The sequence below is a fragment of the Nocardia yamanashiensis genome (genome assembly GCF_021183565.1).
Classification (GTDB): Bacteria; Actinomycetota; Actinomycetes; order Mycobacteriales; family Mycobacteriaceae; genus Nocardia; species Nocardia yamanashiensis.
In genome coordinates, this window is the sequence record NZ_CP089226.1 from 173015 (window position 1) to 228895 (window position 55881).

Genomic DNA, 55881 nt, shown 5'->3' on the forward strand with positions numbered 1-55881 from the left:
AGTCGAGTGGACGCAATGCCTGTGCATTGCGAAGCGCGCCGAGCGCGTCCGGAATCAAGGCGATCTCCGCCGACAAGCTTGGTACCAGTGCGCACAACACTGTATCGCCGAATGACCGTTCCTCGCGACCACGCGCCGGCAAGTAGTCCAGGTGTGCGGCAGGGTCGTCGGCGCTACTGATCCGTCCGACCGTACTGACGAACATTTCCGCCATGGTCCTGAGGATCTCGCGGTTGTAGTCGTTTCGAAGCAGGGTCGTGCGGTCATCGTTGACACTCCACGGCGCATTGAAGAGTGCCGATGCGGACGTCGAATCCTGCAATCGGAAGTACGACCAGAACTCACCCACCCTGCGCTGGGCTTGGCGAACCGGCAGTGCGACTGTGACTTTGACTTTCTCTCGGGAGACCGCCTCGCCCACCTCTTGACGAGCTTTGGTACTCGGCTCGTGCATGCGCTCCACGACGATCCACTCGTCGCCGTTGCCGTCCGGCCGTTCGATCTTCAGTACACCGTTGCCAAGGTCGCGCAAAATATGGCTGGTTTCGTATCCATCCTCCGCGATAACCCGCAGTTTGACCATTCGAACAGATCCGACGAAAAGTAGAAACTCCGATGAGAAGTCTTCGATTTCGCCCCGCAGTCGATCAAGGTTCATCGCGGCTGGCAGCTTGACCACGGTTACAGCCCATTCGGCCAAATCGGCGAGTACGGGGTCGTGATCGAATTCCGGGCCGGCGTCGACCAAGGTCGCTGTTCGCAGGATCGGAATCCGCTTGGAGCCGGAGCCGATGCCGGTGATCGCCTCGATCGCTGTCGGTGAATTAAACTCAAACGAGACAGACCGGCTGAACACTTGTGGCGACCGTGACACGGCCAGGACGGATTTAAATCCGAGCCCGAACCGCCCGATTTCATCGCCGCGTTTTCCACTGAGATGCGCATGTGCGATCGAGATGAATCCGGTCCTTGAGAACGGGCGACCAGAATTCGCGCAGTACAGCGTTTTGTTTGGAACATCGAGCACAATTTCGACTCGTCCGGACCCCTGTTCGTTGCCCGGCAAGCTCGACACACCCGACATGGCGTCGGCGGCGTTCTGTACGAGCTCCAAAAGCGTCCGGTTCGCATAACCGCCGACGCGAATCGACTCCTCGTGGTTCGCATGTTCGAGTATGAGGTTTGGGTTCGCGCGATAGGACGAGATCGCCCGTTCAAATTGGTCTCGTACCTCGTTGGCGAGTCCAGCGTCGTTCGTCCACGCGACCGCATCGGCGCGTGCCTCTTCCTCGGCCAATGCCCTCCCTCACGATCAAAAGTTACAATTGTCTATTTTTCTGGCCGCAGGGCCGTATTGGTGACAGACGTCTTCAAGGGACTGCTGACTGGGGCCGGACCTCTTGGCGTGTGCGAGGCATGTCCCTGTTCTGCGTTGCAATGGCGGCAGTCCTGTCGTACTACGTCTGACTCACGTCGTGGGTTCCCTCCTGAATCTGAGAATCTTCGCCCACGTCAGGGCTCTGAAGTACCCCGCAGCAGGTGGTTGGCACGCAATGTCACAAATCTGGCATCGGTTTGGTAGGAGTCTGACTGATTGCCCATGCATACTCCAGCGGCCCATCTTGGTGAATCGGTTGGCCAATCGGTCATCGCCTCGCACTCCCTCCTGTGTGCTCAGGGATCGCGCTGAACGGGGAAATTCTAACTGTGGATCGATCGCGAATTCAATGGTTGATTTCACAACTGCTTTGTGGAACTCTAGATGCTTGTTCAATAATTACAAACAGACTGGTATGTATTTCCGAAAACAAGTATTGGTATTTTGTTCAGCTTCGATTACGATCGCTGTTCAGCCAATCTTGGCTCGGTTTGACCTTTCTCATGTATGATTTGCAACGACGGGAGAACGCTTATGTCAGAAAGTGATTGGGGGCCGCGCTCGGGAGAGCCTCCGGAGAGTTGGAAAGACTTCCTCGATCGTTTGCTGTGCCGTGTAAGGACGGTTAGGTATCTGCTAGTCTTTGTCGCGGTTATGGCTTGCGTTGCCCTGGGTGTGCCAATTTCGCAGTCCGGTTGGCCTTATTGGTGAGTTCGTCTGTACCTGCTTGGCTTGAGTCGTTTCTATAGTTGATCCTCAATAGGGCGATATGTGTAAAGGGGTATATTGACTGAAACTGGCTGTTTATTTTGCTCGTGCGATCTGAGCGAAATGCAAGCGTTAACGTGCTGTTCAGCTGCGGTCTGTTCTGGGAGAATGTGGTCGGAGTGCTCGCTACTTGAGATAGCGTGGACTATGACTGTCGATCAGAGTCCGCCTGTGGTGCCGGGAGTTCGGCGCAGCTTCGTGGAGGCCAGGGGAGTTCGGTTTCATGTGACCGAAGCTGGTAGTGGGGTTGCCGTGCTCGCGTTGCATGGATGGCCGCAGCATCACTATGCGTATCGGGATCTGCTGGCGGATCCGCCAGAGGGGTTGCGGATCATTGCGCCGGACTTGCCCGGGTACGGGTGGTCGGGGGCTGCGCCGCATCGGTGGGCGAAGGAGGATGTCGCCAGTGATGTTCTGGCGCTCATGGATGCGTTGGGGTTGGGGGAGAAGGTGTTGTTGGTGGGGCACGACTGGGGTGGGTACATCGGGTATCGGATGGTGTTGCGGGAGCCGGAGCGGTTTCGGGGGTACTTGGCGCTGAATATGGCGCATCCGTGGGTGCCGGCGAAGACGATGGCTCGGCATGCTTGGCGGTTCTTGTTGTATCAGCCGTTGGTGGCGAGTGTGGGGGTGGCGTTGCAGCGGCGGACTCGGTATTTGGAGTGGTTGTTCGGGAGGGGGTCGGAGGTGGATCTCGAGACTGTGCGGGTTTATTCGGAACGGTTTCGGGATCCGGTGGTGGCTGGGGCTGCTACGGATACGTATCGGACGTTCTTGTTGCGGGAAGTGCCTCGGGCGGTGCGGAGTCCGGAGGTGGGGCGTGCGGTGGTGCCGATTCGGGCGTTGTTCGGGGTGGAGGATGCGGCGATTCATGTGTCGTTGGCGGGGGTGGAGACGGCGCGGGCGGATGACTATCGGTTGGAGACTGTGGGGTGTGGGCATTTCATTGTGGATGAGCGGCCTGAGGTGGTGAGGGGGGCGTTGGTGAGGTTGGTTGGGGAGACGGAGGGGTGTGGTTTTGCTCCACTTTCGGGGCCGAATGTGCGAAAAGTGGTGGGGGAGGGGGAAAGTGGAGCATAAGGCTACTTTGGGCGGCGGGTTCTTCGGCGAGTGCGAATGACGGCGGCTGCTTCGTCTGCGCAGGTGTTGAGGGAATGGAAGATGTCGGTGGCTGCGTAGCGGAGGATGAGCCAGCCGGCGATCAGCAGCGCGTTCTGGCGGTGGCGGTCTTGGCGGAAGACTGCGGGGGAGCTGTGGAAGGTGCGGCCGTCTATTTCGATGATGGTGCGGGAGCGTTCGTCGGCGAAATCGGCGTAGTAGCGGCCGATTTGGTGGTTGGGGAGTAGGTGGAGGTTGCGTTCGTGTAGGGCTCTGGCGAAGCGGCGCTCTGGTTCGGAGGCGTAGTTCAGGGCTGCTTCGCGCAGCTGTTTGGTGAGGGCGGGGGAGCCGCGCAGGCCGGAATTGCAGAGTTCGAGGAGGGAACTGCGGCGGACTGTGCGGCCGAGGTTCTCGTCGATCAAGGTGTCTGCTTGGGGTTTGGGGAGGGAGTGGACGCAGTCGAGGAGGGTTAGAGCGGGGGTGGTTATCGGGATTTCGGAGAGTTCGTCGACCCAGACCGGGTGCAGGTCTCGGCGGTTCAGGCGGAGCCAGGGCGGAGTGGTGCGACGGGTGGCTTTCGGGACGGTGGCTTCCAGGCGGGATGGTTCCGGCTGCATGCCGAGTAGCCATGCGGCGGTGCTGTGGGAGAAGACTGCGGTTGGTAGCCAAGCCATTACGGCATGGCATTTGGTGAAAGTGGTGGGCGGTTGCGTGGTGTAGATGCCTGGGAGTAGGCGGATGTAGGTGCCGCGGCGGCAGCGTTTCTCGATGGTGCTCGGCGGGATTCCGTCGGCGAGCAGTTGTGCGCGGGTGCGGATCACATGTCGAGGGTGGCAGAGCCGGCCAGGCAGGTGAGTGCGGCGACCTGGGGTTATGGGTGGGGTGTGGATACGTCTTCAGTTGTGGAATTCGATTGGGTCGCAATGAATTCGTCGATGGTGGTGAGGGTGTAGTCACCGTGGTCGGTGCCGAGGCCTTGGGCTACGAAGGCGGCGGTGGCGAGGCCGAGATGGACGGCGGCGGGGAGGTCGCGGCCCAGTGAGACGGCGCGGAGGAAACCGGCGGAGAAGGCGTCGCCGCAGCCGGTGGTGTCTACGACTTTCGTCGGGTAGGCGGGGAATTCTTGGATGTGGTTGGGGGAGGAGAGGAGGGCGCCGTGCGGGCCTCGGGTGATGGCTAGGACGCCGACGCCGGCGGAGTGGAGGATGTGGCAGGCGGCTACAAGATCGGTGGCACCGGTGAAGCCCAGGGCTTGGTCTTCGTTGGGGAGTAGGTAGTCGAGGTGGGGGAGGGCGGGGGCGATGGCATCCAAGGAGCCGAGGGAGCCCGGGGCGAGGAGGTCGGCGGAGGTTGTCAGGCCGGATGCTTTGGCTTGCTGGAGGATTCGGGCCGCGTTGGGGGCGCCCAGGAGTTCGGGGCCGCCGAGGTGGAGGTGGGTGGCGGTGGTGAAGGCGGACCAGTCGATGTCGGCGGGGGCGTAGAAGGGGTTGGCGCCGAGGAGGTGGAAGGTGGGGCGGTCGCCGTTGGGGTGGATGGGGAGGACGGTGGCGGAGGTGGGGATTTCGGGTTTGCGGACCACCAGGGCGGTGTCGATTCCGTAGCGGTGCAGGAGGTTCAGCAGCAGGTCGCCGGTGGGGTCGGTGCCGATGGCGCCGGCGGTGCGGACGGCGGCGCCGAGTTTGGACAGGACGACCGCGGTGCCCGCGGCGGTGCCGGCGGGGGACATGCGGATGGTTTCGACCAGGGCGGTTTCCTGGCCGCGGGGGAGTTCGGAGACGGGGTGGACGAGGATGTCGAGGACGTGGACGCCCATGGTGATCACGTTCATTGGTGGTCCTTGGTGAGCGGTTTGGGGGTGCCGTAGCCGGTGCGGAGGGCTATTTCGATTACGGCTTGTTGCTGGGACGGAGTCAGGGGGCGGGGCGTCCCCAGTACGGCGGCGTCGAGGTACAGAGCGCAAGCCCATTCGAGGAGGAGGGCGTTTTCCACGGCTTGGGCCAGAGTCGAGCCGAGGGTTACCGCGCCGTGGTTGGCGAGCAGGGTCGCTTGCTTGCCGGTGGACAGCGAATCCAATACGGCCCCAGCCAGTTCGGGAGTGCCGAAGGGGTGGAAAGGGACTACGGGGGTTTCGCCGCCCAGGGCGAGCTGCTGATAGTGCAGGACGGGCAGTTCGGGCAGCACGCACCCGATGGCGGTGGATTTGGGGGCATGTGTGTGGACGATCGCGCCGGTAGGAAGGGTGCGATAGATACCCAGGTGCAGTTGGAGTTCGGAGGTGGGGGCGTAGTCGCCGGAGATTACGGCGCCGTCGAGGTCTACCACGGTGACCTGGGCGGGGGTCAGGTCGGCGAGGGTGGCGCCGGTGGCGGTTACGGCTATCAGGTCGCCCAGGCGCAGGCTGACATTGCCGGCGGTGCCGATGAGCAGGCCGGCGGCGGACAGGCGGTGGCAGGCTTCGGCCACGCGTTGGCGGTCGGCGAGCGCGGGGGTGGGCATGCGGTTAATCTACGAAATCTGAATGTGATTCGCATTCTGATTGGGAAAGAGGGTGCGGTGGAGACGACGGTGCGGCGGGTGCCGCAGCAGGCGCGGAGCAAGGAGCGGGTGGCGCGGGTGCTGGCGGCCGCGGATCGGATCGTGGCCGGCGAGGGGGTCGAGGCCTTGCGGATGGTGCGGCTGGCGCAGGACGCGGGCGTGTCGGTGGGGTCGCTGTACCAGTACCTGCCGGACCGGGACGCGGTGCTGGATGCGCTGGCGGACGAGTATCTGGGGCGGATCGAGGGAACCCTGGACGAGTTGATAGCGGCTGCGGGGCAACAGCATTGGGATGATCCGGTGGAGGGGCTGGTGGAGGTGTTCGCCGAGGTGTATCGGCGGGAGCCGGGGTTCCGGGCGCTGTGGTTCGGGCGGCATGTGTCGGAGGCGATCCGGGTCGCGGACCGGGAGCACAAACGGCGCATGGCCGATGGATTGCGGCGAATCGTACTGGCGCAGAGGATGCTTCCGGATCGCGAATGGGTGGGGCGCGCTTGCCTGGCAGTGCATCTCATGGCGGATGCGCTGATGCAGGAGGCGTTCCGTATCGACCCGAACGGTGACCCGAAGATGTTGCGGGAGTTGAAGACCGCACTGCGCGGCTATCTCGCGGAGCTGGAGCGGCGCACGGATTAACGAGTGCAGCCGGCGGGTACCAATGTGCCGGTGATGATTTCGTCCACCCAGCGGCTCAGCGTCGGCACCATCATGGCGCCGACCGTGAAATGCTCACCGGGAAAGGTCTGCAGGCGCACCGACGCGCCGCCGCGGCACCAGTCGTCGTAGAGCGTTTCCACGGCCGTGAGCGGGATCCAGATTTCGCCCGTCCCGTGGTAGAGGAATATCGGCGCGCGGGGCGTGTGCACGCCGAGATGGTTGTCCGACACCACTTTTCGCCCGACTGGCGTCTCGAGCGGATCGGTGTCGGTAAACCGGTCGAGTGGCAGCGGCGCGGCCAGTCCGAGCGCCGCCTGTAAGACCACGCAGGCGTCGCGCAGCGCGTGCGCGAGCCGCCAGCCGTTGTCGTTGAGCAGGGTGAGCAGTTCGGGATACTCGCGGGCCAGGCCGAGCGTGGCGGCCAGGAAGACGCCGGTCGCGGCATTGCCGTCCATGGTCTTCAGCAGCAGGTCGTAATCGGCCGGGAGACCGCCGATCACGGCTCCGGCCAGCGGAAGCTCGGGGGCATAGGCGGGGGCGAGCTGAGCCGCCCAGCCGGTGGCGATCCCGCCGCCGGAATACCCGCTCAACACCACGGGACTGCGCGGGCTCAGGTCGGTCAATTGCAGGTGCAGGGCGGCGCGGACCGCGTCGAGCACCGCGTGACCACCCATGTGCCCGGCCGCGTACGCCTGCCGCGGACCCTGATGATCGGGCACGATCACCGCGTAGCCGCGGGACAGCAGCAGCTGGATCGACACCATGTCGCCTTGGAAGCCCCGCTTGAGCTGATACGAAGGCGCGCAGGTGTTTCCGAGCGACGACGTCGGGATGTTGTACGACACCAGCGGCCGGGTACCCGCACCGGCCCATGGGTCGCGCGGCACGTACAGCGTCGCGTTCACCGGTGTCGGCCGGCCGTGCGTATCGGTGGAGCGCACCAGCATCTCCACCGCGCGCACCGGCGTGAGGAACCAGCTCGCGACCGAGCGCACCGAGAGCGCCGCGCCCAGCGGTCGTTCCAGCCAGCCGCCGGGCGGCACATAGAACGGATCGTCCAAAGGCGTGGGCAGCACCGCCGCCAGTTCGTGCGGCGGATCCATCAGCTCGGAGATCGGGTCCGCGGTGCCGTGACCCGCCGGGAACAGCGCCGCGGCCGCGATCGCCAGCGACGCGCACAATCGGGCTACGGCCCGTCGGGCGTTCGTCCTGATGGCACGGATCGTCGCACAGTGATCGCCCGCTTCGAAACGTCAGCGCTTCGACGCGCCGAAGCGAATATTCACGCCCAGGTCACCACCTGATCGAGCTCCGCGCGCGTGGTGCGGAAGCTGTTCGAGGCATGGCCGGCGTCCGGGTAGCCGAACGAAATCCCCGCCACCACCTGGCGATGCGCCGGAATCTCGAAGTACTCGTGCAGGAACGGCGAATAGGTGGCCAGCGCGGCCTGCGGGGCGGTCGCGACCCCGAGGCTCTGCGCGCCCAGCAGGAACGAGGTCAGATACAGCCCGCAGTCGACCGCGCCGTACGCCCCGAGATCGGCCTCGGTCGTCAGGATCGCCACGTGCGGGGCGTCGAAAAGCTCGAAGTTGCGCAGCATTTGGCGCAGGCTGCCCGCGTGGTCGCCGCGCTGCACGCCGACCGCTTGGTACAGCGCGCCGCCGCATTCCCGGCGGCGATCGCGGTACACCCCGTGGTAGGCGGTGGGGAAGGGGATGTCGGTCTGCGCGGGAGTGCCCTCGATGTGGTCGAGCAGCGCTTTGCGGAAGCGGTCGGTGGCGGCCGGATCGGCGGTGACCACCAGCTGCCACGGCTGGGTGTTGCACCAGGACGGGGTGCGCTGCGCCAGCCGCAGAATCGATTCGATGGTGTCCCGGTCGACGGCGTCGGGGCGGAAGGCCCGGCAGGTGTAGCGCTCGTCGAGCAGGGATTGCAGCGCGGTGTAGCGATCGGACATGGCGAAGCCCCTCCTTGGTTGGTCTCATTTCGAGACCGGTTGCATTCGGTCTCATATTAGGACCAGATGGGTAGGATCGGAAGATGCGATATGAGGAGCTGGCCGACGAGCCGTGTTCGATCACGCGATCGCTGGTGGTGTTCGGCGACCGCTGGACGCTGCTCATCCTCAAGGCCGCCTTCTCCGGGGTTCGCCGGTTCAACGGGTTCCAGTCCTATCTCGGAATCTCCAAGGGGCGCTTGCAGGATCGGCTCGATCGGCTGGTCGAGCACGGGATCCTCGTGAAGCAGCGGCCGGAGACCGGTGCGCACGAGGAGTACCGGCTGACCGCCAAAGGCCATGACGTGTACCCGATCCTGATGGCGTTCCGGGACTGGGGCGATGCGCACATGGCGCCGGACGGGCCGCCCGTCTACTACCGGCATCGCGAGTGCACCGGCGAGGCGCACGTACACCTGGTGTGCGATGCCTGCGAGCAGGAGATCACCGCGCGGGACGTGACGCCGGAGGCCGGGCCGGGGATGAAACTCCCCACCGGATAACGAGGTGACCGAACCGGCCCGCGTTCGTATAGTCGGGCCGGTGTCCGACCTGATTATCCGCCCTGCCGCTGCCGACGACGAGAAGTTCCTGTGGGCGATGCTGTTCGAAGCCTCGCACTCCGCCGACCTGGGCCGCACCGACCCGGACGAACTGCGCGAGATCCCGGCGCTGGCCCGCTATGTCGAGAACTGGGGCGTACCAGGCGATTTCGGCGTCGTCGGCGGGGCGGACGGCGATGTGCAAGGGGCGGCGTGGGCGCGACTGTTCACCGCCGACAACCCGGCTTACGGATTCGTGGACGAGCACACGCCTGAACTCGCCATCGCGGTTGCACCCGGCCTGCGCGGCACCGGATTGGGCACAGCGCTGCTCCAGCGCCTGATCGAGTTGACGCGCGAATGGCACGATGCACTGAGTCTGAGTGTGCGCCTGAATAATCCGGCTCGCGCGCTCTACCAGCGCCTCGGCTTCGAAGACCTGCCCGGCAGCGATATCGTCAATGCGGCGGGCAGCACCAGCGTCACCATGGTCCTGCGTTTCCGCTGAGACGCTATCGGGATTCCGGGCGCCCGGGCGGCGGCCCGTGCCCGGACCGCCCGCGTCACCTTTCGAGATCGAAGGCGAGCCGCCCGGAGGCGAGATAGTCGTTGGGGTCCAGCAGCATTCGGACCTCGGGCCGCTCGGTGTCCGGAATGCGCGCGAGTTCGTCGTGGAACGGCGTCCGCAGCGCCTCGCCACGCGCGGTGAAGAGCGGGAACCAATTGTCGTGATGGTTGGGCACGAACACCTTGGGTCGCAGCGCCTCGATATAGGTTCGTGGGTCTCGCAACCCGTTGCGGTACTGGTTGAAACCCTGGATCGCACCGATGTGCACATCCGAACTCGGCAGCGAGCGCAGCACATCCAGCACCTGCGGCGCCTTGTCCACCAGCGGCCCGGACGAGTCGTGCCAGGTGAGAGTGAAGCTCTCCGTGCGGAATTGGTACAGCAGCACCCCGCCCTCGGGTGCGGAGATATTGCGCGCCAGATGCCCGGCGTCGGCGAGAGTCGGTGGGTGCGTGCGGATATCGCACAAGCACGGCGTCGGCATGACGCGGGGTGAGGCATCCGGTCCGGTCTCGCGCGGGGTCGGCGCGGAGTGGATATGCCGGACGGCCGTCACCGACAGTCCGGGCGCGAGCTCGAAATCGTAGCGATCACCGGGCGAAGAAGCCGCGGAACCCAGTTCCTCGCAGTCGAATTCGGCATCCCGCACCTGCCCGCGCACCGTGGCGCAATGTTCCGCGGTCCCGTGCACCACCGCGCCACTGGCCTGCGCGATCGGCCCGGCATCCGCCGCGTGATCGAAATGCCCGTGCCCGATGAAGATGGCCGCCGGCCGTAGCGCCGCCACCTCGGCCGGCGTGGTCGGCACATACCCGGACGTCACTCCGCGCGGCACCCAGGCATCGCACAGGAATACGGTCCCACCCATGGCGATCGCGAACGATGCGCACCCGAACCAGGCCACCAGCACCTGATCCGCCCGCACCGCACCGGTTTCCGGATCCACCGCGGTATCCCCGAAGAACCGCCGCCGCGCCGCGACCGTCTCCGCGAGCGTGGGCGCAGCGATCGGTGGTGTTGCGAACCACCCGCTCGGATCCACCACACCGCGTAATCCGGAAATGCTGACCACCCCTGCACCCCTCACCTCGATCGGAGGCGGACGAATCCGCCGACCGAATTCTGCACCGGCGACCCGCGCATGTCACTGTTCACCCCCGAGGCGTCTATCAGCGCGCCACGCGCTCGAGGGTGATGTGGGTGACCGCCGCCGAGCTCTCCAGCTTGGTGCACTCGTATCCGGGCAGCGTCCCGAGGTCTTCGAAGATCCGTTCGCCCGCCCCCAGCAGTATCGGAACCTGCGCCAGATGCAGCGAATCCACCAGTCCGGCCTTCAGGAACTGCCGGATGGCCGACGCACCGCCGCCCAGCGCCACGTCCTTGCCGTCGGCGGCCTCGTAGGCCCGCTTCAGCACGGCTTCGGGAGTGTCGTTCACGAAGTGGAAGACGGTGCCGCCCTCCATCTCCACCGACGGCCGCGGATAGTGGGTCAGCACGAACGTGTCGTTGTGATACGGCGGGTTCGGCCCCCACCAGCCGTTCCACGAGTAGTCCGGCCATTCGCCGCGAACGGGCCCGAACATATTGCGCCCCATGATGGTCGCGCCGATGCCGACTCCGAACCGGGTGGCGTACTCGTTGTCCAGCCCGCCCGCGCCGGTCTTCTCCTCGCCCATCATGGCGCGCCCGTGGTCGGTGGCGAAGACCCAGTGGTGCAACGCTTCACCCCCGATGCCGAGGGGATTGTCCTGGCTCTGGTCCGGCCCGGCGACGTAGCCGTCCAAGGAGATCGACAGGTTCTGTACGCGAAGTTTCGGCATGATGCGCTCCCTAACTGGTTGCGATTTGCAATCGGTAGCTATGATAGGAGCAAGCGGTTGTGATTTGCAATCGGTTGCGCGCAATTGGTATGGGAGGCACGGATGGAGCCCAGGTCGGGATGTCCGATCAACGCGACCATCGAGGTGATCGGCGACAAGTGGACGCTGCTGGTGCTGCGCGATGTCATGTTCGGCAACCGCCGCCACTTCCGCGAACTCCTCGCCGGATCGGAGGAGGGCATCGCCTCCAACATCCTCTCCGATCGCCTCAAGCGCCTCGTCGCCGCCGGCCTGCTCAGCCGCGACGAGGCGCGCCCGGGGCAGAAGGCCGAGTACCGGCTCACCGAGCCCGCCATCCAGCTGGTGCCGGTGATGGCGGCGCTGGGCTCCTGGGGGCTCCGTCATCGCCCCACCACCGAGCGTTTACGGGTGCGCGCCGAACTGCTGGAGCAGGGCGGTCCCGAACTCTGGGCCGACTTCATGGACGAGCTGCGCGAATCCCATTTGGGCGCAACGCTTCCCGAGACCGGCCGCCCGCGCGCCACCGCCCGGCTGGCCGCCGCCTACCAGGCCGTGATCGCGAAAGGCGCCCGGTAGCCGAGACCTTGCGGTTGCATGCGGCAATCCGGCGGTGAATTACGGGATTGCACCGTTATCAAGTGGTCGGCAAACGTTAAGCCCCTTGTTAGAACAAGAGCGTTGCATCGATTTCAGTGGTAGCTGAACGAAGGCTGCCGAGAGGGCAATTGGGGGCCCACCATGTACAAAGAGGTGCATGCGGCCGCGCACGAGTTCGAAGACCATCGATACACGATGCGCATCAGCCGCCTCGCCATCGACAAGCTGGGTATCCGGCTCTACGACCGGGTTTCGGCCGTGCTCGCCGAACTCATCGCGAATTCCTACGATGCCGACGCCACCGAGGTCGACGTGACGCTGCCGTGGGGCGTCACCCTCACCGGCAATGTGCGGGCCGCGGACGAACCGCCGTACGAGATAGTGGTTTCCGACAACGGCCACGGCATGACCGCCGACGAGGTGAACCGGAACTACCTCATGGTGGGCTCCGATCGGCGGGTGCGCACCGGCTCGGATCTGTCCCGCGAACGGCGGCGACCGGTGATGGGGCGCAAGGGAATCGGGAAACTCGCCGCCTTCGGCATCTGCCGCACCATCGAGGTGATCTCGGCGGGCAGCCGCCACGACGACCACACCCCGGCGGGCTGGCCGGTCGCGCATCTGGTGCTCGATCTCGACGATATGCTCTCCGACACCGAACGCGACTACTACCCGAAACCCGGTGCGCTGGACGGTACTTTCGCACCCGAGCGCGGCACCACCGTCATCCTGCGCAATTTCTCGCGCAAGCGGGTCAACTCCGGTTCCGAGCTGAGCCGGCAGCTGGCGGCGCGCTTCGGCATCGAGCGCTCGGACTGGCGGGTGCAGGTGCACAACAGCATCGGCGACGAGGAGTTCACGCTCTGCGATCTGCCCATCGACGTGATGGAGGAGACGCGGGTCGACGTCTCCCGGGTGCCGGTGCGCCTGGGCAATCAGTTTCTGCCGGTGAGCGGTTGGATCGCCTACTCGAAACAGCCCTACCGCGACGAGGCGATGGCCGGGGTGCGGATCTACGCCCGCGGCAAGATCGTCGCGCAGACCCGGGACTTCGGCATCCGGTCGGGCTTCACCGGCGAGTTCAAACTGCGCTCCTACCTGGTCGGCGCGGTGCACGTGGACTGGCTCGACGACGAGGAGGACCTGGTCCGCTCCGACCGCCAGGACATCATGTGGGGGTCGCCGCGCGGGGAGGCGCTGGCACTGTGGGGCCGGGCGCTGATCAAGGAGATCGGCCGGCTCGGGGAGAAATCCATTCGCCGCCGGGTCTGGGAGGAGTTCGTGGAACGCTCCCGGCTGCACGCGACCCTGGAGGCGATCGCGCCGGGAGACAGGATGTTCCGCGATTCGGTGGTGGACGCCGCGCGAATCCTGGTGGCCAACAAGGACCGTGCCGCGCTCGACGATCCCGCGCACATCGAGAACATGCTGCGCCTCGCGCTCTCACTGGGCCCGCAGCGCAGCCTGCTGGAAACGCTCAAGGAGATCGCCGAGGACGAAGCCGATCCCGAATTGGACGTCGTGGTAGCGCTTTTCGAGCGCGCCCGGGTCGCCGAGATCTACTCCCTGGGCCAGATCGCCAGCGAACGCGTGGCCGTGGTGGACCGGTTGCGGGCTCTCATCGACGACCGCCGCTCGCTGGAGCGCCCCTTCCAGGAACTCATCGAGAGCGCGCCGTGGCTGCTCGCCCCGGAGTGGACGCCGCTGGGCATGAACGAATCGCTCAAACGGGTGCGCGCCAGCTTCGAACGCTGGTACGCGCAGAAATTCGGTGTGTCCCTGCGGACTTCGGCCATCGGCAGCGAGAAGCGGGAACCGGATTTCGTGCTGCTGCACGATTCCGGCGAACTGTGGATCGTCGAGATCAAGCGCATGGACTATCACCTGACCGACAACGAGTACAACCGCGCCGTCAACTATCTCTACGAGCTGGATCGCTTCCTGGAGGAGAACCCGCGCATCGGCGCGCAGTTCCCGCGCCGGCGGCTCACCTTCATCGTCGATCACATCGACCGGCTCGGCCCGGCCTCGCTGTCCTCGCTCTTCAGCGATCAGCGGGTGGACCGCCGCACCTGGCGCGAACTGCTCGACGCCACGCTGCGGGCACACCGCGATTTCCTCGAACGTGTTTACGCCATGCGCGGTTCCGGCGAAGAATCTCACAGCGACGAAGACCGTCGCGGTGATGCGCGGGCCGGGTGACCGCGACCGCGGATCACGCCCATGACACCATGGACCGGGGTCCGCGGGGGTCGTCCAGACGTTCGAAAAGGTTCGGTGAATGGTTCACGGCACGGTGAAGTGGTTCGACAGCGAGAAGGGCTTCGGTTTCCTGAGCCCCGACGGCGGCGGTCCCGACGTGTTCGTGGAGTACACCGCCGTCGAAGGCGAGGGCTTCCGGTCCCTCGCGGAAGGTCAGCGCGTGGAATTCGAGGTGCGCCGCACCAAGCCGGGGCCCGAGGCCGTGAGCGTGCGCGTCATCACAGCAGGCGGCTTCTGAAGAAGGCCGTCGCCAGCGCCTTGGCGCGCTCGCGCTGCTCCGGCGAGTCCTTCGTGAATTCGTCTGCGGCTCGTTCGAATTCGGCGCCGATGAAATTCGCGATGGGTTCCGGAACGCTGCCGGCGCCCATTTCGCGGGTGCGTGATTTCAGCGCGGTCAATTCCGCGACGGCCGTGGTCAGCTCGGCCGGAAGTTCGCATTCCGCCAGCAGGGTCGGCAAATGCATGGGCGCCACGGATTTGTCCGGATGCTCGTGCAGCCAGCGCAATGCCATCGCCGGGCGCAGCGAATAGAAAACCTTCTTCAGCGATCGATTCGAATCGAACAGCTGCCATTGCCGCCGGCCCAGATGCAGATAGTGCCGGGCCACCCGGTTGCGATCCGCCACGGTGTCGGCGAGTTCCCGCAGTTCCGTGCGGAATTCGGCGTCACCGCGATAGACGATCGGCGACATCAGCCATTCGATCAGCACCGCATTGCCGCTGACGAGCAGCCGCAGCGCCTTCATCAGATCCCAGCCGTTCACATCCAGCAGACCGATCAGCGGCGTCTCGATGACATCACGGCCCGGCCAGGGCGTCACGTAGTCCTGGATCGGGCGCAGGTAGACGAACCGGCAGTCGTAGTCGGAATCGGGCGACGGGAACCCCCACGCCCGGCTGCCGCTCTCGATGGCGAGCAGAACGGAGACCTGGTCGTCGCGCTCGATCCGGTCCAGTTCGCCGTCGATCGTGGCGACCACCGCGGGGTCCATCTCGGAGGGAATCGAGCGCAGGGTCATGGGGCTCGAGGCTAGCCCGGCGGCCGGCTCCGGTCCACGTCAATAGGGCCCGCTGCCCCCGGAATTGGGGGCGTGATTTGCCCGTTATAGACCGGTTATTGGCGAAACTATGGACTCGGTCACATGTCCAGTAGTGTATGACGCCCATCACAACGCGCTAATGCCGGTAACGGGCCGAGAAATGCTGCCGATAGGCTCGGTGTCATCGAGTTCAATTGGTTCTTATGAGAGGCATCAAATGATCCCCGTTATCCTGGACACCCTTGCTGCTGCGTTCAACGGCACCATCAACACCGGTTCCGCCGCGCTGCACGGCCTGGTCGACACCCTGTGGACCGGCTCCTTCGGCAAGTGAACTTGCTGACCGTCTAAATATTTAGACTTCGAAAGCCCGGCCTTGGGCTCCGCAGCTCCGAGGCCGGGCTTTCGGCTATCCGTGATGGGCTCGTGATAGGCGCTCGGCATGACTCGAAATCCGCCTCGCGAGTACATGATTCGCTGATTGTTAGCCGGAAGTGGTCGGCGTACTTTCGTTTCGACAGCGTCCACCAGATGCCCTATGTTGACCGTTATTCGGACGGTCGTCCAGGGATTCGGCGCTGCTGCTCAGGCGGCCGCGACGTGCCCGAGGGGAGTGTGGAGAGTTGTTGAGAGTGGGATGAACGTCGAGGCATTGCAGTCCAGCTGGCGTCAGGTCGAACGCGTCGGCGACGAAGCCGTCCAGTACTTCTACGCGCACCTGTTCCTGGCCCACCCCGAGGTCCGGGAGATGTTCCCGATCCGGATGACCGGGCAGCGCGCCAAATTCTTCGCCGCGCTCGGCCGCATCGTCAGCAATGTGCACACCCTGGCGCAGGACAGCGAATTCGTCGCTCAGCTGGGCCGCGACCACCGGCGCTTCGGCGCGGTGCAGGCGCACTACCCGGCCGCCGGCGGCTCGCTGCTGGCCACCCTCGCGCACTTCCTCGGCCGGCACTGGACCGACGAACTCGCCCAGACCTGGACCGACGCGTACTTCGCGGTCGCCGACATCATGATCGCCGCCGCCGATCGGGCCGCCGCGGACACCCCGGCCTGGTGGGACGCCGAGATCGTGGCCACCGAGAAGCGCAGCATCGACGTCACCGTGCACACCGTGCGGCCGGTGCAGCCCTACGGCTACGAGGCCGGGCAATCGCTCGCGGTCGAGATCCCGCAGCGGCCGCGGCTGTGGCGGTACTACTCGCCCGCCAACGCGCCGCGCCCGGACGGCACCTTCGACCTGCACGTCCAGGTCGTGGACGGCGGCGAGGTCAGCGCGACCTTCGCCCGTCAGGTGCGGCCCGGGGATCGGATTCGCCTGGGCGCGCCCGTCGGCACCGCTTTCGTGATCCCGTCCGACGCGGTCGACAACCTGCTGCTCATCGCCGGCGGCTCCGGGCTCGCGCCCTTGCGCGCGCTGGTCGACCGGATCGAACGCGAGTCCCGGCGGGGCGCGGTGCCGCGCGTGCAATTACTGCACGGGGTGCGCACCTCCTGGAACCTCTACGACCACGAGGCGCTGACCGCGCTCACCGAAAACCCCTGGTTCGCCTATACCCCGGTGGTTTCCGAGGATCCGGGCTTCCACGGCGTGCAGGGCACCGTCGGCGCGGTCGCCGCCCGCGGTCGCGAACTGAGCGGGACCACCGCGCTGGTGTGCGGTTCCCCGGCCATGGTCGCGGCCACCGTCTCCGCGCTGACCGGGGCCGGAATGCCCAGGCACGCCATCAGATTCGAGACGTTCGGCCAGGCTCCGGCCGCCGAACCGCGCACCGCCGACAAGGTTGACCAATGGACGTGACACCCGACGACATCCGAAACGCACGGTTCAAGGGCTCGCGACTGGGCCGGCGCGGTTACGACGCCGAGGACGTCGAGCTCTACCTGGACAAGGTGAGCGCCGCCATGGCCCGGGTCGCGCGGGAGAACCGGCAGCTCACGCTGACCAGCAATTCCGCCGAGCTGTCACGGTTGCAGCGGGAGAACATGCAGCTGGCCGCCAAGAGCGAGGCCCTGCAGATGCAGATGCAGACCATGGCGTCGGCCGGTGAGGTCGCCGAACTGCAACAGCAGCTGGCCAACGCGCACTGGGAGATCGCCCGGCTGCAAGGCGAATTGGAGAAGGACGAGCTGGGGATCAGCGATCGCGCCGTCGCGGTGCTCAATCGCGCGCAGCTGTCCGCCGACGCCATTATCGAACAAGCCGAACAACATGCCCGCGACCTGATGGCGGTCGCGCGTGGGCAGCAGCGCGAAATGCTGCAGCAGGCACGGGAATCCGCGGGGGCCAACCGGTTCGGCGGATACCTCGACCCGGAGACCGAGGACCAGCGCTACGAGCAGCTGCGCGCCTACTCCGACCTGCTGCGCAGCCAATTGCAGGCGATGATCCAGACCCTCGCGGTCGAGGTCGACAAGCTGGCGCTGCTCCCGCTCCCGGGCACCACGGCCACCGCCGGTGTGCTGCCCGGTGATTCGGCCCGGCCCGCCGGGCTGACGGTCGACGGGTCCGGATACCCGTCACCGAATTGATTCGTCCACGCATGGAACGGAAGTGGGGGACAGCCTCATGAATATCGAAGCGTTGCAATCCAGTTGGCAGAACGTCGAAGCCGTCGGGCCGGAAGCGGTGGAGTACTTCTACAACCACCTGTTCGAGGCGCACCCCGAGGTCCGGGGCATGTTCGCCGATGACCTGACCGAGCAGCGGGCGCGGTTCCTGGCCGGGCTGGGCCGGATTCTCACCAATGTGCAGACCCTGGGCGAGGATCCGTCGTTCGTGCAGCAGCTGGGCCGCCACCACGCGCAGCTCGGCGTGGTGGCCGACCACTACCCGGTTGCCGGTGCTTCGCTGCTGGCCACGCTGGAGCATTTCCACGGGGACGCTTGGACCGAGGAACTGGCGCAGACCTGGGCCGCGGCCTACGGCGCGGTGGCCGATCTGATGATCGCCGCCAAGGAGCCGGTCGCCTGATCGGGTAGTTCAGCGCGCACGGAAAAGCCGGTCCCGGGTTATGCCCGAGACCGGCTTTGCTGTGTTGGAGACCACTTTTCGCAGGCGGGAGCTACTACCGGCTACTTGCCGAAGGAGCCGCCGCCGGAGCCGCTGGCCACCAGGCAGAGCGGGTTGTTCACCATCAGCATTTGCGCCGAACCGGAGGTCGAACCGGTGATCCCCGAGTCGATGGCGGGGGTGTTCGGCGGCGTTGCGGAAGAATTGCCGGAACCGCCCAGGCGCATCGAGCGGCCGTCGGCGTTCGGATCGGCCGGGGCGCCCAGCAGGTCCAGCACGGTCGGGGTGATATCGGCGAGGGTGTAGGCGTTGTCCTTGGCGCCGGCGGCGAAATCCGCCCCGCGCGCGATCACGAAGCTGGCTGTCTCATAGGCGCTCTGGCCGCCGTGGCCGCCTTCGGGCTTGTGCCCGTGATCGGTGGTGACCAGGATCGTCCAGCGTTCGTTCGAATGCGCGGCGGCCCGCTCGTCCACCGCCTTGGTGATCTTGCCGACCAACCCGTCCACCCGGTTGATGGCGTCCCGGTACGCCTGCGGCCACATACCGCGCAGGGTGTGACCGGTGATGTCCACCTGATCCAGATGCGTGAAGGTGAAATCGGTGCCGTCGCCGATCGCGGAGACGACCTGCCCCGCGGCATTCGAATCCGCCGTGGTCTCACAGACTCCCGCGCCGGTGGGATCGATCTGGGTGACGGTTACCTTGTCCGCCTTGGGATTTCCGGTCCGGGCGATCATGCCGATCTTGTCCCAGGTGCCCAGGGAGGCGGTGGACAGGCTCGGCTGCGCGCGCTCCAGCTGGGTGAAGACGGTCGGATAGCTGGCGAAAGGCGCTGCGGTGCAGGTGGAGTCGTTGTCCTGGATGCCGTGCTTGGTGTCCCACACCCCGGTCAGCGCGGTGGCCCAGGAGACGCACGACATGGTGGTGTGCCCGGCGATGGAGGTCCGGGCCAGGGTGCCCTGGGCGGCCAGCAGGCCGAGGTTCGGGGCGTTGGCGGCCTCGACCTCGCTCCAGAGCGTGCCGTCGATGCCGATCACCACGACCTTGTTCACGGTGGGCGCGGCCTGGGCGGGAGCGGCGGCGGTCAGCGGGAGGGCGGCCAGCGCGGCGGCGGCGACCATGCGGTGAGTCCGGGACATGCGCGGGAACTTAACCATGATCGAGTCACTTTCGCAGGGCAATCGGTCAAATGACCAGAAGTGGTTCCGGTGTCGGAGAAAACCCGCACGTCACGGGATTGATGGCATCCGCCTACCAGGCGGTAAGCCAGGCGGAATTCACGCCCACTAAGCTTGCGCCCGTAAATCCCGGATCTCTTCCTCAGGAGTACCCCACAGTGAGCCAAGCAGGCCGTCCTGTTGTTCTGATCGCCGACAAGCTCGCCCAGTCGACCGTCGACGCGCTCGGCGACGGCGTCGAGGTGCGCTGGGTCGATGGACCCAACCGCCCCGAGCTGCTGGCCGCCGTGCCCGAGGCCGACGCGCTGCTGGTCCGTTCCGCGACCACCGTCGACGCCGAGGTCCTGGAAGCCGGAAAGAACCTGAAGATCGTCGCCCGCGCCGGCGTCGGCCTCGACAATGTCGACGTGCCCGCCGCGACCGAGCGTGGCGTCATGGTCGTGAACGCGCCGACCTCCAATATCCACACCGCCGCCGAGCACGCCGTCACCCTGCTGCTGGCCGCCGCCCGCCAGATCCCGGCCGCCGACGCCACCCTGCGCGAGAAGACCTGGCAGCGCAGCAAGTTCAACGGTGTCGAGATCTTCGGCAAGACCGTCGGCGTCATCGGCCTGGGCCGCATCGGCCAGCTGTTCGCGCAGCGTCTCGCCGCCTTCGAGACCAAGATCATCGCGTACGACCCCTACACCTCCCCGGCCCGCGCCGCGCAGCTCGGCATCGAGCTGGTCTCCCTGGACGAGGTGCTCGAGCGCGCCGACTTCATCTCCATTCACCTGCCCAAGACTCCTGAGACCAAGGGCATGCTGAACTCCGAGACCCTGGCCAAGACCAAGAAGGGCGTCATCATCGTGAACGCCGCCCGCGGTGGGCTGATCGACGAGCAGGCGCTCGCCGACGCCATCACCTCGGGTCACGTGCGCGGCGCCGGCATCGACGTGTTCGAGACCGAACCCTCCACCGACAGCCCGCTTTTCGACCTGCCGCAGGTCGTCGTCACCCCGCACCTCGGCGCTTCCACCGCCGAGGCCCAGGACCGCGCGGGCACCGATGTCGCCAAGTCGGTGCAGCTCGCCCTCGCCGGTGAGTTCGTGCCCGGCGCGGTGAACGTGACCGGTGGTTCGGTCAACGAGACCGTCGCCCCGTGGCTGGACATCGTCCGCAAGCAGGGCGCGCTGCTGGGCGCGCTCGCCAGCGAGCTCCCGGTCTCCCTCGAGGTCCAGGTGCGCGGCGAGCTGTCCTCGGAAGACGTTGCGGTGCTGGAGCTCTCGGCGCTGCGCGGCGTCTTCTCCGCCCTCATCGAGGACTCGGTCACCTTCGTCAACGCTCCGTCGCTGGCCAAGGACCGCGGCCTGGAGGCCACCGTCACCACCGTGACCGAGAGCCCCTCGCACCGCAGCCTGGTCGACCTGCGCGCCGTGTTCGGCGACGGCCGCACCCTGAACGTGGCCGGCACCCTGACCGAGCCCTCGCAGGTCGAGAAGATCGTCAACATCAACGGCCGCAACTACGACATGCGCGCCGAGGGCCTGAACCTGGCCGTCCTCAACTACGAGGACAAGCCGGGCCAGCTCGGTCGCCTGGCCACCAAGCTCGGCGACGCCGGCATCGACATCCTCGCCGCCCAGCTGACCCAGGACCTGGAGGCCGAAGGCGCCACCGTCATCCTGCGCGTCAACAAGGAGGTCCCGGCCGAGGTCCAGGCCGCGATCGCCGAGGCCGTCGGCGCCGCCAAGGTCGCCCAGGTCAACCTGGACTAGTAGCGCTCACGCGAACTGCCCCTTCCGTGGAAACGGAAGGGGCAGTTCGCGTTCAGGGGCGTCCGGGTTTCAGGAATGCAGGGCCCGGCGCTCCCGGGCCTCGATGGCGTCCTTGGCCTCGACCAGGCTCGCCGCCCGATCCAGCTCGCGATAGGCCTTGATGGCCTGGATCTTCTTCCCCCGCCGGATGAGTTCGTCGATCTCGGCGTAATCCCACGACGCGCTCGGGTCCGGGATGCCCAGATGTTCGATGATCAGATCGAGCTTGCGTTCGAGCCGGTCCATCTTGCGCTCGAGTTTGTAGTTGTCGAACATGCCACGAACCTACCGGCGGCCCCGCAATCCCACTGGCTGGGAGTGGTTCGCCCTGGTGAAAGGGGTGATCGGGGTACCGGCTAGGGTGGCCTTTGTTCAGCCGGGCGTTAATTCCGAATGGAGCATTGATTCATGAAACTCGCTGTCATCCCGGGCGACGGTATCGGTCCCGAGGTCATCGCCGAAGCCCTCAAGGTGCTCGACGTGGTGGTGCCCGGTGTCGAGAAGACCGAGTACGACCTGGGGGCCAAGCGGTTCCATGCGACCGGTGAGATCCTGCCGGAGAACGTGATCCCGGAACTGAAGGAGCACGACGCGATCCTGCTGGGCGCGATCGGTGATCCGTCGGTGCAGTCGGGTGTGCTGGAGCGGGGGCTGCTGCTGCGCACCCGGTTCGAACTCGATCACCACGTGAACCTGCGGCCGTCCAAGCTGTTCCCGGGTGTCTCCAGCCCCCTCGCCGCCAACCCGGACATCGATTTCGTGGTCGTGCGTGAGGGCACCGAAGGCCCGTACACCGGTACCGGTGGCGCGATCCGCGTGAACACCCCGCACGAGGTCGCCACCGAGGTCTCCACCAACACCCGGTTCGGTGTGGAGCGCGTGGTGCGCTACGCGTTCGAGACCGCGCGCAAGCGCCGCAAGCACCTGACGCTGGTGCACAAGAACAATGTGCTCGCCTTCGCCGGTTCGCTGTGGTCGCGCACCGTCGCCGAGGTCGCCACCGAATACCCCGACATCGAAACCGCTTACCAGCACATCGATGCCGCCACCATCCACATGGTGACCGATCCGGGCCGCTTCGATGTGATCGTGACCGACAACCTGTTCGGCGACATCATCACCGACCTGGCCGCCGCCGTCTCCGGTGGTATCGGCCTGGCGGCGTCGGGCAATATCGATGCCTCGGGCACCAACCCGTCGATGTTCGAGCCGGTGCACGGTTCGGCTCCCGATATCGCGGGCCAGTCCAAGGCCGACCCGACCGCCGCCATCCTCTCGGTCGCGCTGCTGCTGAACCACCTCGGCAAGCCCGAGGAAGCCGCCCGCATCGAGGCCGCCATCGCCAAGGACCTGGCCTCCCGCACCGGCGCCGCCTCCACCGTCGAGATCGGCAACCGGATCGCCGCCGCGATCTAGTTCGACACGCTCAAGAACCCCTGGGTCCGAACGCAATTCGGGCCCAGGGGTTCGTTGTTTTGCCAAACATGATGGGGCCGTGAGCAATATCGCATTCATGCATTCGGATGCGAAAACTTAACGGGCGCAGTCATTCCTGATTGCGAGAAAGTTTGCTCAGCGGGCCGCGGCGGGGACCAGGGGCACCGCTGCCAGGGCGATCAGGGCGGTCAGGGCGTACACCAGGGGGAAGCCGGAGGCGTCGATCAGGGCGCCGAAGACCGGGGCCACGGCCGCCGCCGCCAGATTCTGGCCGGTGTTCTGGATGCCCAGGCCGCGACCGGACCAGTACGGACCGGCGATCTCGGCTACGGCCGTGAAGGCCAGACCATTGTCGGCGACGGTGATGACCGAAGCGGCCAACATGACCGGAACGGCCAGCCACCACCAGTGCAGCCAGGACGCCACTGCCAGCCCGGCCATGGCGACGACCGCCGCGACGGCCACCGAGCGCAATGGGCCCAGCCGGCTGCCGACCCGGTCCGACCACACGCCCGCGCCGATCCGCCCGCCCGCGCCCAGGATCTGAGCGGCCAGCATCAGGGCGCCGGCCGCCGCCAGCGACCAGCCGATATCGGTGTGCAGCCACAGCAGCGCGAAGGTCCAGATGGTGGCCTGCGGAATGACCAGCAGCACCGAGACCGCGTGAATGCGCCACAGGGTGGAATCGCCGCGATACGGATTCCCGGGACGGCCTGTCGCGCTGCCGGATTCGGGACGCGGCGGATCCACGATGCCGACCAGGCAGCCGACCGCGGCAATGCCCGCCATGATCGCGGGCACCAGGACGGCGGCCGAGAAGCCGTGTGCCGCAGCCACAGCGGGAATGCTCAGCGCGCCGATGCCGACGCCCAGCGGCTGGGCGGTCTGCCGGATGCCCATGGCCAGCCCGCGCTGATTCGGCGGGAACCAGCCGACGATGACGCGGCCGGTGGCGCCATTGGTGGAGGCAGCGCCCATGCCGCCGATGAACAGCAGAATGCCCAGTGCCACATAGCCGGTCACGTTCGCCGCCGCGACGCCCGCGACCAGCATCACCACCGGACCGGCCACCAGCACCTTGTGCTCGCCGATGCGGTCGACCACATAGCCCCAGGCGATCAGCGTGCAGCACAGGCCGACCAGCGGCATCACCACCAGCAGACCGGCGGTGGGCAGCGGCAGGCCCCGGCTCAGCAACGCGGGCAGCAGGAAGGGGGTGCCATTGACGAAGATCGCGCTGGAGGTCTGTGCGAAGACGCCGAGCGCCAGCATGGACCACCGTTTGGTCGAGCTCATTTCCAGTACGGTAGCCATCGCCATCACCTCGTGTCTCACTATGTGGAACCAAGATCTTACTTCTTGGAACCCGCACCTTACGGTACACCTGATGCGCAAAGCTGTTTCCGGGGCACGCTGTCTATTTGCTCACACTCGATAGCCGATCTTGATCGATGGTCTTGCGGTACCGAGTTACCTTGCGTATAAGGGCTTTTCACATCCCGTGCCGGACGATGCGGGCGGGTACGCCGGACCCGGCGCGGCGTTGCCGGGCGGTGCGCCGGGCCCCTCCGGACGCCGCGTCCCACCCCCGCGGTCGGGCGCGTTCGGGCAGGTCGAGGCCGGTCGATAGGATGCCAAGCATGCGCCTAGGTCGAGTTGCCAGCCCAGATGGAGTCGCTTTCGTCAGCATCGAAGGTGACGGTTCGGACGCCGTCGCCCGTGAAATCGCCGAACACCCGTTCGGTACACCGACGTTCACCGGTCGCCGCTGGCCGCTGGCCGACGTGCGCCTGCTCGCCCCCATCCTGGCCAGCAAGGTGATCTGCATCGGCAAGAACTACGCGGCGCACGCCGAGGAAATGGGTGGCCCGGCCCCCGCCGACCCGGTTATCTTCATGAAGCCGAACACCTCCATCATCGGCCCGAATCGGGAAATCGTGTTGCCGCCCAGCTCTTCTCAGGTCGACTACGAGGGTGAGCTGGCGATCGTGATCGGCCAGCCGTGCAAGGACATTCCGGCCGCTCGGGCCAATGAAGTGATCCTCGGTTACACCGTCGCCAACGATGTCACCGCGCGCGATCAGCAGCGCCACGACGGCCAGTGGACCCGCGCCAAGGGCTACGACACCTTCTGCCCGCTGGGCCCGTGGATCGAGACCTCGCTGGACCCTTCGGATCTGGAGATCGTCACCGAGCTCGACGGCGTGGTGAAGCAGCGCAGCCGCACTTCACTTCTGCTGCACGATATTCCGAAGCTCATCGAATGGGTGACCACCGTGATGACGCTGCTCCCCGGCGATGTCATCCTCACCGGCACCCCCGAGGGTGTGGGTCCCGTCCAGGCCGGTCAGATCGTGTCGGTGACCGTCGAAGGCATCGGCACCCTCACCAATCCCGTTGCCGCCAAACGCTGATCGAGAGAGAGACATGACTGACGTCCGCGTCCGATTCTGCCCGTCGCCCACCGGCACACCGCATGTCGGGCTGGTGCGCACCGCGCTGTTCAACTGGGCCTTCGCACGCCATCACGGCGGCACCTTCGTCTTCCGCATCGAAGACACCGATGCCGCACGCGATTCCGAGGAGTCCTACGCCGCGATCCTGGACGCGCTGCGCTGGCTCGGCCTGACCTGGGACGAGGGGCCGGAGGTGGGCGGTCCCTATGCGCCGTACCGGCAGTCGCAGCGGCGTGACCTTCATCTCGATGTGGTGGCCAAGCTGCTGGCGGCGGGGGAGGCCTACGAATCCTTCTCCACGCCTGAGGAAGTCGAGGCCCGGCACAAGGCCGCCGGCCGCGATCCCAAGCTCGGCTACGACAACTACGACCGTGGCCTGAGCGCCGAGCAGATCGCCGCCTACAAGGCCGAGGGCCGCCCCGCGGTGATCCGCCTGCGCATGCCGGACAAGGACCTCACCTGGGTCGACCTGGTGCGCGGCGAGACCACCTTCAAGGCCGGCGTGGTGCCCGACTTCGCGCTCACCCGCGGTAATGGCGATCCGCTCTATACGCTGGTGAACCCGGTCGACGACGCGCTCATGAAGATCACCCACGTTTTGCGCGGCGAGGATTTGCTGAGCTCCACGCCGCGGCAGATCGCGCTCTACGAGGCAATGCAGCGGATCGGTATCGCGGATTTCACTCCGCAGTTCGGTCACTTGCCGTTCGTGATGGGTCAGGGCAACAAGAAGCTGTCCAAGCGCGATCCGGAGTCGAATCTCTTCCTCCATCGCGATCGCGGGTTCATTCCGGAGGGTTTGCTGAATTATCTGGCGCTGCTCGGCTGGAGCATCGCGGATGATCATGATCTGTTCTCCATGGCGGAGATGGTCGAAGCGTTCGATATATCGAAAGTTAATTCGAACCCGGCGCGTTTCGACCAGAAGAAGGCCGACGCTCTGAACGCCGAACATATTCGGTTGCTGACCCCCGGTGATTTTGCTCACCGGCTGCGTGAGTACCTCACGTCGCACGGTCATATCGGCGCCGAGATCGACGAGAAGGTGTTCGAAGCGGCGGCCGATCTGGTGCAGACGCGAATCGTCGTGCTGAGCGATGCCTGGGATCTGCTGAAGTTCCTCTTCGCCCCCGCCTCGGAGTTCGCCGTCGACGAGTCCGCGAAGGCCAAGAATCTGGGCCCGGATGCCGCTCCGGTACTGGCCGCCTCCATTTCCGCGCTGGACGGAGTTTCGGAATGGACCGCGGGCGCGCTCGAGGAGGCGCTCAAGAAGGCGCTCATCGAGGATCTGGAGCTGAAGCCGCGTAAGGCGTTCGGTCCGGTGCGCGTCGCCGTCACCGGTTCGCACATCAGCCCGCCGCTGTACGAGTCGCTGGAACTGCTGGGCCGCGAACTGACCCTGCAACGGCTGCGTTCGGCCGCCGCCGGCATCGTTCAGTAGGCTCATAAACCGGCTCTGACCAGCCGATTTGGTATATCTGGGCTTCGGCCTGCTAATCTTCTTCTCGGCCGGAAGCGACCGGGAAGCCACACAGAGCGGCGGACCGAAAGCCCAGGTCAATGGGGTATGGTGTAATTGGCAACACAGCTGATTCTGGTTCAGCCATTCTAGGTTCGAGTCCTGGTACCCCAGCTCCGAGAGCGAAAGCTTTCGAAATTCGGAGAAGCTTCGGCGGTTTCGGCCGCCGTATTTCTCTGTCCTGGTCCCGTCGTCTAGCGGCCTAGGACGCCGCCCTCTCAAGGCGGTAGCGCGGGTTCAAATCCCGTCGGGACTACAAGGCGAAGGCCCCCAGCCGATTCCGGTTGGGGGCCTTCGCTTTTTCCGTCGGACTAGTCCTGCGCGGCGATGGTCGAGCCGCCCAGCGGCATCGCCGGCAAGCCGAGTTTCCGGTGGTCCCAGCTGCGCACCCGCTCCGGGACGATGCGAATCGCGATGCGCTTGTTCAGCATCTGATCCACGAACGGCTTCATCTCTTCGCTGTACGGCCCGGTATACCGCTCCCACACGCTGATACCCACCTGGAACAGGGCATCGGGGTCCTCGACGATTTCCGCCCGGCCCTCGATCGAGACGCCGCGCAGCTGGTCGTAGGTATCGCCGGCTTCGAGCAGCACGGTGACTCGCGGATCGCGGCGAATATTGACCGCCTTCTGCGATTTCGCCTTGGTCTCGAACCAGATCTCACCGTCGATCAGGCCGAACCACATGGCGGTCAGATGCGGCATGCCGGTCGCGCTCAAGGTGGCGAGGTTGGCGATGCGGCTGCGCTCCAGGAACTCGGTGATCTCCTGTTCGGACATCACGATCTGCGCGCGTTGTTTAACTCCCATAGCGCGACTGTAATTTACGGCGTATGGCGCAGAACACAGTGTCCGTGCGGAGCTGATGCTCGGCGCGGACAGGGCGAGGGGAAGGGGGGAACGCCGCTGCTCAACCCGGAAACGTCAGCGGCCCCGCCCCGATGGGCGGGGCCGCTGAGCCGCCGGAGGTCGCTGAGGCTGCCGTGACGGCTGTGATCATCCGGGGGTGGGTGAGGTATCCCCATTGCCCGGAAAATCCCGCAGCGGGCCGCAGGGCGGCTCAGATTCGTTTGTGCAGGGCGTCCGCGGCCGCGACCAGGTCCGCCGCCCAGCGCGCGCCCGGGCGCCGGCCCATGCGGTCGATGGGCCCGGAGACCGAGACGGCCGCGATCACGCCGCCGCTCGCGTCCCGCACCGGGGCGGACACGCTGGCCACGCCCGCGGCGCGTTCGGCCGCGCTCTGCGCCCAGCCGCGGCGGCGCACCTCGGCCAGCGCGCGCTCGCCGAACACGGCCTCCGGCAGCACGGTCCGCTGCAGCTCCGGATCGGCCCAGGCCAGCAGGACCTTGGCGGCGGAACCGGCGGTCAAAGGCATGCGGGCGCCGATCGGCACGGTGTCGCGCAGGCCCGCGGCGGGTTCCATGGCCGCCACGCACACGCGCGCGTTGCCGTCGCGCCGGTAGAGCTGGACGCTCTCGCCGGTGATCTCCCGCAGTTTGGGAAGAATGGTGGCGGCGGCGTCGAGCAGGGGATCGCTGGCGGTTGTCGCCAGCTCCGAAAGCGCCGGGCCCGGCCGCCACAGCCCTTGGTTGTCGCGGGCCAGCATGCGATGCGTCTCCAGGCCCACGGCCAGGCGATGCGCGGTGGCGCGAGGCAGTCCGGTGCGGGCGCACAGCTCGTTCAAGCCGCAGGGTTGCTCGGCGACGGCGTGCAGTACCGCCATGGCTTTGTCCAGAACCCCGATGCCGCTATGCTGTCTCATAGAACGATATTAGCGTCTCGCATGTTGGGAATTGCAAACCGAACCCCGACGCGGACGCAAGTCCCGCGGCCAACAGCCCGGTCGCGGAAATGTCTATCGAGCTCTACGAAGGGTGGATACAGCCATGGCCGAGGCGCCACGCACTCTGGCGGAGAAGGTCTGGGATCAGCATGTCGTCGTTCGCGGCGAAGGCGAAGGCGAGCACCGCCAGCCCGACCTCATCTACATCGACCTGCATCTGGTGCACGAGGTGACCAGCCCGCAGGCGTTCGACGGCCTGCGCCAGGCCGGCCGCCCGGTGCGCCGCCCGGACCTCACCATCGCCACCGAGGATCACAACGTCCCGACCATCGACATCGACAAGCCGATCGCGGATCCCACCTCGCGGACCCAGGTCGAGACGCTGCGCAGGAACTGCGAAGAGTTCGGCGTGCGCCTGCACCGCATGGGCGATCTGGACCAGGGCATCGTGCACGTGGTCGGCCCGCAGCTGGGCCTGACCCAGCCGGGAACCACGGTGGTGTGCGGTGATTCGCACACCTCCACCCACGGCGCGTTCGGCGCCATCGCCATGGGTATCGGCACCTCGGAAGTGGAACATGTTCTGGCAACGCAGACTTTGTCGCTGAAGCCGTTCAAGACCATGGCCATCAATATCGACGGCAAGCTGCCCGAGGGCGTCACCTCCAAGGACGTCATCCTGGCCGTCATCGCGCAGATCGGCACCGGCGGCGGACAGGGCTACGTGCTGGAATACCGCGGCGAGGCGGTCCGGGCCATGTCCATGGAAGCCCGGATGACCATGTGCAACATGTCGATCGAGGCGGGCGCGCGGGCCGGCATGGTGGCCCCCGACGAGGTCACCTACGAGTTCCTGAAGGGCCGTCCGCACGCCCCCGAGGGCGCGGATTGGGATGCGGCGGTGGCGGCCTGGGACGCCCTGAAGACCGACGAGGGCGCGAAATTCGACGCCGAGGTGCACATCGACGCCGCGGCGCTGACCCCCTTCGTCACCTGGGGGACCAATCCGGGACAGGGTGCGCCGCTGGGCGACTCGGTGCCGGATCCGGAGCAGATCTTCGACGAGAACGAGCGCGCGGCCGCCGAGAAGGCGCTGCAGTACATGGACCTGAAGCCGGGCACTCCGCTGCGAGATGTCACCGTGGACACCGTTTTCGTGGGTTCCTGCACCAATGGCCGGATCGAGGATTTGCGCGCCGTCGCAGAGATTCTGAAGGACCGCAAGGTCGCCGACGGGGTGCGGATGCTGATCGTCCCCGGTTCCATGCGGGTGCGGCTGCAGGCGGAAAACGAGGGCCTGGGCGAGATTTTCACCGCCGCGGGCGCGGAATGGCGTCAGGCGGGCTGCTCGATGTGCCTGGGAATGAACCCCGATCAGCTTTCTCCCGGTCAGCGCTGTGCTTCGACCTCGAACCGGAACTTCGAAGGGCGACAGGGCAAGGGCGGCCGCACGCACCTGGTCTCGCCGCTGGTCGCGGCGGCCACCGCGGTGCGCGGAACCCTGTCCTCACCGGCCGATCTGGACTGAATCAGCGTCCTTTTCGGCAAGTACCTTCGGCCCCAACAGACTCAGGAGAATCACAATGGAAGCCTTCAAGGTTCACAAGGGGATCGGTGTTCCGCTGCGCCGATCCAATGTCGACACCGACCAGATCATCCCGGCGGTCTATCTGAAGCGCGTTACCCGAACGGGTTTCGAGGACGGCTTGTTCGCCGGTTGGCGCCAGGATGAGCACTTCATTCTGAACACCGAGCCCTACAACCGGGGTAGTGTGCTGGTCGCCGGTCCGGATTTCGGCACCGGATCCTCACGTGAGCACGCTGTTTGGGCGTTGAAGGACTTCGGGTTCCGGGTCGTGATCTCCTCCCGCTTCGCCGACATCTTCCGCGGGAACGCGGGCAAGGACGGTCTGCTGACCGCCAAGATGGCGCAGAGCGATGTGGAATTGCTCTGGAAGTTGCTCGAGGAACAGCCCGGTTTGGAATTGACGACGGACCTCGAGGCGCGAACCGTGAGCGCCGGAACGGTCGTGTTGCCGTTTGATATTGACGACTACACGCGCTGGCGGCTGCTCGAAGGCCTGGACGACATCGGTCTCACCCTGCGGCACAGCGACGAGATCGCGCAGTTCGAAAACGCAAGGCCGACTTGGAAACCCGCAACCATTCCGGCCCGTATTTCGCAGACGTAATCATTGGGGGGCGTTAGCTGAACGCCCCCAAACGTGGTTGCTGGACATGTGCCGTGCCTCGCTTTTTCGCGCGTCGCTCGTAGACTCTTGCCGCAGAAAGGTTTACCGTGGTACCTAGTCGGTCCGACGACGGGCCAAATAGTCTGCGGAGGATTCAATGAACAAGGCGGAACTGATCGATGTTCTGACCGAGAAGTTGGGTACTGACAGGCGCACCGCTACTGCAGCAGTCGAGCAGATGGTCGACACAATCGTGCGTGCTGTGAACAAAGGTCAGAGCGTCACCATCACCGGATTCGGTGTCTTCGAACAGCGCAAGCGCGCTGCGCGAGTGGCCCGTAACCCGCGTACCGGTGAAACCGTCAAGGTGAAGCCGACTTCGGTGCCGGCATTCCGTCCGGGCGCTCAGTTCAAGGCGATCATCGCCGGCAAGCAGAAGATCGCCTCGAGCGGCCCGGCCGTGAAACGCGGTGTGGCTGCCCCGGTGTCGGGCGGCAAGACCACGGCCAAGAAGGCGGCGAAGAAGACCACCGCCAAGAAGGCCGCCACCAAGGCTCCGGCCAAGACCACGGCGAAGAAGGCCGCTTCGAAGGCGCCCGCCAAGAAGGCCACCGCCAAGAAGACGGTCGCGAAGAAGACGGTCGCCAAGAAGACCCCGGCCAAGGCTACCGCCAAGAAGGCTCCGGCCAAGAAGGCCGCCGCCACCAAGGCCACCGCTTCGAAGGCCACCGCCAAGAAGACGGCCAAGAAGGCTCCGGCCAAGAAGACCGCTGCCAAGCGCACCGCCCGTCGCTGACGGTTCCCGCTAGCAGGACAACGTGAAACGGCCCGGCATCCGCCGGGCCGTTTCGCATGTCGGAGGCCGGAATTCGGCCGTTCCCTATTTCGCGTGGGAGTCGATCTCGGTGGGGTGCAGGATGCGGTCGAGATGGTCGGCCGCGACCAGCTTGCCGCCGTGCAAGGACAGCGCCCAGACGCTGCCCTTGCGATTGCGGGCCGGTGGCAGCGTGATTCCGTCCTCCTCGGCCCACCACCGCAGCAGATCCGGAATCACCTTGCCCTGACTGCAGATCACCGGCACGACGTCGCGGTCGGCCAGGTCGCGGGCGCGTTTGCGGGCCGCGTCCGGCGCTGTGGCGTAACCGGATTCACTGAACAGCGGCTCCAATTCCACCGTCACGCCCAGTTTCTCGGCCAGCGGGGTAACGGTTTGGACACAGCGCACCGGTGGGGCCGAGTGGATTTCGGCCGCCCCGAACGGCAGCAGGTTCGGCACCAGCTCGCGAGCCTGTGCGCGACCGGCCTTTTCGAGCGGCCGGGCGTCGTCGTCCGGCCCGGTGAAGCGGTCCTTGCGCCCGGCCTTGGCGTGCCGGACCACCAGCACGGTGGAGGTATCGGCCGGTAGGCGAAGGAAATTGCGGACGATGGTGCGATCCATCGGGTAGGACAGCGCGTCCATGATGCCCTCGACGCGATGCCACTGGAGCACATCGACTTCGGAATTGGACTCGAAGCCGCCGTCGAGCGCCCGGGCCGCCCAGTAGTCCACCCGCTTGAGTTTCCGGTGCCCGGTGACCGGATAGGTCACATGGCCGAGATAACGCCCCAGACGCGAATTCAGGCCCGTTTCCTCGGCCACCTCGCGCACCGCCGCCACCACGGCGGTCTCGCCGGGATCCAATTTGCCCTTGGGCAGCGACCAGTCGTCGTATTTGAGCCGGTGCACCAGCGCGATCTCGACGCTGCCGTCCGCGGTGGGACGCCACAGCACGGCGCCCGCGGCCAGGATATTGGGGTTCACCCGGGGGTCTACCAAATCGGCGGCGGGGTCGGACTTGTGCTTGCTCACTGGCGATCCGGCCGGCGCAGTCGCATCAGGTACTCCTGGTGGTCGCGCACCTGCACGTCCGGCACCGAGGGATCGGGCTGGGCGGCCCAGCTGCCGTCGGCCTGCAGCACCCAGCAGCGGGTGGCGGGGTCGAGCGCGGAATCGAACATCTGGTTGAGCTGCTCGGCCAGACGCGGATCCTTCACCTGCGCCAGCACTTCCACGCGCCGGTCCAGATTGCGGTGCATCATGTCGGCGCTGCCGATCCAGTACTCGTTCTGCGCCTGGAAGTGCAACACCCGCGAATGTTCCAGGTACCGGCCGAGAATCGAGCGCACCTCGATGTTCTCGCTCATGCCCGGAACGCCCGGTCGCAGCCCGCAGATGCCGCGCACCACGATCTCCACCGGCACGCCGGCCTGGGAGGCGCGGTAGAGCGCGTCGATGATCTGCTCGTCCACGATGGCATTGGCCTTCAGCCGGATTCGCGCCGCTTCGCCCTGCCGCGCCAGCTCGGTCTCGCGCTCGATCCGCTCCACGATCCCGGCTCGCACGCCGGTCGGGGCGACCAGCAGGTTGCGGTAGTTGGCTTTTCGCGAGTACCCGGTCAGCGAGTTGAACAGGTCGGTGAGGTCGGCGCCGATCTCCGGTGCGGCCGTGAGCAATCCGACATCCTCGTACAGGCGCGCGGTCTTCGGATTGTAATTACCGGTGCCGATGTGGCAGTAGCGACGGATGGTGGCTCCTTCGCGGCGCACCACCAGGCAGGTCTTGCAGTGCGTCTTGAGCCCGACCAGGCCGTAGACCACGTGCACGCCCGCCTGCTCCAGCGCGCGCGCCCATTTGATGTTGGCCTGCTCGTCGAAGCGGGCCTTGATCTCGACCAGCGCCACCACCTGCTTACCGGCCTCGGCGGCGTCGATGAGCGCGTTCACGATGGGGGAGTCGCCGGAGGTGCGGTACAGCGTCTGCTTGATGGCGAGCACCTGCGGGTCGGCCGCGGCCTGTTCGATGAAGCGCTGCACGCTGGTGGAGAAGGAGTCGTACGGGTGGTGCACCAGCACGTCGCCCTCGCGCAGCGCGGCGAAAACGTTTCGGGGCGTTTCCCGTTCGCCGAACGCCGGGGGCGTGGCGGGCACGTACGGGGCGTCCTTGAGGTTGGGCCGGTCCACGCCGTACACCTGCCACAGGCAGGACAGGTCGAGCAGGCCGGGCACCTGGATCACGTCGGCCGGGTCGACATCGAGTTCCCGCAGCAGCAGTTCGAGCATGTGCTCGGTCATGTCGTCGGAGACCTCCAGCCGCACCGGGGATCCGAAGCGGCGGCGGGCCAGTTCGCGTTCCAGGGCCTGCAGCAGGTCCTCGTCGCGATCCTCCTCGACCTCGAGGTCGGCATTGCGGGTGATCCGGAACGAATGCTGTTCCACCACTTCCATTCCCGGGAACAGCTGATCCAGGTGGGCGGCGATCAGCTCTTCCATGGGCAGGAAGGCGGCCATGGAGGACTGCCCGCCGGCGGAGTCGCGGCCGACGGGTTCGCGGCCGGTGGCGGCGACGGCGGTCTCGCGGCTGCCCACGGTGCGGCGCACCCGCACGAAGCGATCCACATTGTCGGGCACCTTGACTCGCGCGAAGTGCTCGCCGCCGGTCACCGAATCCTTAACCGTCACGGCGAGATTGAGGCTCAGGCCGCTGATGTACGGGAACGGGTGGGCCGGATCCACCGCCAGCGGGGTCAGCACCGGGAAGACCTGATCCTGGAAATACCCGGACAGGCGCTGCTTTTCGGCGTCGTCGAGCTCGTTCCACCGGATAATGGCGATGCCCTCGGCGGTCAGCGCGGGCAGCACCTGGTCCAGGAACACCCGCGCGTGCCGCTCGGCGATCTCCTGGGTGCGGGCGGCGATCATCTCCAGTTGTTCGGTCGGGGACAACCCGTCCGCGGACCGCACCGACAGCCCGGTTTCCGCGCGGCGCTTGAGCCCGGCCACCCGCACCATGTAGAACTCGTCCAGATTGGACGCGAAAATGGCGAGGAACTTGGCGCGCTCCAGCAGCGGCTGGGAATGGTCTTCGGCCAAGGCGAGCACGCGGGCGTTGAAATCGAGCCAGCTCAATTCCCGGTTCACATACCGGTCCTGTGGCAGCGGCGGTGTCGGAGTGGGCGGTGGGGTTGCCGCGGGCGGCGCCGCGGGTAGTAGCGGCGATTGCTTGACGGTTTCCGTATCGCTCACTCTCACGATCATTCCTTATGTCGTGTTGTGGGTGCCGAACTGACACCGTCCATTGCAGCGCAGATCACGCCCGGTCAACACCGTGAGGAGCCGGTCCGCCGGACTTGTTTTGCTGGGCGACACGCTCGCGACACGCCGATTTCACCCAACAGCGCGCCGGTTGCCTCACCCACCCCGAGCGCGGCCGCGCAATCCAGATCGGCCGCGGTGTCCACATCCTGGCGCAAGCCCGGCCACTCGCCGAGCAGTTCCACCGCGCCCGCCGCGATATGCCGGCGGGCCGAATCGGGCCCGAACAGCGGCGCCAGCGCCGCGCCGCGCCGCACCAGCAGGGCCACCGTCCCGCTGCCCGCGTGATCGGCCACCACCGCGCGCGGATGCCCGGTCGCGGCCAGTGCCTCACCCAATTCGTGCGGACGCAAGGCGGGCAGATCCGCTTGCAGGGCAAGCACATCGACCGGGCCGTGTTCGAGCCGGATCGCCTCGGCCCCGGCCGCCAGCGCCCCGTTCAGCCCCGTCGGCGCCGCCGGCTCCGGATGCACCCTGGCCCCGAGCTGCTGCACCAGATCCTTGACGGCGGGATCGGGCGTCACCACGGTCACCGACGCCACACCGGGAGTCTCGAGCGCCGCCGTCACCGTGTCCGCGAGCATGGCCAGCACCAATCGCGTCCGGTCGGGCGGTTCCAGCCGGTCGGCGAGGCGGCTCTTCGCCAGCCCGAGTGTCTTCACCGCGATCACCGCGTGCACTGGGTTCAATTTGCCCTCCGCTGCGCTCCGGGCGGGTTCGCTCGGAGCGCTTCGCAACGGACTGTGGACATGTCCGAATCTTCCCACTCGGAGATGACGGGGGTGTGAGTGGATTCGAATAGCGCGGCGAGGACACGCGCGCTTCCAGGCGTGCTGTGGTGACGCGCGGGGGCGGTGAGCGGAAATTGCACGCCGGGGACAACACGCGCGGAGGTGAATGCCATCCGGCGGGGTGGGAGCGGCCACGCGGCGCGGCGTACGCGGAGTCGTTGTTCGGTGCTCGGCACGGCCTTTTCGCAATCCGCATATATTGGGCGGATGGCTAGGGCAGCGGTGCTGGGAGCGGGGTCTTGGGGGACCGCGTTCGCGAAGGTGTTGGCGGAGGCGGGAACCGAGACCACCATGTGGGCTCGGCGGCCGGAGGTGGCGAAGGTGCTCGCCACCGAGCATCGGAATCCGTGGTATCTGCCGGATTTCGCGCTGCCGCCGATCGCCGCCACCGATGATCACCGGATCGCGCTGGACGGGGCCGACATCGTGGTGCTGGCGGTGCCGTCGCAGTCGCTGCGCGGGAATCTGGCCGCCTGGAAGGACAGCATTCCGGCCGACGCCACCCTGCTGAGCCTGGCCAAGGGCATCGAGACCGGGACGCTGCTGCGGATGAGCCAGGTGATCTCCGAAGTGAGCGGGGCGGATCCGAGCCGGGTGGCGGTGCTGTCGGGACCGAACCTGGCCAAGGAGATCGCGGCGCGCCAGCCGGCGGCCACCGTGGTGGCGTGCACGGACACGTTGCGCGCGGAGGCGGTGCAGCAGGCCAGCGCCACCGGATACTTCCGCCCGTACACCAATTCGGATGTGATCGGCTGTGAGATCGGCGGCGCCTGCAAGAACGTGATCGCGCTGGCCTGCGGCATCGCCTCGGGAATGGGCTTGGGCGACAACTCGATTGCCAGCCTCATCACCCGCGGGCTGGCCGAGATCATCCGGCTGGGCGTGGCGGTGGGCGCGGAACCGGTCACCTTCGCGGGCCTGGCCGGGGTCGGGGATCTGGTCGCCACCTGCACCTCGCCGCTGTCGCGCAATCGTTCCTTCGGGCATGTGCTGGGCGCGGGCGGCAGCATGGAGACCGCGCAGGAGGCCACTCATGGGCAGGTCGCCGAGGGTGTGAAGTCCTGCACATCGGTGCGTGCGCTGGCCGAACGGCACGGGGTGGAAATGCCGCTCACCAATGCCGTGCACCAGGTCTGCCACGGCGGTCTGCCCGCGGCCGAAGCGCTGGGGCAGCTGCTGGGCCGCCGCTTGAAGTCGGAATGAGCGCGAGCCGTTAGTCGTACCGACCGCTCGGCTCGGAAGGGTGGCGGCGCCTGGCCGCCGGACATGACGGGCCCGACCACGTAACACTGCCGCCATCTGTGACCGGGTACGGTTCCGGGCATGACCAACAGGATCAAGGTAGCGGTGGTGTTCGGCGGGCGCAGCAACGAGCACGGAGTCTCGTGCCGTTCGGCCCGTACGGTGCTGAGCGCCCTCGATCCCGAACGGTACGAAGCGGTTCCGATCGGGATCACCCGCGACGGCACCTGGGTGCTCGGCACCGGGGACGTGCAGACGCTGGCGCCGCAGGGCCGTTCGCTACCCGCGGTGGACGGCACGGCCGGCACCACCATGGCGCTGTCGGTCGATCCGTCCCGCCCCGGCGATCTGGTGCCGGTCGACGGCGCGGACACCGCGCTCGGCAGCGTGGACGTGGTGTTCCCGGTGCTGCACGGCGCGTTCGGCGAGGACGGCACCCTGCAGGGGATGCTGGAGCTGGCCGGCGTCCCGTACGTGGGGCCGGGCGTGCTCGCCAGCGCGGCGGGCATGGACAAGGAGTTCACCAAGAAACTGCTTGCGGCCGAAGGGCTTCCGATCGGCTTCCAGGTGGTGCTGCGCCCCGGCGTCGCCACCCTGTCCGAGGCCGAGAAGGAGCGCCTGGGCCTGCCGGTGTTCGTGAAGCCCGCCCGCGGTGGGTCTTCCATCGGAATCACCAAGGTGGATGCCTGGGACGCGCTCGACAAGGCGATTTCGCTTGCGCGCGAGCACGATCCGAAGGTGATCATCGAAGCCGGGATCGTGGGCCGCGAAGTCGAGTGCGGCGTACTGGAATTCCCGGACGGCCGGGTGGAAGCCAGTGTGGTGGCGGAGATCCGGATGCCCGAGCAGGACTCCGACGGGCCGGAGTTCTACGACTTCGACACCAAGTACATCGACGACGTGTGCGAGTTCGACGTGCCCGCCAAGCTGGACGACGATGTGGCGCAAGAGGTTCGCGACATGGCGGTGCGGGCGTTCCGGGCGCTGGACTGCCAGGGGCTGGCGCGGGTCGACTTCTTCGTGACCGCGGACGGGCCGGTCATCAACGAGATCAACACCATGCCGGGATTCACCTCCATCTCGCTGTACCCGCGCATGTGGGAGGCGGCCGGGGTGGACAACCGGGCGCTGGTGGACACGCTCATCTCCACCGCGCTGGCGCGGGGCATCGGACTGCGCTGACCACCGGATCTCCCCCGATCGGGTGATGCCCGATCCGCCGGGCCGGGCGTAGCCTCGATGGCGTGATTCTGGCCATGACCATTCCCGGCCTGGCGCTGCTGATCATCGCGGTGGCGTTCGCCGAGGTGGCGTACCGCAAGCTGACCGGGCGCACCGCGCTGCCGTGGATGCGGCACATCGAAGGGGAGCGCAGCGCCGCCGCCATCGGGTTCGAAGGGCTGGACGCGGTGTTCGGTTCCGGCAAACAGCACGAGTTCGAGCAGCGGCATTCGGTGCTCATGCATCGCGAGAACCCGGGCGACGGCGACGACTTCGATCTGGATCTCGACGGCGGCAAGCTGAAGCTACGCGACCCCGGCCCGTCGCACTGACGCCAGCCGGGCGCGCGGTTCGTCAGTTGGGCAGCGGATTCGGGTCCAGGGGCTGCTCCGGCATCGCCTTCTTGATGGCGTCCGAGACTTCCTGCAACGGGGTCGGTCCGGCATTGTCCGGCTGGGTCAGCGCCAGGTAGGTGCCCCGGTCCACCGCCCACCAGGTGCCGGAGGTGACGCCGGTGGTCTGATCGCGAATCTCGAACCAGCTGACACCGTTCACCACCTGCAACGGCGACGCCCGATTGAATTCCAGCGGCCGGTCCAGTCCGCAGCGCAGCACGATCGGCTCACCGCCGTCCGGCAACTGCCACGCCTTGGTGCCCTCCGGGGCGGGAGCCCGCAGTTCGGCCTGCGTGTAGTCGCCGATCTTCTCCGGCAGCGCCGGCAACAGCGCGCCACACGCCGGACCGGTCGCGGCGGGCGCGGGAATCGACCCGAGCGCCAACGGTTCCCGCGCCGGATTCCGGTTCGCCAGTACACCCATGACGAGCACACCCACCACCAGCGCCACCGGCAAGGCGATCGCCGTCGCGATGAGCGCGGGCGAACGGCCGGGGGAGTACTCCGCCTCCGCAGGGGACTCAGTGGCCTCGGACGCGGCGGCGTCGGACTCGGCCGCGGCCGGGGCTTTCTTCTCGAGACCGACGGTGGAGTCCGACGCGGCCGTGCCGGTCTCGCGGGACCCGGTCGCGGCCGTTGAATCCGAAGCCGGCGCAGCCGTACCCGCGTCGACGCCGGACGGCTCGGCCGCAGAAGCCGCCGCGTCGGGCTGGGTGGAGTCCAGTTCGCTGCCGCGGGTGTCGTTGCTCATCCGGTCGTCGGTCCCCGATCGTGCCGTGCCGGGCGCAGCGCGTCGCGGCTGGTGGTCGTCGTTTGCGGGTTCGAGGGTACCGTCGATGAGTTCGGGCCCCGAACCAGCTCACCGCGAAGGAGATCGTCATCACCGCCAGCAGCAGGCCGCACGTCCCCGCGAACGGAACCGGACGCGGCGCTGGCTCGGCGCACGTACCGGCCACCGGTGCGCCGGATGCCGGTGTGCGCGCGGTCGCCGAGCCGAGCGGGGCCGCGGGTGGAATGACAGGGGAGAAGTCAGGCGCGCGCGGTGCGCGGACCGTCGCGGAGGTAGGCGAGTTCGCGCTCATCGCACGGATCAATGCGGGGCGTCCGCTGTCGTCGGGAGTGCTGCTCGGTCCGGGCGATGACGCGGCGGTGGTGGCCGCACCCACGGGGCGGTTCGTGGTGACGACCGACATGCTGGTGCAGGATCGGCATTTCCGGCTCGATTGGTCGAGCGCGGTGGATATCGGGCGGAAGGCCATCGCGCAGAACGCGGCCGATGTGGTCGCCATGGGAGCGCGGCCGAGTGCGTTCGTGGTGGGGCTGGGGTGTCCCTCGGAGACGGCGGCGGAATTCGTCGAGGGGCTGGCCGATGGGATGTGGGCCGAGATCGCGCGGTCGGGCGGGGCCATCGCGGGCGGGGATATGGTGCGCAGCCCGTATGTGACGATTTCGGTGACGGCGTTCGGGGACCCGTATCGCGAGCCGATTCTGCGGTCGGGGGCGCGGCCGGGCGACGTGGTGGCGGTGGCGGGGCGGCTCGGCTGGGCGGGGGCCGGTTTCGCCGTGCTGTCCGCGGGATTCGTGGACGCGACGGCTGCGGCGGCCATCGCATCGAACGGGCCGTCGGGTGTGGCGGCGTCGGGCACGACCGGAGCGGCCGGTGACGCATCGCCGGAGCGGGACGCCCTCGCGCTGGACGCGGTCGACGCGGGGCTGATCGCGGATGTGCTTGCGGCGCATCGGGTTCCGCGGCCGCCGTATGAGGCGGTGCTCGGGTTGCCCGGCGACGCGCCCATTACCGCGCTCACCGACGTGTCGGACGGGCTGCTGGCCGATCTCGGGCATATCGCCGAATCCTCGCGCGTTGCCATCGATCTCGATTCGGGGGCTTTACGCGATCCGGCGCTGGAACCGCTCGCCGCAGCGCTCGGCGCGGACCCCCTGGACTGGATTCTGGCCGGCGGCGAGGACCATGCCTTCGCCGCGACTTTCGCCGGGAACGGGGATCTGCCTGCGGGTTGGGTACCCATCGGGCGGGTGGTCGAGGGCGCGGGCGTGACCCTCGACGGAACCCCCCGAATCGGACCTACCGGTTGGGAATCCTTCGCTTAGGAGACCCCGCTACCGCCATGAAAATCGGGACGATAGTTTATCCCGACATGGGTGCCAAACCACTGTCGGAAGTCATCGATTCGGGCTGGGCCGAAGCCCTCGAACCCGTGGCCGACCGCATTGCGCAAATGGGGGAATTCCTCCGAACCGAAAACGCCGAGGGCCGTGGCTATCTCCCCAAGGGTGAGAACGTGCTGCGGGCCTTCCAACGCCCCTTCGACAAGGTCCGGGTCCTGATCGTCGGTCAGGATCCGTATCCGACGCCGGGCCACGCCATGGGCCTGAGTTTCTCTGTGGAACCGGATGTTTCGCCGGTGCCGCGCAGCCTGAGCAATATCTTCTCCGAGTACACCAAGGACCTCGGTTTCCCGACCCCGTCCAACGGTGATCTGTCGCCGTGGTCCGATCAGGGCGTGCTCATGCTGAACCGAGTCCTCACCGTCGCGCCCGGCCAGGCGGCCTCGCATCGCGGCAAGGGCTGGGAAGCGGTGACCGAGCAGGCGATTCGGGCGCTGGTCGCCCGGGATCAGCCGCTCGTCGCGATTCTCTGGGGCCGGGACGCGTCCACTTTGAAGCCGATGCTCGGCTCCACGCCGTACATCGAATCCGCGCATCCCTCACCGCTGTCGGCCTCGCGCGGGTTCTTCGGTTCCCGGCCTTTCTCCCGAACCAACGAGTTGCTGGGTACATTGGGGGCCGCGCCGGTGGACTGGCGTCTGCCGTAACGCGAATCCGTTGAACCGATTCAGGAGCCTGTGCATGCAGAACAAGACTGCCCGTGGTGTTTTCGTCGCTCTCGCCGCGGGCGCGGCCCTCGCCGCCGCCCCCGCCGCGAACGCGGCGCCGCTCGAACTGGAGCCGTACACCGCTCCCGCCGCCAACCCGACGACGGAGAACGCCACGCTGGTGGCCAGCCTGTTCGACACCAACAGCTTCTCCGGGATCTCGTCGAACGTGACCTCGCGCATCGCCTGCCTGCCGATGACGATCAGCCAGAACCTGGACTGCTTCACCGGCGACCGCTGAGGCGGCGCACCATTCGCACTTCGATTGCCGGAGTGAAGGCTTCGACTCGGCGGCCGCCGTCGAGTTCGAAGCCGTATTTCGTGTAGAAGGCCCGGGCGCGCGGATTCTCCTCGAAGACCCAGAGCGAGACGTCGGCGTGCTCGGGCAGTACGGCGCGCATCAGATCGTGCGCCACGCCCGTGCCGTACCAGGCCGCGCGCACGTACATGGCGTTGAGCTGATGCTCCGCCACGGGGGAGTCGTCCTGACTGGGACCGCTGACCGCGAAGCCGATCACCGTGCCGTCGACGACGGCGACCTTCAGCCGATCCAGATTCGCCGCGCGCCGGCGTTCCCAGACCGCCGCCCGGCGATCGAGATCGAAGGCGTCGAGCAGATGCGCGGGCACCAGGTCCCGATACGCCTCACGCCAGCATTCGATATGGCATTCGGCCAGGCTGCGCACCAGCTCGGGGCCCGGCGTGGCGACTTCCCACTCGGCCATCGGAACCCCCTTCGGACACAGCAAAAGCCCCGGACCACCCATTCTGGGTGCCGGGGCTGTTGCCGAAAAGCGAATTAACCGCGGGCGACCTTGCCGGCCTTCAGGCAGGAGGTGCACACGTTCATGCGGCGGGTGTTGCCGGGGGCAACCTGCGCGCGCACGGTCTGGATGTTCGGGTTCCAGCGACGGTTGGTGCGCCGGTGCGAGTGCGAAACCGACTTACCGAAGCCGGGGCCCTTGGCGCAAACGTCGCAGACGGCAGCCATAGTCGCGAGCTCCTTCATGTCATGTAGAGACCCGCTGCGCTCTAGAACAGCGAGTCCGGAAACTTTGATGTCTTGGACGTGCCTGCCGGTGAAGCACCGGCGAACGCTTTCCGATTCCTGGGAGTACAGGATCGTGCCTGCGTCGGGCAACCGGACAAGAGTAACCGCCGCCTTCCGGGCGTGTCCAATCGCCCCCCGTCCGGCGCGCGGAACGCACTCCGCGCCCGCCGCCTGACCGCACGCTGTCGGTCCGCCCGACTAGGCTGGCGACCGGGGTTTCCGAGGACAACTTGGTGGCCGGGCCGGTGGCGGCGCGGTGTGTGGCGGAAGGACGGTGACGGTGCCCGGGGAAGGGGACGTGCTCGACGGTCCTGCGCTGCTGCGCTGGGGTCAGCTCAGCCTGGCCGGACTCGAGCGCCATCGTGACGAGATCAACGCCTTGAACGTCTTCCCGGTCCCGGACTCCGACACCGGCACGAACCTGCTGGCGACCATGCGCGCCGCGGTCCGCAGCGCGGAAGCGGCGGTCGCCGAGGAACCGGACCGGCCCGCCGGACGCGCGGTCGCCGCCACGGAGGGAAGCGGATCCGCGGAATCCGTCGCCGCGCTCGTTTCGGAGGACGCCACGGATCGGCGGGCGGGCGCGCCGCTCACGCCCGCGGCCGCCGCGGTGGCGTCCGCTCGCGAGGTCGCGAGTGTGATGGCGCGGGCGGCCACGCTCGGGGCGCGCGGGAACTCCGGCATCATCCTTTCCCAAGTACTGCGCGGGGTGGCCGATGTGGTGCGCGACGGTCCGCTGACCGAGGCGTCGCTGCGGCTGGCGTTGCGGCGGGCGGCGCGGTTGGTGCGTGAGGCGCTGAGTTCGCCGGTCGAGGGGACCATGCTGACCGTGCTGGATCGTGCCGCCGAGAGTGCGGCGGACTGCCCGGATCGGACCCTGTCGGCGGTCGCGGTGGCGGCGGCCGACGGCGCGGCCAAGGCATTGGGGGAGACGCCGGAACAACTGGGTGTGCTGCGGGACGCGGGTGTGGTGGATGCCGGGGCGCGGGGGCTGCTGGTCCTGCTGGACGAATTGGTCACCGTGGCGGGCGGGTCGGCGCCGCAGCGGCCGGAGTACGTGCGGCGGGCTCCGGAGTCCGGGCCGGGGCCGGTGATCAATTCGTCGAATACTGTTGGTACCGCGGGGGATTCGCGGATGTCGCCGGGCGCTCTGCCGCTCGCGGGCGTGGATTCGGTTCTCGAACAGGGGAAAACGGCGGCGGCGGGGGCCGACGCGGTGCAGTACGAAGTCATGTACGTGCTGGGCGAATCCGACGAATCCCGGGTGGGCGGGCTGCGGGATCGGCTTGCCGAGCTGGGGGATTCGGTCGTGGTGGTCGGCGACGGGGCGGGCAGCTGGTCGGCACACGTCCATTGCGCCGATGCCGGGGCCGCGGTGGAGGCGGGTCTGGCGGCGGGACGGTTGAGCGGGATCCGGATCGAGACGCTGGCGGCGTCGGCGCACGCGCCGGGTGGCGCGCAAGCCCGTGGGATTCTGGCCGTGGCGTCCGGGGCGGGGGCGGTGCGGCTGTTCCAGGATGCCGGGGCCGAGGTGCTGGAGGGCGAGGTCACGGCCGAGGCGCTGCTGGAAGGGATTCGGCGGCTGCCGCATCGAGAGGTGCTGGTGTTGCCGAACGGGGCTCTGCCCGCACACGAACTGGTGGCGGTGAGTGTGGCGGCGCGCGACGGGCAGCGCGAGGTGCTCATGCTCCCGTGCGGGTCCATGGTGCAGGGGCTGGCGGCGCTGTCCATGCACGATGCGGGCCGGATCGCGGTGGACGACGCCTTCGCCATGTCGGAGGCGGCGGCCGGAACCCGGTGGGGCGCTCTGCGGATCGCGCCGGAGCGGGCGCTGACGATCGTCGGCACCTGCGCGGCGGGTGACGGGCTCGGCCTGGTCGGGCACGACGTGGTGGTCATCGACGCCGATGTGCGCAATGCCGGCCGCACCCTGCTGGACCGGATGCTCGGGCTCGGTGGGGAATTGGTGACCATGCTGCTGGGCGCGGAAGCGCCCGAAGGACTTTCCGAGGAACTGAGCGCGCACGTGACCGCCGGTTTCCCGGGTGTGGAAGTGGTCGTGTATCCCGGCGGTCAGGCCGGTGATCTGGTGCAGATCGGGGTGGAATAGCAATGGCGACACTGGCTGATCGGCTCGACCACGTGCTGGGTGTGAAGGCGGCCGAACCGCTGCTGGAGCATTTCGACATGCAGACCGTGGAGGATCTGCTGCGGCACTATCCGCTGCGCTACGCCACCCAGGGGCAGCCGCTCACCGAGGAGGCCCCGGAGGAGGGCCAGCACATCACGGTGATGGGGCGGGTCACCAAAACCGAGTTGCGGCCCATGAAGAACCGCAAGGGCAGCCTGCTGAAGGTGAACCTGGACACCGGCGGCCCGCGCCCGGTGGAGATCACCTTCTTCAATGGCGACAAGGTGCGCTACCTGGTGAAGGAAGGCGTGCGCGCCATGATGTCGGGCACCGTGCACTGGTGGCGGCCCGACCGCTGGAACCTCTCGCACCCCGACTATCTGGTCCTGCCGGACAAGGAGGACGGCTCGGTCGAGAGCCTGACCAGCGTGCGCGGCGGCGGCGCGCTGCGCGGGCTGGCGCAGAGCGCGAAAGGCGCGGGCGGCGTGGACGTCTCGTTCTTCGAGCGCGAGTTCATCCCGGTGTATCCGTCCACCGCCAAGGTGCAGAGCTGGGATCTGCTGCGTTGTGTGCGGCAGGTGCTGGATCAGCTGGACCCCATCGACGATCCGCTGCCGGAGAGCCTGCGCACCGAGCATGCCCTGCTCCCGGTGTCGGATGCGCTGCGGCTCATCCACCTGCCCGACAGCAAGTCCGATATCGAAGAGGCCCGGGGCCGCCTGCGTTTCGACGAGGCCCTGGCTTTGCAGCTGGTGCTGGCCGAGCGCCGCCACCAGACCGAGGGCCGCCGCGCCGAACCGTCCCCGCCCCGGACCGACGGCATCGCGGCGGCTTTCGACAAGCGCCTGCCCTTCGAACTGACCGAGGGCCAGTGCGCCGTCATCGACGAGATCTCCGCCGATCTGTCCCGCAACCACCCCATGCATCGCCTGCTCCAGGGCGAGGTGGGTTCCGGCAAGACCATCGTCTCGCTGCTCACCATGTTGCAGGTGGTGGACAACGGCCGCCAGTGCGCGCTGCTCGCCCCCACCGAAGTGCTTGCCGCCCAGCACTATCGATCGCTGAAGAACATGCTCGGCGATCTCGGCAATGCCGGTGAACTGGGCGCGGCCGACAATGCCACCAAGGTGGTGCTGGTGACCGGCTCCATGTCGGCCGGTCAGAAGAAGGCCGCCCTGCTCGACGCCGTCACCGGCGAGGCGGGCCTCATCATCGGCACCCACGCCCTGATCCAGGACAATGTCGAATTCTTCGACCTCGGCATGGTCGTGGTCGACGAACAGCACCGCTTCGGCGTGGAACAGCGGGATGCGTTGCGCGCCAAGGCCAAAAAGGGTGTCAGCCCACACCTGCTGGTCATGACCGCCACCCCCATCCCGCGCACCATCGCCATGACCACCCTCGGCGATCTGGAGACCTCCACCCTCACCCAGCTCCCGCGCGGCCGCTCGCCCATCACCTCGAAGGTGGTGCCCGCCAAGGTGAAACCGGCCTGGGTGGACCGCGCCTGGGAACGCATCCACGAGGAAGTGCAAGCCGGCCGCCAGGCCTATGTGGTCTGCTCCCGCATCGGCGACGAGGAGGAGAACGGCAAGAAGGGCAAGAAGAAGGCCGAGGAGGAGAAGGAGGGCCCCACCACCCACTCGGCCGTCGACATGTTCGAGATGCTGAGCACCGGCCCCCTGAAGGACCTACGCGTGGGTCTCCTGCACGGCCGCCTGCCCTCCGACGAAAAAGACCGCGTCATGCAGGCTTTCAATGCCGCCGACATCGACGTCCTGGTCTGCACCACGGTCGTCGAGGTCGGTGTCGACGTCCCCAATGCCACCGTGATGGCCATCGTCGACGCCGACCGTTTCGGTGTCAGCCAGCTGCATCAGCTCCGTGGTCGCGTGGGCCGCGGCAAGCACCCCGGCCTCTGCCTGCTCATCACCGAAACCAACCCGGTGGGCACCGCCATGTCCCGTCTGGAAGCCGTAGCCGCCACCACCGACGGCTTCGAACTCGCCGTCCTCGACCTGCGCCAGCGCCGCGAGGGCGACGTCCTCGGCTCCGCCCAGTCCGGCACCGCCCGCTCCCTGCGCCTGCTCTCCCTCCTCGACGACCTCGAAGTCATCACCGCCGCACAGCAATTGGCCCGCGAGGTCGTCGCCGCCGATCCCGGCCTGAAACAACACCCGGGCCTGGCCCGCATGATGCACGCCGCGGTGGACGGCGAACGCCTGGAGTACCTGGCCAAGTCCTGACGGTCAGCGCGGGAGGCGCGGGTACGGCAGGTCGGTGCTGGTCGTTTCGGTGATGGCCAGTGGTCGGCCGATCTGCGGGAAGGCGCGCTGGGCGCAGTTGGGGCGCTCGCAGACCTTGCAGCCGGCGCCGATGGGGGTGGCGGCGGCGGGATCGTCGAGTTGCAGGCCCTTGGAGTAGACGAGGCGGTCGGCGTATTCGATATCGCAGCCGAGGCCGATGGCGAATTCTTTTCCGGCCGTGCCGAACCCGGTGGTGGTCGGGGTGGTGGTGCGGGCGATCCAGAGGTAGCGGCGGCCGTCGGGCATGGACGCGATCTGGGTGAGCATGCGGCCCGGATGGGCGAAGGCCTCGTGGACGACCCAGAGCGGGCAGCTGCCGCCGACGCGGGAGAAGTGGAAAGCGGTGGCGGACTGGCGTTTGGAGATATTGCCGGCGCGGTCGGTGCGGATCAGGAAGAAGGGGACACCGCGCTGGCCCTGGCGTTGCAGGGTGGACAGCCGGTGGCAGACGGTTTCGAAGCCGACCTCGAAACGCAGTGCGAGCAGGTCGATGTCGTAGCGGAGCTCCTCGGCGGAGCGCAGGAACTTGCTGTAGGGGAGGATGAGCGCGCCCGCGAAGTAATTGGCCAGGCCGATCCGGGCCAGGGTGCGGGATTCGCCGCTGAGCGAGGGCGTTTCGTCCAGCACCTCGTCCAGCAGGCCGCCGTGCAGCAGGAAGGCCAGGGTGGTGGCGATCTGGAAGGCGCGCTGGCCGGGACGCAGGCGGCGGGCCAGGGTGAGGGTGCGGGTCTCCGGTTCGTAATGGCGCTTGGGCACATTCGGGTCGGCGCCGTCGCCGCGCACCAGGACGGTGACACCGGCGCGTTCCTCGGCGACGCGCGCGAGCTGGCGGTCCAGCGAGCCGATGGTGAGGCCGCAGTCCTCGAACAGCCGCTCGGCGGCCAGGTCGAGCTGGGCGATGTGATTGTGATGGTCGTAGAAGAAGTCGCGCACGTCCTCGTAGGGCATGGGCACCCCGGGCGCGCCGGTGGGGGTGGCGACCTTGGAGGACAAGAGATCCAACTGGTCGGTCGCGGCCCGTAGTCGGCGATGCATGGCCACAACGATTTTCGCGACTTCCGGCATCCGGGTGGCCAGGTCCTCGACCTCGGCGACCGGGGCGGCGTTGCCGCCGGCCGCCTCGACCAAGATCTCGTGCAGATCCGAGACCAGCCGGGCATCGGAGTCGGCCGCGAAGAACTGCACATCCAGGTCGAACGTCGAGTTCAGTTTCAGCAGCACGGGAATGGTGAGCGGACGTTGGTCCCGCTCCAGCTGGTTGAGGTAGCTGGGTGACAGGTCCAGGGATTTGGCCAAGGCCGCCTGGGTCATCCGCCGTTCCTCGCGCAACCGCCGTAGTCGGGCACCCGCATACATCTTGCGCACAGTGCGAGATGGTACCGACTCGGCTTCGCAAACATCGCAATATGGATTGAACTCGCCGCTATTTCGGTGATTCTGCGAGCGCTTTCGCGTCGGCGGTGCGGCTGCGTAACATGCGAATTCGGTACCTCGGGCGGTTACCGCGCGGGACCTCATCGTACTCATACCCCGGGCGTGACGCGCCGAAACCGCGGTCCGGAAGTTAGCCGGGACCACGGTCGATCAGCCCAGCAGCAGATGAACCTGAAGTTCGCCGACCAGGAACCCGAGCGCGGCGCCGATGGCGACCAGCTTCCATTCGTCCTGTTTGAAGGCGGGGCGCAACAGGCCCTCGTACTCGTCGTCGGTCAACTGCTTGGTCTTCTCGATCACCAGCGACCGCACGTCCAGGGCTTCCATGGCGTGCCGGTCGAAACCGTCCAAACCCGATGCGGCGGCGCGGATATGGTCCAGCACCAGCGTGACGGCATCGCGTTCGAGGGTGGTGAGGCTGTCGCTGCCCGCCACCAGCAGCACCAGCGGCTTGGCCGGTCCCGTCTGGGTGTTCAGGAATTCGCCGACGTGATGGCTGAGCAGCGAAGCCAACCGGTCGGCTCGCTCCCCGTTCAGCACGGCTTCCAGAATCCGTGCGGGCGTGAGGATCTCGGTGGCGATCAGATCCCCGTAATCGGCGCACACCTGCTCGCGCCGTCTGTGGAACAGCCCCTGCCAGCGCAGCGGCCCGATCCCGACCGGCTTGATCGGCCGGAAGATCATCTGCAGCGCCAGCCAGTCCGTCACCAATCCGGTGAAACCGCCGAAAGCGGGCATGAGCAAAGGATTGTGGGTGAACGCCCAGGTGAACATCTGCACCACGCCCAGCACGGTGCCGAAGATCAGTCCCGACCGCACGATGAACCGCAGCTCGTTGCGCCCGACCCGGTGCACCATCGTCACCAGCAGCGATTTGTCCTGCACCAGTGCGTCGATGGCCATCCCGCGCAGATCCATCACCTGATCGAGATTGGTGCGCAGATCGAACACGATGTCCTCGATCAGCCCCGGCAGATCCCGCTGCACCCGCTCGATCAGCGCGCGCTGCGCGGCCGCGGGCATGTTCACCCACAGTCGCGGCTGATGCCGCATCATCATCTCGCGCACCATATGGTCCACGCCCGCGTCCATGGGTTCGCGCAGCCGCGTGGTCAATTCGGCGATATCGATGCGCGCGATGATGTCCTGCGGATCGATGAGCTTGCCGAACATCAGGTCCACCGCGATGGTCGCCATGCGCGGCGCCGAGCGCGGGATCACGCCCTGCCAGCCCAGCCACGGCGGAATCCCGACGAATTCCAGTGGGCGCATGAGCATCTGCACCGCGACGATCTTGGTCACCCAGCCGATGAGCGCGGCGATGAGCGGGATGGAGAGATACAGCAGCCAGCGCTCGGTGAAATCGGCGATCACGACGCGATCGGCTCCGAGTCTGCCCTGGTTGCCACGCCCACTCCTTGGTGCAAGTATTTGTACAGAACGATTTGCTTATTCGTATCGTCGCACAGGCTGAGGAGACCCGCGTGCCCGGTGGCAAGACCACGGAGACCTCCCCGCCCACCCAGCGCGTGATGGCCATCGTCGAACTGCTCGCGGCCCAGCACGCCACGCTCACCTCCGCCGAGATCGCCGACGCACTGGACCTCAATCGCTCCACCGCGGGTGCGATTCTGGCGGCGCTCACCGAACGGGAATGGGTGCGGCGGCTGCCCGATCTGAGCTACCGGCTCGGCCCGGCGCTGGCGGCCATCGGCGCGCACGCCGCCGACGCCGCCGGGGACCGCACTTTCTTCACGGCCGAATTGGATCGCCTGGCGGACCGGGTCGACTGCGGGGTCGCGCTGAGCGCCATCAGCGGCGACTTCTTCGAGTTCGTGGCGGTCACCGAGGACCGCTACACCGCCGGGATCGAGGCCGGGGCGCGCATCCCGCTGCTGGCCCCCGCCGGCGCGGCGATCATCGCGCACGCCGGTCCCGGCCGGCAGCAGGACTGGCTCGGCACCCGCGGGCCCGAACGCCGCGCGGAGTTCCAGGCCGTGCTGAACACCCTGCGCGCCACCGGTTTCTGCCTCTGGCGGCTGGAACCCGACAGCCTGCCCACCGCCCGCGTGCTGTCCGAGGTCGCCAGCCATCTGGCCGAACTGCCCGCCAGCAAGGAATTGCGCGGCCGGGTGCTGGCGCAACTGGCGACCGTGGTGGGCAGCGCCTACGACCAGGAGACCCTGGAGCGGGATGTGCCGCTGCCGGTGAGCTATCTGACCGCCCCGGTCTTCGACGCCGCCGGGCACGCGGTCATGGAATTGCAGATCGGCCCGCTGCGCGCGGACGTCACGCGCGCCGAACGCCGCCGCTATCTGGCGGAGGTCGCCGAGGCCGCGCGCCGGATCGGCGACGGTACAGAGAGGAATCACCATGTCCGACCCTGATGCGCTGGTCCGCGAAATGTGCGCCGCCTGGGCGCAGCCGGACCCCGACCGCATCGCGTCCTTCTTCACGGAAGACGCTGTGTACCACAATATCCCGATGGAACCGGTGGTCGGCCGCCAAGCGATCCGCGACTTCGTCGCCGGTTTCGCCGGGGCCCTCGACGGTATCGACTTCGCCATTCACCACCAGGTGACGGCCGGCGATCTGGTCATGAACGAGCGCACCGACACCCTGCGCGGTGGCGGCAAGGAGACCCCGCTGCCGGTCATGGGCACGTTCGAGATTCGCGACGGCCTGATCGCCGCATGGCGCGACTATTTCGACCTGGCGGCCATTACCCGGGCGTTCGGCGGCTGATTCCCACCGCGCCGTTCGGGCAGGTACCCGCCCTATCCGCGGCGGTGTGGGTTCGCCGACTTCGCTGATCGGATGGTATTCGCTCGCCGAAATACGCTGTAGCGAGCTGTTTTCCGCCCTGACCTCGGTTGCGTAGCGTGCGAAGTATGAAGACATACAGCGTTCGAGCGCGCACCGCGGCGGAGGCGTTCCCGCGTTCGGAGCATGTGGCGACGCGGATCGCGGAAGTCGCCGTGGATCCGGTCGAGGTGCCCGGGGACGTCACCGAGATGATCGTGAACCGGATCATCGACAATGCGGCCGTCGCGGCGGCCTCGGTGCTGCGGCGGCCGGTGACCTCGGCGCGGCGGCAGGCGCTGGCGCATCCGTACGCGCCCGGCGCGACCGTGTTCGGTCTGCCCGTCGCGCAACGGTTCTCACCGGAATGGGCGGCCTGGGCCAATGGCGTCGCGGTGCGGGAACTCGACTTCCACGACACCTTCCTGGCGGCCGAGTACTCGCATCCGGGCGACAATATCCCGCCCATCCTGGCGGTGGCGCAGCATGCCGGGCGCAGCGGCGCGGAACTGATCCGGGGCCTGGCGACCGGGTACGAGATCCAGATGGATCTGGTGCGCGGAATCTGCCTGCACGAGCACAAGATCGACCATGTGGCGCATCTCGGGCCGTCGGCGGCGGCGGGCATCGGGACGCTGCTGGGGCTGGACGCCGACACCGTCTATCAGGCGGTCGGGCAGGCACTGCACACCACGACCGCGACCCGGCAGTCGCGTAAGGGCGAGATCTCCAGCTGGAAGGCCTATGCGCCCGCCTTCGCCGGGAAGATGGCGATCGAGGCCGTGGATCGCGCCATGCGGGGCGAGGGCGCGCCCGCGCCGATCTGGGAAGGCGCGGACGGGGTGATCGCACGGCTGCTGGGCGGTTTCGACGCCGAATACCAGGTGCCGCTGCCCGGGCCGGGGGAGGCCAAGCGAGCGATCCTGGACAGCTACACCAAGGAGCATTCGGCCGAGTATCAGAGCCAGGCTCCCATCGACCTGGCGCGCCGGATGCGTTCCCGCATAGGCGATCTGGGCCAGATCGCCACCATCGTGCTGCACACCAGCCACCACACCCACGTGGTGATCGGCAGCGGTTCGGGTGACCCGCAGAAATACGATCCGCGCGCCAGCCGCGAAACTCTCGATCACTCGGTGCCCTATATCTTCGCCGTCGCGCTGCAGGACGGGACCTGGCATCACGAGCGCTCATACGCGCCCGAACGCGCTCAAAGGCCGGACACCGTCGCGCTCTGGCAGCGGATCAGCACCGTGGAGGATCCGGAATGGACGCGGCGCTACCACTCCACCGATCCCGCGGAGAAAGCGTTCGGCTGCCGCGCCGTGGTCACCCTCGCGAGCGGGGAGACCATCGTCGACGAACTGGCCGTCGCCGACGCGCATCCGCTGGGCGCGCGGCCGTTCGCGCGAGCGCAGTACCTCGAGAAGTTCCGCGCCCTGGCCGAGGGCATCCTCGACGCGGCCGAACAGGACCGGTTCCTCGACGCCGCCCAGCGCACCCCGGAACTCGGTGCGGGCGAACTGGATCAGCTGACCTTCACCGTCGCGCCCGAGGTGCTCGACCGCGCCCCGGAAACTCGTGAGGGGATCTTCCGATGAGCCGCGACGATCTCGCCGGCGCCCCGTCAGGGACGATGCGGGCCGCCGTCACGCAGCTCGCCGCCCCACACCAGGGCCTGGGCCGCGACGACCGAACTGCCGTTGTAGGTGACCGACGGCGACCCGTACAGCTGATAGCCCTCGTCGAGCAGGGCGCTGATGCGCTCGCAGAAGGTGGCGTCGTCGGGTCCGGTGATCAGTCGGTAGCGCAGGCGTGGTGCGGTCATGTCGTCAGCGTAGGACGGTGGGCGGCATGACCGGGCTGATGGTGTCCACCGCCACGGCGGGGGAGAAGCGCGCGGCCTTCCGGGCGGGGCTGGCGAGCGGGCGGATCCAGCGGCTGCCCGGTGCGTTCAACCCGCTGGTGGCCAAGCTGATTCAGGAACTCGGCTTCGAAGGCGCGTATGTCTCCGGGGCGGTGGTGTCGGCGGAGCTGGCACTGCCGGATATCGGGCTGACCACGCTCACCGAGGTGGTGGAACGCGGGCGGCAGATCGCCCGGGTCACCGACCTGCCGGTGCTGATCGACGCCGACACCGGTTTCGGCGAACCCATGAGCGCGGCCCGCACGGTCACCATGCTCGAGGACGCCGGACTGGCCGGCTGTCATATCGAGGATCAGGTGAACCCCAAGCGGTGCGGGCATCTGGACGGGAAAACCGTGGTGCCGGTGGCCGATATGGTGCGGCGCATCCGGGCGGCGGTCTCGGCCCGGCGCGACGCGAACTTCATCGTCTGCGCCCGCACCGACGCTCGCGGCACCGAAGGGCTGGACGCCGCCATCGACCGCGCCAAGGCGTACGTGGACGCCGGGGCGGACCTGGTCTTCACCGAGGCCCTCGCGGATGCGAGCGAGTTCGCGAAATTCCGTGCCGCCGTGGATGTCCCGCTGCTGGCGAACATGACCGAGTTCGGCAAATCCGAGCTGATCTCGGCTCCCGATCTGGAGCGGCTCGGCTACAACGCCGTCATCTACCCCGTCACCACGCTGCGCCTGGCCATGTTCGCCGTCGAAGCGGGCCTGCGCGAAATCGCCGCCACCGGAACCCAATCCGCGCTGCTGGATCGCATGCAGCACCGCTCCCGCCTCTACGAGCTTCTCGAATATCAGCGCTACAACGAATTCGATTCCGACATCTTCAATTTCACCGTGAGCGAGTGATTCGTATGTCCGAGATCAAGAAGGGCCTCGCCGGGGTGGTGGTCGACACCACCGCCATCTCCAAGGTGGTGTCCGAGACCAGCACCCTCACCTATCGCGGCTACGCCGTCCAGGATCTGGCCCGGCACTGCCGCTTCGAGGAAGTCGCCTATCTGCTGTGGTTCGGCGAACTCCCCGACGCCGCCCAGCTGCAGCAGCTCGGCCAGCGCGAACGCGCCCTGCGCCGGGCGGACCGCTCACTGCTCGCCCTCATCGCCCGGCTTCCCGAAACCTGCCATCCGATGGACGTGGTGCGCACCGTGGTCAGCTACCTGGGCGCGGAGGACCCGCTCGAGGATCAGGGACGCAGCCAGGAAGCGCTGCTGGACAAGGCATTACGCATGACGGCGGTGCTGCCGACGGTCATCGCGGCCGATATGCGCCGCCGCCGCGGACTCGATCCCATCGCCCCCGATCCGACGCGCGGGTTCGCCGAGAACTTCCTCTACATGTGCTTCGGCGAACCCACCCCCGGCAGCCGACACCTGGACGAACGCCTGGTGCGGGCCTTCGAGACCTCCCTGATCCTCTACGCCGAGCACAGTTTCAACGCCTCCACCTTCGCCGCCCGCGTCGTCACCTCCACCGAATCCGATATGTACAGCGCGGTGACGGCGGCCATCGGCGCACTCAAGGGACCGCTGCACGGCGGGGCCAACGAGGCCGTCATGCACATGATGCTGGAGATCGGCGAACCCGAGCGGGCGCGGGAATGGTTGCGGGACAAGCTCGCTCGCAAGCAGAAGGTGATGGGGTTCGGCCACCGCGTCTACCGTGCCGGCGACTCCCGCGTCCCCACCATGCGCGCGGCTCTGGAAGACATCGCCGACCTGACCGGCGGCGGCGCCTGGCTGAAAATGTACGGCGAACTCGAAACCGCCATGGCCGAGGCCACCGGCATCAAACCGAATCTGGACTTCCCCGCCGGACCGGCCTACTACCTCATGGGCTTCGACATCGACATGTTCACACCGATTTTCGTGATGAGCCGCATCACCGGCTGGACCGCCCACATCATCGAGCAATCCCAATCCAACGCCCTCATCCGCCCACTCTCCGAATACACCGGCCCGCCGCCGCGTCCCCTGCGCCCGGTGGCGTGAACCGGGAAGGCCCGCGGTCACAGCGATCGCGGGCCTTTCAGCATCAGCGCAGCGCGACCGCGGCGGCGACCATATTGCGCAGCGCGGCTTCCACCTCGGCCGGGCCGCGGGTCTTCAGACCGCAGTCCGGATTCACCCAGAGCCGTTCGGCTGGAACGGCTTTCAGCGCCTCGGCGAGCGAAGCGGCGATCTCCTCGGTACTCGGCACCCGGGGCGAGTGGATGTCGTACACGCCGGGACCGACGCCCAGCGCGAAGCCCGCCGCATTGAGGTCGTCCAGGACCTCCATGTGCGAGCGCGCCGCCTCGATCGACGTCACATCCGCGTCCAGGGCGGCGATGGCGTCGATCACCTCACCGAACTCCGAATAGCAGAGGTGGGTGTGGATCTGGGTGGCGTCCGAGACGCCGGCGGTGGCCAGCCGGAACGCGCCGACGGCCCAATCCAGGTAGCGGGCCTTGGCTTCGGAGCGCAGCGGCAGCAGCTCGCGCAGGGCGGGCTCGTCCACCTGCACGATGCGGATGCCCGCCGCCTGCAGGTCCAGGGTTTCGTCGCGGATGGCGAGCGCCACCTGCCGGGCGGTGTCGTCGATCGGCTGATCGTCGCGCACGAACGACCAGGCCAGGATGGTGACGGGGCCGGTGAGCATGCCCTTGACCGGCTTGCCGGTGAGGGACTGCGCGTAGGCGATCCATTCCACCGTCATCGGATTCGGCCGCGCCACATCGCCGTATAGGATCGGCGGGCGGACGCAGCGGGTGCCGTAGGACTGCACCCAGCCGTTGGCGGTGGCGAAGAAGCCGTCGAGCTGTTCGGCGAAGTACTGCACCATGTCGTTGCGTTCGGGTTCGCCGTGCACGAGGACGTCGAGGCCCAGCTTCTCCTGCAAGGCGATGACATCGGCGATTTCGGCGCGC

Annotated in this window: 53 protein-coding genes, 2 tRNA genes and 1 pseudogene (2 of these 56 only partly in view); 32 read left to right on the plus strand and 24 right to left on the minus strand. The window is 67.4% G+C overall.

Annotated elements, in window-relative coordinates; genetic code table 11:
* Positions 1 to 1297, minus strand: the start of a protein-coding gene (locus tag LTV02_RS00810; RefSeq protein ID WP_233037027.1) for a sacsin N-terminal ATP-binding-like domain-containing protein. The gene continues 3440 nt to the left of window position 1, outside the view; only the first 1297 of its 4737 coding nucleotides appear in the window; its start codon is at positions 1295 to 1297; its stop codon lies off the left edge, out of view.
* Positions 1298 to 2293: 996 nt separating this feature from the next.
* Between LTV02_RS00810 and LTV02_RS00815 the strand changes: the two genes are divergently transcribed.
* On the plus strand, positions 2294 to 3226 hold the full coding sequence (locus tag LTV02_RS00815) for an alpha/beta fold hydrolase (protein WP_233037029.1): 933 nt from the start codon (positions 2294 to 2296) through the stop codon (positions 3224 to 3226).
* A gap of 2 nt (positions 3227 to 3228) precedes the next feature.
* On the opposite strand, the gene LTV02_RS00820 is transcribed toward LTV02_RS00815, so the two are convergent.
* Genes LTV02_RS00820 through LTV02_RS00830 form a run of 3 tightly spaced genes read right to left on the minus strand, consistent with a single transcriptional unit; the run spans position 3229 to position 5740 of the window.
* A complete protein-coding gene (locus LTV02_RS00820; RefSeq protein WP_233037031.1) occupies positions 3229 to 4065 on the minus strand; it encodes a DUF559 domain-containing protein in 837 nt (278 codons plus the stop codon).
* Positions 4066 to 4115: 50 nt separating this feature from the next.
* A complete protein-coding gene (locus LTV02_RS00825) occupies positions 4116 to 5072 on the minus strand; it encodes a carbohydrate kinase family protein (RefSeq protein WP_233037033.1) in 957 nt (318 codons plus the stop codon).
* Entirely contained in the window at positions 5069 to 5740 is a 672-nt protein-coding gene (locus tag LTV02_RS00830) for a class II aldolase/adducin family protein (protein ID WP_233037035.1), read from the minus strand. Before LTV02_RS00830 ends, LTV02_RS00825 begins: the two co-directional genes overlap by 4 nt.
* A 57-nt stretch (positions 5741 to 5797) precedes the next feature.
* On the opposite strand from LTV02_RS00830, the gene LTV02_RS00835 reads away from it, so the two are divergent.
* On the plus strand, positions 5798 to 6415 hold the full coding sequence (locus tag LTV02_RS00835) for a TetR/AcrR family transcriptional regulator (protein ID WP_269821599.1): 618 nt from the start codon (positions 5798 to 5800) through the stop codon (positions 6413 to 6415).
* Here the strand turns inward: LTV02_RS00835 and LTV02_RS00840 are convergent.
* Together LTV02_RS00840 and LTV02_RS00845 are read right to left on the minus strand one after the other, a co-directional pair.
* Complete coding sequence (locus LTV02_RS00840; RefSeq protein ID WP_233037037.1) at positions 6412 to 7617, minus strand: lipase family protein; 1206 nt, start codon at positions 7615 to 7617, stop codon at positions 6412 to 6414. The two genes, LTV02_RS00835 and LTV02_RS00840, sit on opposite strands and share 4 nt — an antisense overlap.
* Positions 7618 to 7718: 101 nt before the next feature.
* The gene (locus LTV02_RS00845; protein WP_233037039.1) at positions 7719 to 8393 is read right to left on the minus strand and encodes a nitroreductase; all 675 of its coding nucleotides are present in this window, start codon (positions 8391 to 8393) and stop codon (positions 7719 to 7721) included.
* 83 nt (positions 8394 to 8476) lie between these two features.
* Here LTV02_RS00845 and LTV02_RS00850 point away from each other — a divergent pair, with 83 nt between their 5' ends.
* Both LTV02_RS00850 and LTV02_RS00855 read left to right on the plus strand, forming a co-directional pair.
* Positions 8477 to 8935 (plus strand): winged helix-turn-helix transcriptional regulator, encoded by a 459-nt coding sequence (locus tag LTV02_RS00850; RefSeq protein WP_233037041.1) that lies wholly within the window; start codon positions 8477 to 8479, stop codon positions 8933 to 8935.
* Between the two features lie 40 nt (positions 8936 to 8975).
* Positions 8976 to 9482 (plus strand): GNAT family N-acetyltransferase, encoded by a 507-nt coding sequence (locus LTV02_RS00855; protein ID WP_233037043.1) that lies wholly within the window; start codon positions 8976 to 8978, stop codon positions 9480 to 9482.
* 55 nt (positions 9483 to 9537) lie between these two features.
* Here LTV02_RS00855 and LTV02_RS00860 read toward each other — a convergent pair whose 3' ends face one another.
* Together LTV02_RS00860 and LTV02_RS00865 are read right to left on the minus strand one after the other, a co-directional pair.
* Complete coding sequence (locus LTV02_RS00860) at positions 9538 to 10614, minus strand: MBL fold metallo-hydrolase (protein ID WP_233037045.1); 1077 nt, start codon at positions 10612 to 10614, stop codon at positions 9538 to 9540.
* A gap of 97 nt (positions 10615 to 10711) precedes the next feature.
* Positions 10712 to 11362 carry a dihydrofolate reductase family protein gene (locus tag LTV02_RS00865; protein WP_233037047.1) on the minus strand — a complete coding sequence of 217 codons (651 nt, stop codon included), beginning with the start codon at positions 11360 to 11362 and terminating at the stop codon, positions 10712 to 10714.
* Between the two features lie 102 nt (positions 11363 to 11464).
* Between LTV02_RS00865 and LTV02_RS00870 the strand changes: the two genes are divergently transcribed.
* From LTV02_RS00870 to LTV02_RS00880, 3 genes are all read left to right on the plus strand, one after another.
* Entirely contained in the window at positions 11465 to 11959 is a 495-nt protein-coding gene (locus LTV02_RS00870; RefSeq protein ID WP_233037049.1) for a winged helix-turn-helix transcriptional regulator, read from the plus strand.
* 162 nt (positions 11960 to 12121) lie between these two features.
* Positions 12122 to 14182: an ATP-binding protein gene (locus tag LTV02_RS00875; RefSeq protein WP_233037059.1), complete on the plus strand. Its 2061-nt coding sequence runs from the start codon at positions 12122 to 12124 to the stop codon at positions 14180 to 14182.
* A gap of 79 nt (positions 14183 to 14261) precedes the next feature.
* Positions 14262 to 14480, plus strand: coding sequence for a cold-shock protein (locus tag LTV02_RS00880; protein WP_067711165.1), 219 nt, complete (start codon positions 14262 to 14264; stop codon positions 14478 to 14480).
* Here the strand turns inward: LTV02_RS00880 and LTV02_RS00885 are convergent.
* A complete protein-coding gene (locus LTV02_RS00885; RefSeq protein ID WP_233037061.1) occupies positions 14461 to 15261 on the minus strand; it encodes a nucleotidyltransferase domain-containing protein in 801 nt (266 codons plus the stop codon). The genes LTV02_RS00880 and LTV02_RS00885 overlap by 20 nt on opposite strands.
* 658 nt (positions 15262 to 15919) lie before the next feature.
* Between LTV02_RS00885 and LTV02_RS00890 the strand changes: the two genes are divergently transcribed.
* The 3 genes from LTV02_RS00890 to LTV02_RS00900 are packed head-to-tail and all read left to right on the plus strand — an operon-like array spanning position 15920 to position 18256.
* Positions 15920 to 17083 carry an FAD-binding oxidoreductase gene (locus LTV02_RS00890; protein WP_233037063.1) on the plus strand — a complete coding sequence of 388 codons (1164 nt, stop codon included), beginning with the start codon at positions 15920 to 15922 and terminating at the stop codon, positions 17081 to 17083.
* Positions 17074 to 17814 (plus strand): DivIVA domain-containing protein, encoded by a 741-nt coding sequence (locus tag LTV02_RS00895; protein ID WP_233037073.1) that lies wholly within the window; start codon positions 17074 to 17076, stop codon positions 17812 to 17814. The genes LTV02_RS00890 and LTV02_RS00895 overlap by 10 nt, the downstream gene beginning before the upstream one ends.
* 37 nt (positions 17815 to 17851) lie before the next feature.
* Positions 17852 to 18256 (plus strand): globin domain-containing protein, encoded by a 405-nt coding sequence (locus LTV02_RS00900; RefSeq protein WP_233037075.1) that lies wholly within the window; start codon positions 17852 to 17854, stop codon positions 18254 to 18256.
* Positions 18257 to 18357: 101 nt separating this feature from the next.
* Here the strand turns inward: LTV02_RS00900 and LTV02_RS00905 are convergent, their stop codons facing one another.
* Positions 18358 to 19434 (minus strand): alkaline phosphatase family protein, encoded by a 1077-nt coding sequence (locus tag LTV02_RS00905; RefSeq protein ID WP_233037077.1) that lies wholly within the window; start codon positions 19432 to 19434, stop codon positions 18358 to 18360.
* Positions 19435 to 19631: 197 nt separating this feature from the next.
* Here LTV02_RS00905 and serA point away from each other — a divergent pair, with 197 nt between their 5' ends.
* A complete protein-coding gene (gene serA / locus LTV02_RS00910; RefSeq protein WP_233037079.1) occupies positions 19632 to 21230 on the plus strand; it encodes a phosphoglycerate dehydrogenase in 1599 nt (532 codons plus the stop codon).
* Between the two features lie 69 nt (positions 21231 to 21299).
* On the opposite strand, the gene LTV02_RS00915 is transcribed toward serA, so the two are convergent.
* Entirely contained in the window at positions 21300 to 21545 is a 246-nt protein-coding gene (locus LTV02_RS00915) for a hypothetical protein (protein ID WP_233037081.1), read from the minus strand.
* Between the two features lie 132 nt (positions 21546 to 21677).
* Between LTV02_RS00915 and LTV02_RS00920 the strand changes: the two genes are divergently transcribed.
* Positions 21678 to 22685: a 3-isopropylmalate dehydrogenase gene (locus LTV02_RS00920; protein WP_233037083.1), complete on the plus strand. Its 1008-nt coding sequence runs from the start codon at positions 21678 to 21680 to the stop codon at positions 22683 to 22685.
* 156 nt (positions 22686 to 22841) lie between these two features.
* Here the strand turns inward: LTV02_RS00920 and LTV02_RS00925 are convergent, their stop codons facing one another.
* Positions 22842 to 24002, minus strand: a complete 1161-nt coding sequence (locus tag LTV02_RS00925; RefSeq protein ID WP_233037092.1) for an MFS transporter — start codon at positions 24000 to 24002, stop codon at positions 22842 to 22844.
* A gap of 344 nt (positions 24003 to 24346) precedes the next feature.
* On the opposite strand from LTV02_RS00925, the gene LTV02_RS00930 reads away from it, so the two are divergent.
* The 4 genes from LTV02_RS00930 to LTV02_RS00945 all read left to right on the plus strand — a co-directional run bounded on the left by LTV02_RS00930 (position 24347) and on the right by LTV02_RS00945 (position 26937).
* Positions 24347 to 25120, plus strand: a complete 774-nt coding sequence (locus LTV02_RS00930) for a fumarylacetoacetate hydrolase family protein (protein WP_233037094.1) — start codon at positions 24347 to 24349, stop codon at positions 25118 to 25120.
* Between the two features lie 13 nt (positions 25121 to 25133).
* Entirely contained in the window at positions 25134 to 26603 is a 1470-nt protein-coding gene (gene gltX, locus LTV02_RS00935; RefSeq protein WP_233037096.1) for a glutamate--tRNA ligase, read from the plus strand.
* A gap of 120 nt (positions 26604 to 26723) precedes the next feature.
* Positions 26724 to 26795: transfer RNA gene (locus LTV02_RS00940), tRNA-Gln, on the plus strand.
* A gap of 69 nt (positions 26796 to 26864) precedes the next feature.
* Positions 26865 to 26937: transfer RNA gene (locus LTV02_RS00945), tRNA-Glu, on the plus strand.
* Positions 26938 to 26992: 55 nt separating this feature from the next.
* Here LTV02_RS00945 and LTV02_RS00950 read toward each other — a convergent pair.
* Both LTV02_RS00950 and LTV02_RS00955 read right to left on the minus strand, forming a co-directional pair.
* Entirely contained in the window at positions 26993 to 27493 is a 501-nt protein-coding gene (locus LTV02_RS00950) for a pyridoxamine 5'-phosphate oxidase family protein (protein ID WP_233037106.1), read from the minus strand.
* Positions 27494 to 27743: 250 nt separating this feature from the next.
* A complete protein-coding gene (locus LTV02_RS00955; protein WP_067711183.1) occupies positions 27744 to 28445 on the minus strand; it encodes an IclR family transcriptional regulator in 702 nt (233 codons plus the stop codon).
* A 124-nt stretch (positions 28446 to 28569) separates the two neighbouring features.
* On the opposite strand from LTV02_RS00955, the gene leuC reads away from it, so the two are divergent.
* From leuC to LTV02_RS00970, 3 genes are all read left to right on the plus strand, one after another.
* Positions 28570 to 29994 carry a 3-isopropylmalate dehydratase large subunit gene (gene leuC, locus LTV02_RS00960; protein WP_233037108.1) on the plus strand — a complete coding sequence of 475 codons (1425 nt, stop codon included), beginning with the start codon at positions 28570 to 28572 and terminating at the stop codon, positions 29992 to 29994.
* A gap of 55 nt (positions 29995 to 30049) precedes the next feature.
* Positions 30050 to 30658, plus strand: coding sequence for a 3-isopropylmalate dehydratase small subunit (leuD, locus tag LTV02_RS00965; RefSeq protein ID WP_067711187.1), 609 nt, complete (start codon positions 30050 to 30052; stop codon positions 30656 to 30658).
* 157 nt (positions 30659 to 30815) lie between these two features.
* Positions 30816 to 31454, plus strand: a complete 639-nt coding sequence (locus LTV02_RS00970; protein ID WP_067711189.1) for an HU family DNA-binding protein — start codon at positions 30816 to 30818, stop codon at positions 31452 to 31454.
* Positions 31455 to 31538: 84 nt separating this feature from the next.
* Here LTV02_RS00970 and LTV02_RS00975 read toward each other — a convergent pair whose 3' ends face one another.
* The 3 genes from LTV02_RS00975 to cofC all read right to left on the minus strand — a co-directional run bounded on the left by LTV02_RS00975 (position 31539) and on the right by cofC (position 35478).
* On the minus strand, positions 31539 to 32507 hold the full coding sequence (locus LTV02_RS00975) for an NUDIX hydrolase (RefSeq protein ID WP_233037110.1): 969 nt from the start codon (positions 32505 to 32507) through the stop codon (positions 31539 to 31541).
* Positions 32504 to 34732 carry an RNA degradosome polyphosphate kinase gene (locus LTV02_RS00980; protein WP_233037112.1) on the minus strand — a complete coding sequence of 743 codons (2229 nt, stop codon included), beginning with the start codon at positions 34730 to 34732 and terminating at the stop codon, positions 32504 to 32506. Before LTV02_RS00980 ends, LTV02_RS00975 begins: the two co-directional genes overlap by 4 nt.
* Before the next feature lie 62 nt (positions 34733 to 34794).
* Positions 34795 to 35478, minus strand: a complete 684-nt coding sequence (gene cofC, locus LTV02_RS00985; RefSeq protein ID WP_233037114.1) for a 2-phospho-L-lactate guanylyltransferase — start codon at positions 35476 to 35478, stop codon at positions 34795 to 34797.
* 309 nt (positions 35479 to 35787) lie between these two features.
* Between cofC and LTV02_RS00990 the strand changes: the two genes are divergently transcribed.
* From LTV02_RS00990 to LTV02_RS01000, 3 genes are all read left to right on the plus strand, one after another.
* A complete protein-coding gene (locus tag LTV02_RS00990; protein ID WP_233037116.1) occupies positions 35788 to 36783 on the plus strand; it encodes an NAD(P)H-dependent glycerol-3-phosphate dehydrogenase in 996 nt (331 codons plus the stop codon).
* 120 nt (positions 36784 to 36903) lie between these two features.
* Positions 36904 to 38004: a D-alanine--D-alanine ligase family protein gene (locus LTV02_RS00995; protein WP_233037118.1), complete on the plus strand. Its 1101-nt coding sequence runs from the start codon at positions 36904 to 36906 to the stop codon at positions 38002 to 38004.
* A gap of 62 nt (positions 38005 to 38066) precedes the next feature.
* A complete protein-coding gene (locus LTV02_RS01000; protein WP_233037119.1) occupies positions 38067 to 38375 on the plus strand; it encodes a DUF6191 domain-containing protein in 309 nt (102 codons plus the stop codon).
* Between the two features lie 22 nt (positions 38376 to 38397).
* Here the strand turns inward: LTV02_RS01000 and LTV02_RS01005 are convergent, their stop codons facing one another.
* Positions 38398 to 39189: a DUF3515 domain-containing protein gene (locus tag LTV02_RS01005; protein ID WP_233037121.1), complete on the minus strand. Its 792-nt coding sequence runs from the start codon at positions 39187 to 39189 to the stop codon at positions 38398 to 38400.
* A gap of 263 nt (positions 39190 to 39452) precedes the next feature.
* Between LTV02_RS01005 and LTV02_RS01010 the strand changes: the two genes are divergently transcribed.
* The 3 genes from LTV02_RS01010 to LTV02_RS01020 are packed head-to-tail and all read left to right on the plus strand — an operon-like array spanning position 39453 to position 41576.
* The gene (locus LTV02_RS01010) at positions 39453 to 40550 is read left to right on the plus strand and encodes a thiamine-phosphate kinase (protein WP_233037123.1); all 1098 of its coding nucleotides are present in this window, start codon (positions 39453 to 39455) and stop codon (positions 40548 to 40550) included.
* Positions 40551 to 40597: 47 nt separating this feature from the next.
* On the plus strand, positions 40598 to 41275 hold the full coding sequence (locus LTV02_RS01015; RefSeq protein WP_067711202.1) for a uracil-DNA glycosylase: 678 nt from the start codon (positions 40598 to 40600) through the stop codon (positions 41273 to 41275).
* Between the two features lie 34 nt (positions 41276 to 41309).
* Complete coding sequence (locus tag LTV02_RS01020; protein WP_067711203.1) at positions 41310 to 41576, plus strand: hypothetical protein; 267 nt, start codon at positions 41310 to 41312, stop codon at positions 41574 to 41576.
* Here the strand turns inward: LTV02_RS01020 and LTV02_RS01025 are convergent.
* Positions 41560 to 42060 carry a GNAT family N-acetyltransferase gene (locus LTV02_RS01025; protein WP_233037124.1) on the minus strand — a complete coding sequence of 167 codons (501 nt, stop codon included), beginning with the start codon at positions 42058 to 42060 and terminating at the stop codon, positions 41560 to 41562. The two genes, LTV02_RS01020 and LTV02_RS01025, sit on opposite strands and share 17 nt — an antisense overlap.
* Before the next feature lie 74 nt (positions 42061 to 42134).
* Positions 42135 to 42326 carry a 50S ribosomal protein L28 gene (gene rpmB / locus LTV02_RS01030; RefSeq protein ID WP_039799620.1) on the minus strand — a complete coding sequence of 64 codons (192 nt, stop codon included), beginning with the start codon at positions 42324 to 42326 and terminating at the stop codon, positions 42135 to 42137.
* Positions 42327 to 42666: 340 nt separating this feature from the next.
* Here rpmB and LTV02_RS01035 point away from each other — a divergent pair, with 340 nt between their 5' ends.
* On the plus strand, positions 42667 to 44496 hold the full coding sequence (locus tag LTV02_RS01035; protein WP_233037125.1) for a DAK2 domain-containing protein: 1830 nt from the start codon (positions 42667 to 42669) through the stop codon (positions 44494 to 44496).
* A gap of 2 nt (positions 44497 to 44498) precedes the next feature.
* Positions 44499 to 46763 carry an ATP-dependent DNA helicase RecG gene (gene recG / locus LTV02_RS01040; RefSeq protein ID WP_233037127.1) on the plus strand — a complete coding sequence of 755 codons (2265 nt, stop codon included), beginning with the start codon at positions 44499 to 44501 and terminating at the stop codon, positions 46761 to 46763.
* Between the two features lie 3 nt (positions 46764 to 46766).
* Here the strand turns inward: recG and LTV02_RS01045 are convergent, their stop codons facing one another.
* Entirely contained in the window at positions 46767 to 48188 is a 1422-nt protein-coding gene (locus LTV02_RS01045; RefSeq protein ID WP_084534878.1) for a short-chain fatty acyl-CoA regulator family protein, read from the minus strand.
* A 219-nt stretch (positions 48189 to 48407) separates the two neighbouring features.
* Positions 48408 to 49631, minus strand: a complete 1224-nt coding sequence (locus tag LTV02_RS01050) for a DUF445 domain-containing protein (RefSeq protein ID WP_233037129.1) — start codon at positions 49629 to 49631, stop codon at positions 48408 to 48410.
* A 110-nt stretch (positions 49632 to 49741) separates the two neighbouring features.
* Between LTV02_RS01050 and LTV02_RS01055 the strand changes: the two genes are divergently transcribed.
* From LTV02_RS01055 to prpD, 3 genes are all read left to right on the plus strand, one after another.
* The gene (locus tag LTV02_RS01055) at positions 49742 to 50644 is read left to right on the plus strand and encodes a helix-turn-helix domain-containing protein (RefSeq protein WP_233037130.1); all 903 of its coding nucleotides are present in this window, start codon (positions 49742 to 49744) and stop codon (positions 50642 to 50644) included.
* Complete coding sequence (locus LTV02_RS01060; protein WP_067711209.1) at positions 50631 to 51002, plus strand: SgcJ/EcaC family oxidoreductase; 372 nt, start codon at positions 50631 to 50633, stop codon at positions 51000 to 51002. Before LTV02_RS01055 ends, LTV02_RS01060 begins: the two co-directional genes overlap by 14 nt.
* A gap of 146 nt (positions 51003 to 51148) precedes the next feature.
* Positions 51149 to 52660, plus strand: coding sequence for a 2-methylcitrate dehydratase PrpD (prpD, locus tag LTV02_RS01065; RefSeq protein ID WP_233037131.1), 1512 nt, complete (start codon positions 51149 to 51151; stop codon positions 52658 to 52660).
* Between the two features lie 26 nt (positions 52661 to 52686).
* Here the strand turns inward: prpD and LTV02_RS01070 are convergent, their stop codons facing one another.
* Positions 52687 to 52887, minus strand: a complete 201-nt coding sequence (locus LTV02_RS01070; RefSeq protein WP_067711212.1) for a DUF1737 domain-containing protein — start codon at positions 52885 to 52887, stop codon at positions 52687 to 52689.
* A gap of 26 nt (positions 52888 to 52913) precedes the next feature.
* Between LTV02_RS01070 and prpB the strand changes: the two genes are divergently transcribed.
* Complete coding sequence (gene prpB, locus LTV02_RS01075) at positions 52914 to 53822, plus strand: methylisocitrate lyase (protein WP_233037145.1); 909 nt, start codon at positions 52914 to 52916, stop codon at positions 53820 to 53822.
* 5 nt (positions 53823 to 53827) lie between these two features.
* Positions 53828 to 54964: a bifunctional 2-methylcitrate synthase/citrate synthase gene (locus LTV02_RS01080; RefSeq protein ID WP_233041916.1), complete on the plus strand. Its 1137-nt coding sequence runs from the start codon at positions 53828 to 53830 to the stop codon at positions 54962 to 54964.
* Between the two features lie 43 nt (positions 54965 to 55007).
* On the opposite strand, the pseudogene metE reads toward LTV02_RS01080, so the two are convergent.
* Positions 55008 to 55881, minus strand: a pseudogene (gene metE, locus LTV02_RS01085) (5-methyltetrahydropteroyltriglutamate--homocysteine S-methyltransferase); it runs 1447 nt beyond the window's last position.

Excerpts from the sequence above, each read along its gene's own strand:
- LTV02_RS00815 (WP_233037029.1), top strand. The coding sequence starts at position 2,294 with ATGACTGTCGATCAGAGTCCGCCTGTGGTGCCGGGAGTTCGGCGCAGC.
- LTV02_RS00825 (WP_233037033.1), bottom strand. The coding sequence starts at position 5,072 with ATGAACGTGATCACCATGGGCGTCCACGTCCTCGACATCCTCGTCCAC.
- LTV02_RS00830 (WP_233037035.1), bottom strand. The coding sequence starts at position 5,740 with ATGCCCACCCCCGCGCTCGCCGACCGCCAACGCGTGGCCGAAGCCTGC.
- LTV02_RS00845 (WP_233037039.1), bottom strand. The coding sequence starts at position 8,393 with ATGTCCGATCGCTACACCGCGCTGCAATCCCTGCTCGACGAGCGCTAC.
- LTV02_RS00850 (WP_233037041.1), top strand. The coding sequence starts at position 8,477 with ATGCGATATGAGGAGCTGGCCGACGAGCCGTGTTCGATCACGCGATCG.
- LTV02_RS00865 (WP_233037047.1), bottom strand. The coding sequence starts at position 11,362 with ATGCCGAAACTTCGCGTACAGAACCTGTCGATCTCCTTGGACGGCTAC.
- LTV02_RS00870 (WP_233037049.1), top strand. The coding sequence starts at position 11,465 with ATGGAGCCCAGGTCGGGATGTCCGATCAACGCGACCATCGAGGTGATC.
- LTV02_RS00875 (WP_233037059.1), top strand. The coding sequence starts at position 12,122 with ATGTACAAAGAGGTGCATGCGGCCGCGCACGAGTTCGAAGACCATCGA.
- LTV02_RS00880 (WP_067711165.1), top strand. The coding sequence starts at position 14,262 with ATGGTTCACGGCACGGTGAAGTGGTTCGACAGCGAGAAGGGCTTCGGT.
- LTV02_RS00885 (WP_233037061.1), bottom strand. The coding sequence starts at position 15,261 with ATGACCCTGCGCTCGATTCCCTCCGAGATGGACCCCGCGGTGGTCGCC.
- LTV02_RS00890 (WP_233037063.1), top strand. The coding sequence starts at position 15,920 with ATGAACGTCGAGGCATTGCAGTCCAGCTGGCGTCAGGTCGAACGCGTC.
- LTV02_RS00895 (WP_233037073.1), top strand. The coding sequence starts at position 17,074 with ATGGACGTGACACCCGACGACATCCGAAACGCACGGTTCAAGGGCTCG.
- LTV02_RS00900 (WP_233037075.1), top strand. The coding sequence starts at position 17,852 with ATGAATATCGAAGCGTTGCAATCCAGTTGGCAGAACGTCGAAGCCGTC.
- LTV02_RS00905 (WP_233037077.1), bottom strand. The coding sequence starts at position 19,434 with ATGTCCCGGACTCACCGCATGGTCGCCGCCGCCGCGCTGGCCGCCCTC.
- LTV02_RS00915 (WP_233037081.1), bottom strand. The coding sequence starts at position 21,545 with ATGTTCGACAACTACAAACTCGAGCGCAAGATGGACCGGCTCGAACGC.
- LTV02_RS00920 (WP_233037083.1), top strand. The coding sequence starts at position 21,678 with ATGAAACTCGCTGTCATCCCGGGCGACGGTATCGGTCCCGAGGTCATC.
- LTV02_RS00925 (WP_233037092.1), bottom strand. The coding sequence starts at position 24,002 with ATGAGCTCGACCAAACGGTGGTCCATGCTGGCGCTCGGCGTCTTCGCA.
- LTV02_RS00930 (WP_233037094.1), top strand. The coding sequence starts at position 24,347 with ATGCGCCTAGGTCGAGTTGCCAGCCCAGATGGAGTCGCTTTCGTCAGC.
- gltX (WP_233037096.1), top strand. The coding sequence starts at position 25,134 with ATGACTGACGTCCGCGTCCGATTCTGCCCGTCGCCCACCGGCACACCG.
- LTV02_RS00950 (WP_233037106.1), bottom strand. The coding sequence starts at position 27,493 with ATGGGAGTTAAACAACGCGCGCAGATCGTGATGTCCGAACAGGAGATC.
- LTV02_RS00955 (WP_067711183.1), bottom strand. The coding sequence starts at position 28,445 with ATGAGACAGCATAGCGGCATCGGGGTTCTGGACAAAGCCATGGCGGTA.
- leuC (WP_233037108.1), top strand. The coding sequence starts at position 28,570 with ATGGCCGAGGCGCCACGCACTCTGGCGGAGAAGGTCTGGGATCAGCAT.
- leuD (WP_067711187.1), top strand. The coding sequence starts at position 30,050 with ATGGAAGCCTTCAAGGTTCACAAGGGGATCGGTGTTCCGCTGCGCCGA.
- LTV02_RS00970 (WP_067711189.1), top strand. The coding sequence starts at position 30,816 with ATGAACAAGGCGGAACTGATCGATGTTCTGACCGAGAAGTTGGGTACT.
- LTV02_RS00980 (WP_233037112.1), bottom strand. The coding sequence starts at position 34,732 with ATGATCGTGAGAGTGAGCGATACGGAAACCGTCAAGCAATCGCCGCTA.
- LTV02_RS00990 (WP_233037116.1), top strand. The coding sequence starts at position 35,788 with ATGGCTAGGGCAGCGGTGCTGGGAGCGGGGTCTTGGGGGACCGCGTTC.
- LTV02_RS00995 (WP_233037118.1), top strand. The coding sequence starts at position 36,904 with ATGACCAACAGGATCAAGGTAGCGGTGGTGTTCGGCGGGCGCAGCAAC.
- LTV02_RS01005 (WP_233037121.1), bottom strand. The coding sequence starts at position 39,189 with ATGAGCAACGACACCCGCGGCAGCGAACTGGACTCCACCCAGCCCGAC.
- LTV02_RS01010 (WP_233037123.1), top strand. The coding sequence starts at position 39,453 with ATGACAGGGGAGAAGTCAGGCGCGCGCGGTGCGCGGACCGTCGCGGAG.
- LTV02_RS01015 (WP_067711202.1), top strand. The coding sequence starts at position 40,598 with ATGGGTGCCAAACCACTGTCGGAAGTCATCGATTCGGGCTGGGCCGAA.
- LTV02_RS01020 (WP_067711203.1), top strand. The coding sequence starts at position 41,310 with ATGCAGAACAAGACTGCCCGTGGTGTTTTCGTCGCTCTCGCCGCGGGC.
- LTV02_RS01025 (WP_233037124.1), bottom strand. The coding sequence starts at position 42,060 with ATGGCCGAGTGGGAAGTCGCCACGCCGGGCCCCGAGCTGGTGCGCAGC.
- rpmB (WP_039799620.1), bottom strand. The coding sequence starts at position 42,326 with ATGGCTGCCGTCTGCGACGTTTGCGCCAAGGGCCCCGGCTTCGGTAAG.
- recG (WP_233037127.1), top strand. The coding sequence starts at position 44,499 with ATGGCGACACTGGCTGATCGGCTCGACCACGTGCTGGGTGTGAAGGCG.
- LTV02_RS01060 (WP_067711209.1), top strand. The coding sequence starts at position 50,631 with ATGTCCGACCCTGATGCGCTGGTCCGCGAAATGTGCGCCGCCTGGGCG.
- prpD (WP_233037131.1), top strand. The coding sequence starts at position 51,149 with ATGAAGACATACAGCGTTCGAGCGCGCACCGCGGCGGAGGCGTTCCCG.
- LTV02_RS01070 (WP_067711212.1), bottom strand. The coding sequence starts at position 52,887 with ATGACCGCACCACGCCTGCGCTACCGACTGATCACCGGACCCGACGAC.
- prpB (WP_233037145.1), top strand. The coding sequence starts at position 52,914 with ATGACCGGGCTGATGGTGTCCACCGCCACGGCGGGGGAGAAGCGCGCG.
- LTV02_RS01080 (WP_233041916.1), top strand. The coding sequence starts at position 53,828 with ATGTCCGAGATCAAGAAGGGCCTCGCCGGGGTGGTGGTCGACACCACC.